We start from the raw sequence: 57,671 nt of genomic DNA on the forward strand, positions 1-57,671 counted from the left end.
GCAAGCTCCGGCACCGACGCGACAACACTGATCCCCCGGAGAGCGGCCCCTCCGCTCCGCTCCGGACCACACGCCGCCGCCTCCGCAAGCTCCGGCACCGACGCGACAACACTGATCCCCCGGAGAGCGGCCCCTCCGCTCCGCTCCGGACCACACGCCGCCGCCTCCGCAAGCTCCGGCGCCGACGCGACAACACTGATCCCCCGGAGAGCGGCCCCTCCGCTCCGCTCCGGACCGCTCACAACAGATCCGCGTCGGCCGGGCGCATGGAGACCTCGACGTCGAGCCGCTGCGCCGCGGTGCGCAGGGCGGTGTCGAGCCGCTCGGGGTTGGTGGCGTCGACCTCGGCCACGATGACGTACAGGCTGCCGGAGAGCCGCGTGGTCAGGTCGGTGATGTTGCCCCCGGACTCGGCGACGGCGCGGGCCAGCGTCGCGACGATGCCGAGGCGGTCGGCCCCGTGCAGGGTGATCACGTGGGGGCTGCCGGCGGGCTCGTGGACGGGCTCCTCCTCGACGCTGCGCACGGTCACCAGCAGCGTCCGCTCGGCGGTGAGCGGCTCCAGCGCCGCCTCGATCGCCGCGCCGGTCGTCGGGCCCGCGCACACCAGCGTCATCGCGAAGTGGCCGCGCAGGCGGGTCATGGTCGAGTCGGTGAGGTTGAGGCCGAGGCGGGCCAGAATTTCGGCGACATCGGCGATGATGCCGGGCCGGTCGTGGCCGATCACCGTGACGGCGTACTCGTTCACGGCTATATCCTTGCGTATCGCCAGCCACCGGAGTGCACCGACCGCCATCGCGACCACCCTCACGCGGTGGTACAACGCGAACGCCCGCGACCTCGCCTGGCGCCGCCCCGGCGCGTCCCCGTGGGGCGTGCTCGTCTCCGAGGTCATGCTCCAGCAGACGCAGGTGTCGCGGGTGGAGCCGGCCTGGGAGCGCTGGATGGAGCGCTGGCCCACGCCGGCGCACCTGGCCGCCGACCCGCCCGGCGAGGCCATCCGCGCCTGGGACCGCCTCGGTTACCCGCGCCGCGCGCTGCGGCTGCACGCGTGCGCGACCGCGATCGTGGAGCGGCACGGCGGCGTGGTCCCCGACGACGTGGAGGCGCTCCTCGCGCTGCCCGGCATCGGCGTCTACACGGCCCGGGCGGTGGCCGCGTTCGCGTTCCGGCAGCGCCACCCGGTGGTCGACACCAACGTGCGCCGCGTCGTGGCCCGCGCCGTCGCCGGGACCGCCGACGGCGGCGTGAACACCACGCCGGCCGACCTGCGCGCGGTCGAGGCGCTGCTGCCGGAGGGGCACGAGGCGGCGGCCCGTGCGTCGATCGCGTTCATGGAGCTGGGCGCGCTGATCTGCACGTCGCGTGCCCCGCGCTGCGCCGAGTGCCCCCTGACCGCCATGTGCGCGTGGCGACTGGCCGGTTCCCCGCCGACCGACAGCAAAAAGCCTTCGCAGCGGTACCACGGAACCGATCGCTATGTCCGCGGACTGCTCATGGCCGTGCTGCGGGCCAGCGACGACCCGGTGCCCGCCGAGCGCCTCGACGCCGTGTGGCCCGACGCGGACCAGCGCCGCCGCGCGCTGGAGGGTCTGCTGCTCGACGGGCTGGTGAATCGTCGGGAAGAGACGTACACCCTGCCGGGTTAGGTTGCAGGCTGTCCGGGTGGCGTTATTCACCGGAGCGGACATCCCGCTCGGGTACTTCTTTGAGGGATTTCCATCGCTACTCTCAGGTCTGTGCTTGAACTCGGCAGAATGAGCCGCATCGGGGCGTTGCTCGGTATGATCACCGCGCTGACGCTCGCGGTCGCCGCCTGCGACGACGAGGCCGCCCCCGGCCACTCCCAGGTCAACGGCGCCCCGGCGTCCGCCGCGGCCTCACCCGCGCCCGGCGTCTCGACGTCGCCCGGCGACGACGACGGCGACGAGGACGACCCGCAGTCCTCGGCCACGGCCACCGCGACGGGCAAACCGAACGCCTCGAAGACCACGCAGGCGCCGGCCGGCAGCACCTACGCGGACCGCCTGCCCAAGTTCGGCACGCCCCCGGCCCCGGCGCGCATCGGCCTGCCCGAGGGCGCGGGCGCGCCCTACTTCTCCCGCATCCCGACCGACCAGCCGGTGGCGTTCCTGACCATCGACGACGGCTGGGTGAAGCGCCCGGAGGCCCTGGAGCTGCTGCGCGAGTCCGGCGCCAAGGTCACCCTGTTCCTGACGATCAACGCGATCAAGGACAACCCGGGGTACTTCAAGCAGCTCCGCGACGCCGGCGCCGACATCGAGGCGCACACGCTGACCCACCCGAACCTCAAGGGCAAGTCGTACGACTTCCAGAAGCGCGAGATCTGCGGCTCGGCCGACCAGCTCGCCGGGCTGTACGGCCAGCGCCCGAAGCTGTTCCGCCCGCCGTTCGGCGACAAGGACGCGACGACGCTGAAGGTGGCGCACGACTGCGGCCTGCAGGCCGGGTTCTTCTGGAAGGAGACGGTCGACAAGGGGATCGTCCGCTACCAGGAGGGCCACAGCGTGCAGAAGGGCGACATCATCCTGATGCACTTCCGGGACCGCTTCGTGGACGACTTCATCGCCGCGCTGCAGGCCATCTCGGCCGCGGGCCTGACCCCGGCCCTGCTGACCGACTACCTGCCGGCGACCTGACCGTCAGGCGCCGCCCGAAGCACCTCCGACCGGCCGGCACCTGACCTACACAAAGGCACCTGACCTACACAAAGGCACCTGACCTACACGGCACCGGTCATACGGCCAGCTCGGCGGCGGCCATCCGTTCGACCTCGGCGGCGCTCAGTGGCAGCTCGGCCCGGAGCGCCGCCTTCCACCCCGCCGGCACCGCGAACCATCCGGGCCGCCGCAACAGCCCCTGCGCGAACGGCGCCACCGGAACGAGGTCCCCGGCGACGCCGAGCGGCCCCGGCAGGTACGCCAGCCGCCGCACCAGCTCCCGATCGGCCTCGGCCAGCCCCGCGAGTACCGCGGGAATGAGGAACTCGGCGAGCCCGGCCTCGGCCCGGGCCAGCGCGAGCAGCCGCCTCCGCCGCAGCGGGGCCGGGTGCTGCGCGAGCCAGGCCCCCGCCAGCCCCACCAGCGCCGGCCACCCGTTGGTGAGCAGATGCAGGTCGGGCGCGAGCACGTCCGCGGCCTCGGCGTCGCCGAACGCGGCGGCCAGCACCTGGTACGTCTCGTCCTCGGCGAAACCCAGCTCGCACGACGACAGCCGCACCGCGCCGGGCAGCCCGAGCTCCTCCTGCGCGGCCACGACGACGCCCGGCCGCCCGGCGAGCGTCCGGAGGGCCGGCACATGGCGATCGGTGACCCCGTCGATCGCGAGGACCCCGTCGGCGGGTACGGCCTCGAGCTCCTCGTGAGCGAGGTCGACGAGCGCTCCCCCGCGGGCCGCGACCCACGCGTCCAGCAGCGTGCTCTTCCCGGCCCCGGTGCCCGCGACCAGCACCACCATCCCGTCGGCGGCGTCCAGCCGGGCCATCAGCCCGGGCCGGGCGATGGGCCGCCCCGCACGCCGGACGAACCGTCCGGACTCAAACGGGAACAGCCCCTTACTCACGCCGCGCAACATACCCGCCCGGCCCGGCGGAACTGCCTTCCGAGTCCTTTGTACGACTCATGAACCCGACAAACCGCCAGAAGCGACAACCCGACAGCCACGCTTCAGAAAGGCGACAGGCACAAAAAGGACCGCGCGGCGAAGAATCGCCGCGCGGCCCCCTTGGTGCCTTGGTGCTTCGTCAGGCCGAGGCCTCGTCCGAGCTGCCGCCACCGGCGAGCTCGGCCGGGACGGCGTCGGGCACGTCCGCCGGCTGCTCGGCCCCGCTGAAGACCAGCTTGGACTTCTCGAACTGGGCCGGGTCGCCCTCGCAGTCGATGACGACGATCTGGCCGGGGCGCAGCTCGTTGAAGAGGATGCGCTCGGACAGGGCGTCCTCGATCTCGCGCTGGATCGTGCGGCGCAGCGGCCGCGCGCCCAGCACCGGGTCGTAGCCCTTGTTCGCCAGGAACTTCTTGGCGTTGTCGGTCAGCTCCAGACCCATGTCCTTGTTGCGCAGCTGGGTCTCGATCCGGGCGATCATCAGGTCGACGATGCCGAGGATCTGGTCCTGCATGAGCTGGTGGAAGACGATCGTGTCGTCGATGCGGTTGAGGAACTCCGGGCGGAAGTGCTGCTTCAGCTCGTCGTTGACCTTCTGCTTCATCCGCTCGTAGTTCGACTCGTTGTCCTCCGACGCCTGGAAGCCCAGGGACACGGCCTTGGCCACGTCACGGGTGCCCAGGTTGGTGGTCAGGATGATCACCGTGTTCTTGAAGTCCACGATGCGGCCCTGACCGTCGGTGAGCCGGCCGTCCTCCAGGATCTGCAGGAGGGTGTTGAACACGTCCGGGTGGGCCTTCTCGATCTCGTCGAAGAGGACCACCGAGAACGGACGCCGGCGGACCTTCTCGGTCAGCTGGCCGCCCTCGTCGTAGCCCACGTATCCGGGGGGCGCACCGACGAGGCGGGACACCGTGTACCGGTCGTGGAACTCGGACATGTCGAGCTGGATGAGCGCGTCCTCGGAGCCGAAGAGGAACTCGGCGAGCGCCTTGGAGAGCTCGGTCTTACCCACGCCGGACGGGCCGGCGAAGATGAACGAGCCCGAGGGGCGCTTCGGGTCCTTCAGGCCGGCCCGGGTACGCCGGATCGCCTTCGAGACCGCGCGGACCGCGTCCTCCTGGCCGACGAGGCGCTTGTGCAGCTCGTCCTCCATGCGGAGCAGCCGGGCCGTCTCCTCCTCGGTCAGCTTGTAGACCGGGATGCCGGTCCAGTTCGCCAGGACCTCGGCGATCTGCTCGTCGTCGACCTCGGACACGACGTCGAGGTCGCCGGCCTTCCACTCCTTCTCCCGCTGCGCCTTCTGGCCCAGCAGCTGCTTCTCCTTGTCGCGCAGCTGCGCGGCGCGCTCGAAGTCCTGCGCGTCGATCGCGGACTCCTTGTCGCGGCGGACCTGGGCGATCCGCTCGTCGAAGTCGCGCAGGTCTGGCGGAGCGGTCATCCGGCGGATGCGCATCCGGGCCCCGGCCTCGTCGATCAGGTCGATCGCCTTGTCCGGCAGGAAGCGGTCGGAGATGTAGCGGTCGGCGAGGGTCGCCGCGGCCACCAGGGCGGCGTCGGTGATCGTCACCCGGTGGTGCGCCTCGTAGCGGTCCCGCAGGCCCTTGAGGATCTCGATGGTGTGCGCCAGCGACGGCTCGCCCACCTGGATCGGCTGGAAGCGCCGCTCGAGGGCGGCGTCCTTCTCGAGGTGCTTGCGGTACTCGTCCAGCGTGGTCGCGCCGATGGTCTGCAGCTCGCCACGGGCCAGCATCGGCTTGAGGATGCTCGCCGCGTCGATCGCGCCCTCGGCCGCACCCGCGCCGACGAGGGTGTGGATCTCGTCGATGAACAGGATGATGTCGCCGCGCGTGCGGATCTCCTTGAGCACCTTCTTGAGGCGCTCCTCGAAGTCACCGCGGTAGCGGGAGCCGGCGACCAGCGCGCCCAGGTCGAGCGTGTAGAGCTGCTTGTCCTTGAGGGTCTCGGGCACCTCGCCCTTGACGATCCGCTGGGACAGCCCCTCGACCACGGCGGTCTTGCCGACGCCGGGCTCGCCGATGAGAACGGGGTTGTTCTTGGTGCGGCGGGACAGCACCTGCATGACCCGCTCGATTTCCTTCTCCCGGCCGATGACGGGGTCGAGCTTGCCCTCGCGCGCGGCCTGGGTGAGGTTGCGACCGAACTGGTCGAGCACCAGGCTCGTGGACGGGGCCGCCTCGCCCGGGGCGCCGGTGCCGGCCGCGGCCGGCTCCTTGCCCTGGTAGCCGGAGAGCAGCTGGATGACCTGCTGGCGGACCCGGTTGAGGTCGGCGCCCAGCTTCACCAGCACCTGGGCCGCGACGCCCTCACCCTCTCGGATCAGGCCGAGGAGGATGTGCTCAGTGCCGATGTAGTTGTGCCCGAGCTGTAGCGCCTCCCGCAACGACAGCTCCAGCACCTTCTTGGCGCGTGGCGTGAACGGGATGTGCCCGCTCGGCGCCTGCTGGCCCTGGCCGATGATCTCCTCGACCTGCTGGCGGACACCCTCCAGCGAGATGCCGAGGCTCTCGAGCGCCTTGGCCGCCACGCCCTCACCCTCGTGGATGAGGCCGAGCAGGATGTGCTCGGTGCCGATGTAGTTGTGGTTGAGCATCCGGGCCTCTTCCTGCGCCAGGACGACAACCCTTCGTGCTCGGTCGGTGAACCGCTCGAACATCCCTGCTCCTCACGTGCCGTGTCCGTCGCCGCCGCTCCTGCGCGGAACCCCTGTCGTGTCGGGGTCGCCACGCCAAAGCTCTGTCGGACGCCAACGTGACCGTGCCATCACTCTATCGCCGCGGGCCGACACATTGCGGGGTGTGCGGCGTTGCCGCACCCCGCAATCGGTCGCCGGAACCCCCGGTCCGTCCCTGCCTACCCTCCGGGAACCACGTGTACCCGGCGCTTTCGCCCAACGTTGACACCCGGGCGCCTGTTCCTGCACCCCGGCTCGTACGCCAAGAGCGAAATCGGGTCCTTGAACACACAACACCCACCGTAACTGAACCGCTACGGTGGGTGTCTGGAGTGCCTGGAATCGTACAGGGCGCAACAAAGCGCGCTATCGGCCCGCTTCAGCGTTAAAACGGTCGACGATTTCCTGCTTGATACGGCCCCGGTCGGACACCTTGATGCCCTTGTTCTGGGCCCATTCCCGAATCGCCTTGTTCTGCTCGCGATCCGCTGCGGCACCGCCCCGGCCGCGGGCGCTGGCGGCACGCCCCCCGACCACCACGCCACCCCGGCCGACCTTGGTCGCGGCCGACAGGAAGGGGCCGAACGCATCGCGCAGCTTCGTTGCGTTCTTCTTGGACAGGTCGATCTCGTACTGCACGCCGTCGAGCGCGAACTTCACCGTCTCATCGGCTTCTCCGCCGTCGAGGTCGTCGACCAGCACGTGGATGGTCCGCTTGGCCACTGTCGTATTCCCTTCGAGGAAGCCCGCCCCGCGTTGTGCGAATGCAAAGATAACGTAGTAAGGCCGCCTTGCGTCAACGGTACGCCGAAACTCATCGCCCGCGCCAAGGCCAAAGGGATCGTTTCACTGACGCAAAGGGCGGCGGATTCGCCCGGGGCGATGTCCGAGGTCGGACCGGAGATGAGCGGGCCCGCGACGGGTTCAGGAATAGCTCATGAGCAATGTGCAACGTACAGATCCGTGTTGAGCGCATTGCTATGTGTGACGAGCCCTAGAATGACCGACGGCGTACGGTTGGCGGCGTGGACTTGAGCAAACACGCGTCATCGTTCGGGGCGGCCGCCGACCTCTACGACCGAATCCGGCCGCGCTATCCCCTCGAGGCCCTGCGCTGGGCCCTCGGCGACGCCCCCCGCGAGATTGTCGACCTGGGGGCGGGCACCGGCATTCTGACCCGTCAGCTGCGCGAACTCGGGCACCGCGTCATCGCCGTGGAACCGGACGACGAAATGCGCCGCCAGATCGACGGCGACGCCCGCGCCGGCCGCGCGACAGCCATTCCCGTCGAGGCGGAAAGCCAGGACGCCGTCTCCGCCGGGCAGGCCTATCACTGGTTCGCCGGCGAGCCCGCGCACACCGAGATCGCGCGGGTGCTCAAGCCGGGCGGCTGGTTCATCCCCATCTGGAACGTCCGCGACGAGTCCGTGCCCTGGGTGGCCGAGCTGTCCGAGGTCTTCGACGGCCACCGGGCCCGCTCGGCGGTCGACGAGCGCGAGCTGACCCCGGACCAGTTCGGGCCCCTGTTCGGTACCGCCGAGCTCGAACTCTTCCGCTGGAGCACGACGCACACGGCGGACTCCCTGGTCGAGCTGATCAGGTCCCGCTCCTACTACCTCGTCTCCGACGCGGAGAGCCGGGTGGTCCTCGAACACAGGGTCCGTGAACTGGTCGCCGGAAAAGACGAGCCCTTCGAGCTGCCGTACGTCACGTACACGTACCGCGCGAAAAAGCTCTAGGTGTTCCGCTCGAAGATCAGGCGGAGGCCGATCAGCGTGAGCATCGGCTCGTGATGGGTGACGCTCTGGCACTCCCCGATCACGATGGGAGCGAGGCCGCCGGTCGCGACCACGGCCTTGATCTCCCCGCCGAGCTCCGCGGTCACCCCGCGCACGACCCCGTCGACCTGCCCGGCGAACCCGTAGACCACGCCCGACTGCAGGCACTCGACGGTGTTCTTGCCGATCACCCGCGGCGGCTTGACGAGCTCGACCTTGCGCAGCTGGGCCGCGCGGTCGGCGAGCGCGTCGACCGAGATCTCGATCCCCGGGGCGAGCACTCCGCCCAGGAACTCGCCCCGGGCCGACACCACGTCGAAGTTGGTCGAGGTGCCGAAGTCCACCACGATCGAGGGGCCGCCGAAGAGCGTGTACGCCGCCAGGGTGTTCGCCACCCGGTCGGTGCCGACCTCTTTCGGGTTGTCGATGGCCAGCTGGACGCCGGTCCGGACCCCGGGCTCCACGATCACGGTGGGCACATTGCCGTAGTACCGCTGCAGCATCGTGCGCAGCGAGCGCAGGGCCGCGGGCACGGTCGAGCACGCCGCGATGCCGGTCAGGGACACCGCGTCGGTGGCCAGCAGGCCCCGGTAGAGCAGGCCGAGCTCGTCCGCGGTGGCGCGGGCGTCGGTCTTGATCCGCCACGAGTGGACGATCTTCTCGCCCTCGAAGGTGGCGAGCACCGTGTTGGTGTTCCCGATGTCGATGCACAGCAGCACCCCGGAAGCCTAACCAACGGCCGTTCAATTACGATCGCGTGCCAATGACCCTCAACGCCCGCGTGCTGCTCGCGCTCCTGCCGGCGCTCACGCTGGCGTTCGCGGCCGTCGCGCTGCGCCCCCGCGCCGAGGCCGACCGGCGCCTGGCGGTCATCCGCGCGGCGATCGCCGTCGCGGCCGGCGCGGTGCTCTGCGCCGAGCTGTTCTCGCTGCTGCACTGGATTTCGCCGGTACCTTTCCTGCTCGCCTGGCTCGCCGCCACCCTCGGCACCGGGTGGCTGGCCTGGCGCTCGGTGGAGCACCGGCCCGGCCGGCCGAGGCTGCGGAACCCGGGCCCCGTCGTGCTGAGCATCCAGGTCGTCGTCGGGCTGCTCGTCGCCAGCGAGCTGGTGCTGGCCGTCGCGAGCTCGCCGAACAACTTCGACTCGAACAGCTACCACCTGGCCAAGATCGAGCACTGGGTCGCCGACGGCAGCCTCGGCAACTTCGCCACCACGCAGGCCCAGCAGATCATCCTGGTCCCCGGGGCCGAGCTGCTCCTGCTCCACCTGCGCCTGCTCACCGGCGGCGACGCGCCGTTCAACCTGCTGCAGTGGGCCGCCGGGCTGCTCGGCGCCCTGGCCGTGGCCCGCTGCGCCGGGCAGCTCGGGGCCGGGCGGGCCGGGCAGTGGCTGGCCGCGGCCGTGTTCCTCACCGCCCCCGCGGTCGCCCTGGAGTCCACCAGCACCCAGAACGACCTCGTCGTCACCGCCTGGGTCGCCTGCGCCGCGACGCTCGCCCTGGAGGCCCGCCGCGCGCCCGCCACCTGGTCGCAGATCCTCGCGCTGGCCGGCACCGCGGGGCTGGTCACAGTGACGAAGTCGACCGGCCTCATGGCCCTGCTGCCGGTCCTCGTCTACTGGGGCGTCGCCCAACTGCGGCAGAAAAGCTTCAAGCCGGTGTTGTACGCGCTGTGCTCCGTCGGCCTCGCCGTCGCCGCCCTGGCCGGCCCGTCGCTGCTGCGGGTGCAGGAGGCGTTCGGCTCCCCGTTCGGCCCGCCCGGGTACCGCGAGGCGCTCTCCACCACCCGCCACGACCCGCCCGCGATCCTCGTCAACGGCCTGCGGCTGGGCGCCTCGACGCTGCTGAGCCCGGTGGAGGCGGTCAACGAGGCGATCGGCGCCTCGGTCGTCCGCGTCGCCGGCGCGGTCGGCGTGGACCCGAACGACCCGGGCATCACGCAGTGGCGCAGCGTCTTCCCCGGCGACCGGTGGAAGCCCGACGAGGACCGCTCCCCGTACCCCGTGCAGTCCGCGCTCGTGCTGCTCGGCACCGTCGTCGGCCTGTGCGTGCGGCGCACCCGCGGCTACGCGCTGGTCGTCCTGGGCGCGCTGCTCACCACGGCGGCGATCGTGAAGTGGCAGTACTGGGGCAACCGCCTGATCCTGCCCGGCTTCGCGGTGGCGGCCCCGCTGGCCGGCTTCGCCCTGGAGCGGGCCCTGCGGGTCGAGCGGGCCGCGGTCCGGTGGGCCCTCAGCGCCCTGATGGCGGTCGTCCTGCTGGCCGGAGCGGCGCACGGGTACGTCGCGGTGTACTACGGCCAGCCCCGCCGGCTCGTGGGCCAGGGCTCGGTGTTCACGCTGGACGACTGGCAGGAGCGCTTCGCTCGGATGCCGGACCAGGCGGCGAGCTACCGCACGGCGATCGACCAGGTGCGCGCCAGCGGGGCCCGGCGCGTGGGGCTCGTGCTGGACGGGGACCTGTGGGAGTACCCCCTCCAGATCGAACTGCGGGACCGTCAGCTCGTCGAGCTCGAGTCCCAGGTGCCCGGGCACCCGCCCGCGAGTGTCACGTCGGTCGATGCGGTCGTGTGCATCGGCGATCCCGACCACTGCCGCCGGATCGTCCCGGCGAACTGGCGGTACAACCGCATCGACCCCTTGGTGACGACGGCCTTCCCGCCCGCTTAGGCCCTGTCCTAGTGCAGGCGCAGGTCCATGGCGATGTCGAGGATCGGCGAGGAGTGCGTCAGGCCGCCGACGGAGAGGTAGTCGACGCCCGTGGCCGCGTACTCGGCCGCCGTGGCCAGGGTCAGGTTCCCGGTCGCCTCGAGCTCGGCGCGGCCGCCGACCGCGCTGACGACCTCCCGCAGCGTCTCCGGCCGCATGTTGTCCAGCAGCAGGAACGTCGCGCCGGCGGTGACCGCCTCGACGGCCTCGCCGACGGTGGTCACCTCGACCTGCACCGGCACGTCCGGGAACGCGGCGCGCACCCGCTCGTACGCGGCCGTGATCCCGCCCGCGGCCAGCTTGTGGTTGTCCTTGATCATGGCGACGTCGTAGAGGCCCATGCGCTTGTTGGTGCCGCCGCCCGCCCGGACCGCGTACTTCTCGAGGATGCGCAGGCCCGGAGTGGTCTTGCGGGTGTCGAGCACGAGCGCCTCGGTGCCCTCCAGCAGGTCCGCCCAGCGGCGGGTGTGGGTGGCGACGCCCGACATCCGGCAGAGCAGGTTCAGCGCGGAGCGCTCGGCGGTGAGCAGGCCCCGGGTCGGCCCGTGGATGGTGGCCAGCACGTCGCCGCGAACGACCCGCTCGCCGTCGCGCTTCTTCACCTCCGCGGTGCTGCTGCCGGAGGCGGCCTCGAACACCGCGACGGCGACCCAGATGCCGGCGACGACCCCGTCCGCGCGGGCCACGATGTCCGCGTCGTCGGTCTGGTCCGCGGGGATGGTGGCCACGCTGGTGACGTCGAGCCGGTCCGGCCCGAGGTCCTCGGTCAGGGTGCGCTGGACGATCTCCTCGACCACCGCGGGGTCGAGTCCTACCTTGCGCAGCTCGGCCTCGGTTTGAAGCCTCACAGGACACTCCTCAGCGCCTCGGTGCGGTTACAGTCGGTGTTCACGCGTCCTCCCAGGTTTCCGTGAGGGCGCCGGCGTCGTCGAGGGCGGCGAGGAAGTGCCCCCGGTACACGTCGCTGGCGTCGGGAAAGTCCTCGCGCCAGTGGCAGCCGCGGGTCTCCTGCCGCTGCGTTGCGGCCGCGACCAGGGCACTGGCGACGGTCAGCAGGTTGCTCGCCTCCCAGGCGGCCACGTTCGCGGCGGCCCGGTCGAGCGAGAGCTTCGTGAGCGCCTGCGCGGCCTGCTCCAGCGAGTCGGCGCTGCGCAGCACCGAGGCGTACGCGGACATCGCGGCCTGCAGGTGCGGGCGGATGGCGGGGTCGGCGGACCAGGCGGGGCGGTCCACCACGACCGGGTCGGCCTGCTCGGGCAGGTCGCGGGCGATGTCCTCGGCGATGCGGCGGGAGAAGACCAGCCCCTCCAGCAGCGAGTTGGACGCCAGGCGGTTGGCGCCGTGCACGCCGGTGCAGGCGACCTCGCCGCACGCGTACAGGCCGGGAATCGAGGTGCGGCCGCGCAGGTCGGTGCGCACCCCGCCGGAGGCGTAGTGGGCCGCGGGCGAGACCGGGATCAGGTCGGCGGCGGGGTCGACGCCGGCCGCGCGGCAGGAGGCGACGATGGTGGGGAAGCGCGCCTCGAGGAACTCGCGGCCCAGGTGGCGGGCGTCGAGCCAGACGTTGTTCGTGCCCTCGGCCCGCATGACCCGGTAGATGCCCTTGGCGACCACGTCGCGCGGGGCCAGCTCGGCGAGGTCGTGCCGGCCGACCATGAAGCGGTTGCCGTCGCCGTCGCGCAGGTAGGCGCCCTCGCCCCGCAGCGCCTCGCTGACCAGCGGCTGCTGCGAGTCGCGGCTGCCCAGTGCCAGCGCGGTCGGGTGGAACTGCACGAACTCCAGGTCGGTGACCCGCGCCCCGGCCCGCAGCGCGAGCGCGACGCCGTCGCCGGTGGAGACGATCGGGTTGGTGGTGGCGGCGAAGATCTGGCCCATGCCGCCGGTGGCGAGCACGACCGCGCGCGCGTGGACCGCGCCGACACCGTCCTCGGCGCCCTCGCCGAGCACGTGCAGGGTCACCCCGGCGGCCCGCCCACTCGCGTCGGTGAGCAGGTCGAGCACGAGCGCGTGCTCGATGAGCCGGATCCAGGGGTCCCGGTGTACCGCCGCGTGCAGCGCCCGCTGCACCTCGGCCCCGGTGGCGTCCCCGCCGGCGTGGATGATCCGGTTGGCGTGGTGCCCGCCCTCGCGGGTCAGCATGAGCGAGCCGTCGTTGTGACGGTCGAACTCGGCGCCCCAGCGGATCAGCTCGCGGACCCGGGTCGGCCCCTCCCGCACCAGCACGTCCACGGCCTCCGGGTCGCACAGCCCGACCCCGGCCACGAGCGTGTCCTGAGCGTGCGCCTCGGGCGTGTCGAGCGGATCGAGCACCGCCGCGATCCCGCCCTGCGCCCACCGGGTCGACCCGTCATCAATGTTGACCTTGGTGACGACGGTGACGTGGAGCCCCGCCTCGCGCAGGTGCAGCGCGGCGGTCAGCCCCGCGACCCCGGACCCGATGACGACAACGTCGGTCGGCTCCGCCCAGCCGGGCGGTGGCCCCGCGAGGCGGCGCGGGACGGTCGGCCCGTTCATGCCTGCTGTCATCACTACAGTCAACATCACGCACCCGTTCGGCGGGTGGTGATGTCCGTCGCCCTCCCGTAACGCCCCGTTCAGGCCAGCGGGAGCGGTGCGGAGCCGAGATTGTGCACCGACGACTTCAGGGGCTTGGCGCTCATCAGGTAGCAGGTGAACGCCTGGTCGCTGCCGAGCCACTCGTTCGCCGTCTTCGGCCCGACGGAGCCGGCGCTGAGGTCGGCACGGCCCCCGTCGGCCGGGAGACCGAGGTAGCCCAGGCCCACCGACGTGCACCCCTTGGCCGTGGCCGACTGGACGGCCGCCTCGTCGAACGGGGCCTCGGGCGGGGTGATGGTGTAGACGCCCGAGTATTCACCGTCGTGCGGGTCGGAGCACTGGACGTACGACAACCGGTTCTGGTCCTTTTTGACGCAGGCGATGGCGAGCGCCGAATCCTGGGCGAGGGCCCCCTTGAGCGAGCCGGAGCGCGGCGCGAACTCGTCCCCGGTCGGCCCGGTCACCTGGGCGAGCCCACACCCGAAGAACCCGTCGGTCGCGGGCTTGATCCACGCCGCCACGATCTGCAGGCGCGCCTCATGCCAGCCGCCGGAGAGGAACAGCGGCCCCTCGACGAGACAGGCGCGCCGCGCCTGGGCGTAGAGCAGTGCCTGGGTGACCTTGACGTCGTCGCCCTTGGCATCATCGAGACGGTGGAGCAGGTCCTTGCCAACCTGCCCGACGTGGAACAGTTCGACGGTGTGCATGCCGGCACAGTCGACGGGCGCCCCGTCCCAGGGCAGCGCGGCCTTGGCCCCGTTGGCGTCAACCTTGTAGCAGGTCCCGGCCTTGGGCGCCCCGGCCGGCGGCGAGCCGGGGATGTCCCGCCCTTGCCCGCGCTCGTACATCCAGTAGAGCCCGCCACCGATGAGCGCCACAACCACGACAATGAGGGCGACCCGCTTCATGAGGAAGCAGTCTGCGTTACCCACCGGTAACTGTCCAGCTCGCACAGATGAAAAGCGACGCCCCGGGCGGCCGAGCCGGCCCGGGGCGTCGAAAGCGGTGTCGCCGCAGCGTCAGAGCGTGCCGCTACCGAGGTTCTTGATGGACTTCGTGACCGTCTTCTTGTCGAAGAGCATCGCGTAGCAACGGGCCGAGCGGTTGCCCCGGTTCCAGCTCTCCTCGTCGACCATCCAGAAGCCGATGCCGACCTGCTGGTGGTTGGTCAGCTGCGACGCCGACATGCCGAGGTACTTCGCGCCCAGTGCCTCGCAGCCCGGGCGCATCGCGGTCTTGCGCTCGTCCGAGTTCGACGGGAAGGGGCGGTCGGTCGAGCTGTACGTGCCGACGTACTCCATGTTGTGCGTCGCCGTGCACGAGGCCGGCGTGTAGTCCAGCCACGTCTTGCCGTCGGTGTCGTACACCTCCATGGCGCACGTCAGCGCCAGCGCCTTGTCCCCGCTCAGGGTGCCCTTGAGGCTGCCCGAGCGCGAGACCGGCTTGTCGCCGTCGCTTACCACCTCGGCCAGGTCGCAGCGCAGGTAGCGCGCGCCCGCCGACCACTGGGTCGAGGACGGGACCAGCACGATGAGCTCGAGGCGGCCGTCGTGGAAGTCGCCGCCGAGGAACTTCTCGGCCTCGGTGTTGCACTTGGCCCAGCCGTCCTTGAGCGCCTCGCCCTTGGGCGGGGTCGTGCCGCTCGCGGCCGTGCCGGTGAGGTCGCCGACGTAGAAGGTCTCGCTCGCGTGCGAGGACGAGCACGAGTCCACCGGCTTGAAGGAGAACTGCGTCGTCGTGTCGGTGGCGAAGAAGTCGACGGACGTCGAGTAGCACGCCCCGGATGGCGGCGGCGGGATCTTGGGCGTGGCCAGCATCGCCCAGTCGTCGGTCAGGTCCTTGTCGGTGCCGGCCGGCGTGCCGCAGCCCGCCAACACGGCCAGGGCCATCACCGGCACCAGCGCCGCGATCAGCTTGCGCGCCATCCTCGTCTGTCCCTCCCCCGGGCTTCGGCAGATGCCACGGCAGTCTGCCCAACCTTAGACGGGGTTGGCAACAGGTCGATAAACGCTGTCAAGAGCGGACGAGGTCTCCCCGGACGGGAGAACCCGCCATTCCGGGCACGGCGTCGGCGGGATCGTGACCGAGCTCGAGCACGCGGTTGTCGGCGTCGACGTGGACGATCCGCGGCCGGTAGGTGCGGGCCGTCGCGTCGTCGAGTTGGGCGTACGAGATCAGGATGACCAGATCACCCGGGTGCACGAGGTGCGCCGCGGCGCCGTTGATGCCGATGACGCCCGAGCCGCGCGGGCCCGCGATGACGTACGTCTCCAGCCGCGCCCCGTTCGTGACGTCCACGATCGCGACCTGCTCGCCCGCGAGCAGATCCGCCGCGTCCATCAGATCCTCGTCCACTGTCACGGATCCGACATAGTGCAGATCGGCCTGCGTGACGGTGGCCCGGTGAATCTTGGACTTCAGCATCGTGCGGATCACAGCTCGGCTCCCAGGTTGTCGATCAGTCGGGTGCCGCCCACCCAGGCGGCGGTCAGGGCGCGGGCCGGCCCGTGCGCCGGGGCGGGCCCGAGCATCGGGTCGGTGAGCACCAGGTAGTCGAGCTTGACCTCGGGCACCGCGGCGAACTCGGCCAGCCCGGCCTCCACCGAGCCCGCGGCCGCCGTCGCGGCCAGCGCCCGGTGCAGCACCAGCGCGGCCTCCCGCTCGGCCGGCGCCAGGTACCGGTTGCGGCTGGACAGCGCCAGCCCGTCGGCCTCGCGCACGGTCGGCACCCCGCGGACCTCGATCGGCAGGTCGAAGTCGCGGGCCATCGCCCGGATCAGCGTGAGCTGCTGGTAGTCCTTCTCGCCGAAGTACGCCCGGTCGGGCCGGGTGAGCTGGAACAGCTTGTTGACCACGGTGAGCACCCCGTGGAAGAAGCCCGGCCGGCTCGCGCCCTCCAGGACGTTGCCGAGCGGGCCGGGGTCGACGCGGACGGCCGGCTCGCCCTGCGGGTACATCACCTCGCGCGTCGGGGCGAATACCAGGTCCACGCCCTCGGCGCGGGCCACCTCGAGGTCCGCCTCCATGGTCCGCGGGTACCGGTCGAAGTCCTCGTTCGGCCCGAACTGCAGCGGGTTCACGAAGATGGTGAGCAGCACCGACCTCGCCTCGGCGCGCGCCTGCCGGATGAGCGTGGCGTGCCCCTCGTGCAGGGCGCCCATCGTCATCACGACGGCGACGTCGCCCGGCAGCGAGGCGTCACGCAGCGACGCCCGATCGGAGACGACCCTCATGCGATCCGCTCCTTCGAAGAGGCGTCGGCGAGCACGTCGAGCAGTGGGGCGGCGTCCTGCGGGCGCAGGCGACCCGCGGCGATGACCCGGTCGGCGGTCCGGCGGGCCAGCGCGAGATAGGGCGGTACCGAACCCGGAGCGACGGCATCGAGGGCCCGCAGGTGCTTGCGGACGGTGCCGGCGTCCCCTCGCGAGACCGGACCGGTGATCGCGGCGTCGCCGAGCCGGAGCGTGTTGTCCAGAGCGGCCCCCAGCAGCGGGGCCAGCACGCGCTCGGGCTGGTGCACGCCCGCGTCGCGCAGCCGGTCCATCGCCTCGGCCACGAGGGTGGCGAGGTGGTTCGCGCCGTGGGCGAGCGCGGCGTGGTACAGCGGCCGCCGCTCCTCCTCGATCCACTCGATGACGCCGTGCAGGTCGCGGACCAGCCCCTCGGCGAACGCGCGCAGTTCCTCGGGGGCGGTGACGCCGAAGGAGATGCCGGCCGCGAGGCGGTCGAGGTCGGCCTCGGTGCCGGTGAAGGTCATGGCCGGGTGCAGCGCGAGCGGGAACGCGCCGGCCGCCGCTCCAGGTGCGAGCACGGCCAGGCCGTGGGCGCCGGAGGTGTGGGCGACGATCTGGCCCGGCCGCAGGGCGCCGGTCTCGGCGAGGCCGGTGACCAGGGCGGCGAGGGCGTCGTCGGGGACCGCCAGGATGACGAGGTCCGCGGCGGCGGTCACCTCGTCGGCGGGAACCAGGCGCGCGTGCGGCAGCAGGGCCTGGGCGCGGGACTTGGAGGCGGCCGAGACGGCCACGGCGGCGACCACGGTGTGTCCGGCGCGCTCGAGCGCGGCGCCGAGCACCGCCCCGACCCGTCCGGCGCCGATGACGCCGATGTTTCTGCTGGTGACAGCGTTGTGCATGCGATCGATCCAGTCCTCGTGGTGCGGTACCGGTCGATCAGAAGTATGCGTCGCAGTGGGCAAAGCGGACAGTTGTTGTGGGATTCTCAACAGCCCGCCTTGCCCGCGTGGAACATTAGAGCCGGTGGTGCAGATACTCCCTGATCAGTGCCTTCGCCTCGCCCAGCACGACCGGGTCACCGTCGGTGGACCGGCGGAACGCGAGCTTGATGAGCGCGTCCGCGGCCTCGACCGCGATCGCCAGCACGAACTGCAGCCGCTTGGCGTCGAGGATGCCGAAGCGCTCGATGAGCAGGCCCGACAGCTGCGAGACGATGACGTCGTTGTTGTCCCGCTCGTCGTCGAGCAGGTGAATGTCCACGACGTCACCGAAGTGCAGCGTGCGGAAGCCCGGCACGGTGCGGTGCATGTCGATGTACTCGTCGATGGCCGCGTCCACCGCGTCCCACCAGTGCGCAATGCCCTCGTCGGCCAGCCGGGCGCCGAGGCGCTCCAGGTAACCCTCGAGGCTGCGCAGTGTCAGGGCCTGCACGATGGCCCGCTTGTCCGGGAAGAACTGGTAGACCGAGCCGATCGCCACCCCCGCCCGTTCCGCCAGGAGCGTCGTGGTGAGTCCGTCGTACCCCACCTCGTCGACCAGCTCGGCGCAGGCGTCGAGCATCCGCCCGACCCGCGCCACGCTGCGCCCCTGCACCGGAACCCGGCGCAACGGCTTCGTCCCGGCGCCGGCCACTGTCTGCGTCGCCACCCGGTCTGCCCCCTCTGCCTCGTCGGGCCTGGCCGATAGCCAAGTTGCCCGCCTTTGAAACCTACTCACGTCAACGACCGGGCACGATCGATGGATAGGGCATTTCACCCTTGTGATTGACGGAGGGCATACATGAAGGGTACTCAGGTTTCGTGACTTCTCCGTGGTCCAACTGGGCCGGCAACCACACCGCGACCCCCGCCCGGGTCGCCCACCCGGCCAGCGCCTCTGAGCTGGGCGAATGCCTCCGCGCGGCGGCTTCGGAGGGGCTTGCGGTCAAGGCCGTCGGCAGCGGCCACAGCTTCACGCCGGCGGCGCTGACCGACGGCGTTCGGGTCGAACTGGACCGGATGGCGTCCCTCGTCCGGGTGGACGGAAATCTCGTCACGGTCCAGGCGGGCATGAAGCTTTCCTCGCTCAACGCCACCCTGGCCGCCAACGGGCTGGCGATGCCCAACCTCGGCGACATCGACGCGCAGACGATCTCGGGCGCGCTGTCGACGGGCACGCACGGCACCGGGGCCGGGTACGGCTGCCTGTCCACGTTCATCGAGGCGCTCACCCTGGTCACCGCCGACGGCGCGGAGCTGTCGTGCTCGGCGACGCAGAACCCGGACCTCTTCGCCGCGGCGCGGGTCAACATCGGCGCGCTGGGCGTGCTCAGCACCGTGACCCTGCGCTGCGTGCCGGCGTTCACGCTGCGGGCCGACGAGCGCCCGGCGAGCCTGAACGACGTCTGGTCGGGCCTCGACGAGCACGTCGGCACCAACGAGCACTTCGAGTTCTACTGGTTCCCGTACACCGACCGCGTGCAGATGAAGCGCAACAACACCGTGCCGGCCGCTGACGCGCCGCTGCCCGGCTGGCGCCGGTGGCTCGACGACGACTTCCTCTCCAACACGGTCTTCGGCGCCGCGTGCCGTCTCGGTCGCGCCATTCCGGCGACGGTACCGACGGTCAGCCGCGTCTCCGCGCGAGCGCTCTCGGCGCGCACGTACACCGCGAGCTCCCACGAGGTCTTCTGCACCCCGCGCCGGGTCCGGTTCGTCGAGATGGAGTACGGGCTGCCCCGCGCCGCCCTGCGGGAGGCCTTCGACGGGCTGCGGAAGATCGTCGACGGGCTGCCATACAAGATCCAGTTCCCGGTGGAGGTGCGCTTCACGGCGGCCGACGACATCTGGCTGTCGCACGGCTACGGGCGCGACAACGCCTACGTCGCCATCCACCAGTACGTGGGCGCGCCCTACGAGGAGTACTTCCGCCGCTTCGAGGAGGTCACCACGCCCCTGGGCGGCCGGCCGCACTGGGGCAAGATGAACTTCCGCACGGCGGATTCGCTGGCGCAGGCCTACCCGCGCTTCGCCGACTTCACCGCGCTGCGCGACAAGCTGGACCCGAACCGCGTATTCGCGAACGTCTACACGGAACGGGTCCTCGGGGCTTAGGCCCCTGTCCTAGTCTTCCGCCTTCTTGCGCGAGGAGGTGGCCTTCTTCGGGGCCGCCTTCTTCGCCGGAGCCGCCTTCTTCGCGGCCGTGGTCTTCTTCGCCGCGGTCGTGGTCTTCTTGGCCGCGGTCGCCTTCTCCGGGGCCGCCTTCTTCGCCGCCGGGCGGGCCTTCTTCGGGGCCGGGCCGTTCGCGCGCTTCTCGGCGAGCATCTCGCTCGCCTCGTCGAGGGTGAGCGTGTCGACCGCCTGGCCGCGGCGGAGGGAGGCGTTGAACTCGCCGTCGGTGACGTACGGCCCGAAGCGCCCGTCCTTGATGACCAGCGGCTTCTTGGTCGCCGGGTCCTCGCCCATCTCGCGCAGGGGCGGCTTGGCCGCGGCCCGCCCGCGGGTCTTCGGCGCGGCCAGTAGGGTCAGCGCCTCCTCCAGCGTGAGCGTGAAGAGCTGGTCCTCGTTCTCCAGCGACCGGGTGTCGGTGCCGCGCTTGATGTAGGGCCCGTAGCGCCCGGGCGACGCGGTGATCTCGTTGCCCTCGGCGTCCTTGCCGACCACCCGCGGGAGCGTGAGCAGCTGCAGGGCCTGCTCCAGGGTCAGCTCCTCCGGGCTCTGGCTGGACAGCAGCGATGAGGTCTTCTCGCCGCTGACCACGTAAGGCCCGTAGCGGCCGGCCTTGACCACGATCAGGTCGCCCGTGTCGGGGTGCTCGCCGAGCTTGCGCTCGCCCCCCTGGCCGCCGACGAAGAGCTCGGCGACCTTCTCGGGCGTCAGCTCGTCCGGCGCGATGCCGTCGGGAATCGGCGCGCGGTCGCCCTCCTCGCCCTCGGGCGGGTTCGGGAGCGTGCGCTGCAGGTAGGGGCCGTAGCGGCCGACCCGGACCACGATGTCGCGCCCGGCTTCGTCGCGGAACAGCGGGATCGAGTTGATGCCGCGCGCGTCGATCTCGCCGAGCCGCTCGGTGACCATCCGCTGCAGGCCGCCCTGGCGCGCCACCGAGCCCTCGTCGCCGGTGTCGCCGCCGAAGTAGAACGGGTGCAGGAAGTTCACCGCGCTGCCGTCGCCGTTGGCGATCTCGTCGAGCACGTTCTCCATCGACGCGGTGAAGTCGTAGTCGACCAGCCGCGGGAAGTGCTGCTCGAGCAGGCCGATCACGGCGAAGGCGAGGAACGACGGGATGAGCGCCTGGCCGCGCTTGAAGACGTAGCCGCGGTTGTTGATCGTCTCCATGATCGACGCGTAGGTCGACGGGCGCCCGATGCCGAGCTCCTCCATCGCCTTGACCAGCGAGGCCTCGGTGTACCGCGGCGGCGGCTGGGTGGTGTGGCCGGTCGGGGTCAGCCCCTGCTCGGTCAGCCGCTGACCCTTGGCCAGCACGGGCAGGCGGCGCTCGGCGTCGTCGGCCTCGGCGTTCTCGTCGTCGGAGGACTCGACGTACGCCCGCAGGAAGCCCGGGTCGGTGATCGTCTTGCCGGTGGCGCCGAAGTCGACGGACTCCTGGGCCGGGGTCACCGCGTTGATCCGCACCGAGGTCGAGTTGCCGACCGCGTCGTTCATCTGCGAGGCGATGGTGCGCTGCCAGATGAGCTCGTACAGCTTCAGCTCGTCGGCGCTGAGCTCGCGGGCCACGTCGCCGGGCGTGCGGAAGCTGTCGCCGGCGGGGCGGATCGCCTCGTGCGCCTCCTGGGCGTTCTTGACCTTGCCGGTGTACCGGCGGGGCTGCGGCGGCACCGCGGCCGCCCCGTAGAGGTCGTGGATCTGCTGGCGCGCGGCGGTGATCGCCGACTCGGACAGGTTCACCGAGTCGGTACGCATGTAGGTGATGTAGCCGTTCTCGTACAGCCGCTGCGCGATGCGCATGGTCTGCGCCGAGGAGATCCGCAGCTTGCGGGCCGACTCCTGCTGCAGCGTCGAGGTGATGAACGGCGGGTAGGGCTTGCGGCGGTACGGCTTCTCCTCGACCCGGGTGACCGTGAACGGCCGCCCCTCGAGCCGCGCGGCCAGGCCGCGGGCGCCGGTCTCGTCGAGGTGGATGACCCCGGCACCGGGCTTGACCTGACCGGTCTCGGGGTCGAAGTCGCGGCCGGTGGCCACGCGGTCGCCGTCGAGCGCGATGAGCGTCGCGTTGAACGTGCGCGTGTCGTTCTCGGGCAGCAGCTTGGCGATGATGTCCCAGTACTCGGCCGAGCGGAACTTCATCCGCTGCCGCTCCCGCTCGACCACGATCCGGGTCGCGACCGACTGCACACGCCCCGCGGACAGGCCCCGCTGGACCTTCTTCCACAGCACCGTGGACACGTCGTAGCCGTAGAGGCGGTCCAGGATGCGCCGCGCCTCCTGGGCGTCGACCAGCGAGCGGTTGATCTCGCGCGGGTTCGCGACGGCGGCCTGGATGGCGGGGCGGGTGATCTCGTGGAAGACCATCCGCTTGACCGGCACCTTGGGCTTGAGCGTCTCGAGCAGGTGCCAGGCGATGGCCTCGCCCTCGCGGTCCTCATCTGTGGCGAGGTAGACCTCGCTCGCCTGCTTCAGCAGGTCCTTCAGCCGCGAGATCTGCTTCCGGCGGTCGGCCGAGATGATATAGACCGGGGTGAAATCGTTGTCGATGTCCACGCCGAGGTACGCCCAGGGCTTGCTCTTGAGCGCGTCGGGCATGTCCTTCTTGCCCACGGGCAGGTCACGGACATGGCCGAAGCTCGCCTCGACGAGGTAGTTCGGACCCAGATAGCCCGAGATCGTCTTGGCTTTTGCCGGCGACTCCACGATCACCAGCCGCTTTGTGTTGGCGGAGTTCGGCACAGTTCTCCCCGGTGCGGACGGACAGACGTCAAACGTAACGCTCACTCACGCGCCGAGTTGCGCAATGGGGCGGCCCGGCGCTCGGCTTGCGACACGCCGATCGGCGCCACGGTACACCCATGCACAACCGCGACCTGCCCGATCTTGCCGACGTGTCGCGTTCACTGCCTGGTTTGTGGGGGTTTGTCGGGGCCCGCCGGACAAATTCACATCTACGGAGCGGCTCGATCACCCTACTGCGGGTGATTCGCGTTTACACCGGCCAGACGCCCGCCGGAGCCTCGGCCGGGGCCTCGCCGACCAGCTCAGCGAGGCGGTTGATGCGCCTGGGTCCCACGATGCGGTACGCCGGGTCGCCGGAGTCGGCCCCGACGAGCACCGCGGGCAGCCCGACGGCCACCAGCGCGTCACCCACGGCGATCCAGTTGTCGGCGACCTGGCGGTCGATGACCTCGCGCTCCGGCTCGGCCGCGGGCGCGAGCGCGGCCTCGGGCGTCACCGGGTCCAGCTCGACGCTGGGCAGGTCGTCGACCCACTCGCCGGCGTCGAAGGCCTCCTCGACGTCCGCGTACTCGTCCGGGCCGGGATCGAAGGCTGTGATTTTGCTCTCGCTCTTGCGCTTGCGGACGTTCGGACGGTCGTCCTTCGAGCGGATGACAGGCGCCGGAGCAGGCGTTTCGTCCAGTTCGAGGGGTTCGAAGACGATCTCGTCGATCTCCAGGACCTCCGGCGGCGTCACCGGGCGCGGGGCCAGCCGCAGGAGATAAGAGCGCGGGCCCTCGTAGCCGCCCGCCGCGGCCACCCACAGGCGCAGCCGGCGGCCGTCCAGCCCCAGCGTGCGCGGGTGCACCTTCACCCCCCACTCGTCCAGCCAGGCGGCGGCCAGCGGGGCGAGCAGCGCGGAGTACGAGGTGCGCAGCTGCCACCGGTCCGCCTCGCCGGTCGGTTCGCAGCTCACCGTCAGCCCGCGCAGCTCCAGCTCGGCCCGCAGCACCGCGCAGCGCCAGGCCTCGTCGACCACGATCGAGACCCGGCCGGTGCCGCCCATCCGGCCCACCTGCCCGGCCCCGGCCAGCAGCCCTTCGAGGTCGAGCGGCGCCGGTGGGCGCGCCTCCACCCCGAAGAGCGACAGCTGCCGGCCGCGGGCCGGCGTCATTTGCACTCCGGCACCTCGTCGAAGGCCTTCTGCAGGTCGGCCGGGCCGACGTGGGTCGGGTCGATGGCGCTGCGCTCGTAGTCGTCCTTGAGCGTCACGAACGCCTTGCCGACCTCGCCGTAGAAGGTCTTCGCACTGTCGGTGGGCAGGCCGGAGACGGTCCGCTTGGCGTTGCCGTAGGCGTCGCGGGCCTTGGCCAGGGAGGCGGTGAACTGCTCGGCGACCTTCTGCCCGCCGTCGACCCGGGGCACCCCCGCGCCGTTGACCCCGGCCCGGGCCCGCTCGCTGGAGGCCTCGGCGCCGGAGAGCAGGTCGACGATGTTGGTCTTGGTCTGGGACGGCGTCGTGGCCGCCTGGAGCTGCTGCTGGGCCTTGGCCGTCAGGTCGGCGATCTCGGCCCGCCACGGAGTCAGCGCGACGCAGACCTGCTTCGCCCACCGCTTCGGCTCCACCCCGTCCTGACCGCAGGCACCGATCGCCAGGACGACGAGGGTGGCGGCGAGGAGGCGGACGACGCGCATGAATGCCAGCGTAGATCCGATCGTCTGTTCGAGAAAACACAACGCCCCGGCCGAGTGTCGGCCGGGGCGTCGTCGTGCGGGTTCGGTTACGCGGTGACCTTCTCGGGCTCGGCCTCGGTCTCGGCGGCACCGTTGCCGTCGCCGGCGTCGACCGTCGACGACTTGCGCTTGCTCATCACCACCGCGCCGGCGATGACCAGCACCGCGCCGAGCGCGATGGCGTACCGGGCGACCTGGTTGCCGTTGCCGATGGTCATGGTGACCACGGCGGGGGCGATCAGCAGGGCGACCAGGTTCATCACCTTGAGCAGCGGGTTGATGGCCGGGCCGGCGGTGTCCTTGAACGGGTCGCCGACGGTGTCGCCGATGACCGTCGCGGCGTGGGCCGGAGAGCCCTTGCCGCCGTGGACCCCGTCCTCGACCAGCTTCTTCGCGTTGTCCCACGCGCCGCCGGAGTTGGACAGGAAGACCGCCATGAGCGTGCCCGTGCCGATCGCGCCGGCGAGGTAGGCCGCCAGCGGGCCGACGCCGAGGCCGAAGCCGACGGCGATGGGCGCCAGGACCGCGAGCAGACCCGGTGTGATGAGCTCACGCTGGGCGTCGCGGGTGCAGATGTCGACGACCTTGCCGTACTCCGGCCGCTGCGTGCCGTCCATGATGCCCGGGAACTCGCGGAACTGCCGCCGGACCTCGAACACGACCGCACCCGCGGAGCGGGCCACGGCGTTGATGGCGAGGCCGGAGAACAGGAACACGACCGCGGCCCCGATCAGCAGGCCGACCAGGTTGCCCGGGTTGGCCACGTTGAGCAAGATCGCGGTGGCCGCGTCGTCGGCCTTCTCGCCGGCGTCGGCGAGCGCGGTCTTCATGGTGTCGGTGTACGAGCCGAACAGCGCGGTCGCGGCCAGCACGGCCGTCGCGATCGCGATGCCCTTGGTGATCGCCTTGGTGGTGTTGCCCACCGCGTCGAGCTCGGTCAGGGTGCGGGCCCCGGCCTCGTCGATGTCGCCGGACATCTCGGCGATGCCCTGCGCGTTGTCGCTGATCGGGCCGAAGGTGTCCATGGCCACGATGACACCGACGGTGGTGAGCAGGCCGGTGCCGGCCATCGCGACGGCGAACAGCGAGAGGGTGATCGAGCCGCCGCCGAGCAGGAAGGCGCCGAAGACGCCCGCGCCGATGACGATGGCCGAGTAGACCGCCGACTCGAGGCCGACGCTGACGCCCGCGAGCACGACCGTGGCGGGACCGGTGAGCGCGCTCCTGCCGATGTCCCGGACCGGGCGGCGCTCCGTCTCGGTGAAGTACCCGGTCAGGGCCTGGATGATCGCCGCCAGCGCGATGCCGATGACGACGGCGATGATGGCCGTGACGTGCGGGCCGAACGGCGGCGCGTCGTCGCCCGAGGCGGTCTTGAGGGCGTCGAGCGCGGTGGTGCTGCCGGTCAGGCCGCTCCACTTGCTCGGCAGGTAGAACAGCGCGGCCGCGCTGACCAGGACCGCCGAGAGGATGGCGGAGAGGTAGAACGCCCGGTTGATCGCGACGAGACCGTTGCGATCGGACTTGCGCAGGCGGGTGAGCGCCACGCCCGCGATCGCGATGATCACGCCGATGGTCGACACGATGAGCGGGAACACCAGGCCCTGCTCGCCGTAGGCGGCCCGACCCAGGATCAGCGCCGCGACCAGGGTGACGGCGTAGGACTCGAACAGGTCCGCGGCCATGCCGGCGCAGTCGCCGACGTTGTCGCCCACGTTGTCGGCGATGGTCGCCGCGTTGCGCGGGTCGTCCTCGGGGATGCCCTGCTCGACCTTGCCGACGAGGTCGGCGCCGACGTCCGCGGCCTTGGTGAAGATGCCGCCGCCGACCCGCATGAACATCGCGAGCAGCGCCGCGCCGAAGCCGAAGCCCTCGAGCACGATCGGCGCGCGGTCCTTGAAGATCAGCACCACCAGGGCCGCGCCGAACAGGCCCAGGCCGACGGTGAGGAAGCCGACCACGCCACCGGTGCGGAACGCGATCTGCATCGCCTTCTCCCGGCCGCCGTCCTCTCGGGCCGCCGCCGCGACGCGCAGGTTGGCGCGGGTGGCCAGCGCCATGCCGGCGCCACCGATGAAGGCCGAGAAGACCGCGCCGACGACGAAGAACGCCGACCGGCCGATCTTGATGAGGAGCTCGTTATCACCGGCATCGTTGACCGGGAGCAGGAACAGCAGCACGACCGCGATGACGACGAAGATGCTGAGGGTCTTGAACTGGCGCACGAGGTACGCGCTCGCGCCCTCCTGCACCGCCTCGGCGATCTCCTGCATCTTCGGCGTGCCCCGACCCGTCGCCAGCACGGCCTTGACCAGCGCGGCCGCAAAGCCGAGCGCCACCAGGGCAATGACGAGAGCGACGACGATGTAGGTCAGATTGCTCCCGGAAAGGGAAATCTCGCCGGCTGCGGCGAGTGATACGGACATTCGTTGTCCTCCTGTACCGACACATGACAGCGCCGCGAGCGGTCAGGCCGGCGGCGAATCTCCCCAAAGGGAGCCGTGCTGAGCGACCGAGGTACCCAATGACCAGGGACGTCATACACGATCGCCGTACTCTAGCCGGATGGCGTGTCAGTGGTCACACCGACTTGCACCTTTACACAAATCGCATTCCGTCGATTTGCTCACGATGTCAGTCGGTGGAGCGCTCCAACGGCCAGGACATGCGTACCTCGGTGCCGACACCCTCGGCCAATTCGGACACGTTCAGGTCGTCCACGAGCCCCGCCAGCAGGGCCAGGCCCATCCGGGCGGCGACCGCCTCCTCCGCCAGGAGGTCCGGCGGGGTGGTCAGCGGCAGGGCCGGGTCGGAGAGCAGCACGACGGCCTCGTCCTGCGGGGCGCGGTGCACCAAGGCGCCGTTGGCGGCCCGGTCCACGACGCGCACGGTGAAGCGGTCGCCGTCGGCCATCGCCACGTCGACCAGGTCGTCGAGGCCGTGCGAGCGGTGCAGCGCGACGGCCCGCGAGCACGCCTCGCCGATCGCCAGCCGGACCTCCTCGAGCAGTTCCTCGGCCACGCCGGCACGCCGCGCGACGGCCACGCCGACCAGGCGGGCCGTCCGGACATGCGCCGGTGCGGGAGAGAAGGAGAGTCGGACTGTCGGCATGGACCTACGCCGGGGAGTCGGTGCCCGCGCCGGTCGCGGCGACCGCGGCCTCCACGGTGTCGAAAAGCTGGAAGACCCGGTCGAGCGCGGTGATCCGGAAGATCTTCAACAGCCGCTCATGGGCACAGACCAGCCCGAACGTCCCGTTGACCGCGCGGAGCCGCTTGAGCGCGCCGACGAGCACGCCGAGCCCCGTCGAGTCGAGGAACTCCACCCGGCTGAGGTCGACCACCACGTGCCGGGCGCCCTGCTCCACAAGCTCGACAAGCTTCTCGCGCAGGCGAGGGGCGGTGTAGACGTCCACCTCACCGCCGACTTCGAGCACCTTGTGGTCGCCGGAGTCGTACGTCGACAACGACAGCTCCATGCGGACCTCCTCCTCTGGCGGCCGGATTTTGCAAGCCCTCCACGGGCATCTAACCATCGACGCCGCCGCCAGGCGACGCTCCACCCCCCTTCCCACATCTGCCCGGTGTGTACCGTCACTCCCGGTTCGAACAGGTGTTTTAGAGTGCAGACGTGCTGCTCCACACCGAAACGCTGCCGCGCCGCGCGGGCACCGTCGTCCCCTGGCCGGCCTGGGTGCCGCCCGCGCTGCGGACGGCCTTCGGCTTCGAACCCTGGCGCCACCAGGCGGAAGCGGCCACCGCGGCCTGGGAAGGCGCCCACACGGTGGTCGCCACGGGCACCGGATCCGGCAAGTCGCTGGCCTACCAGCTGCCCGCGCTCGCCCGGCTGCTCGCCGACCCGCGGGCCACGGTGCTGTACATCGCCCCGACCAAGGCCCTGGCCGCCGACCAGCTCCGCTCGCTGCAAGAGCTGGGGCTGCCCGGCCTGTACCCGGCCACCTACGACGGCGACACCTCCCGCGAGGAGCGCGACTGGGTCCGGCAACACGCCCGGGTGGTGCTGACCAACCCCGACATGCTCCACCACGGCATCCTGCCCGCCCACGGGGCCTGGTCGCGGTTCCTGCGCGGGCTCACTTTCGTGGTGGTCGACGAGTGCCACGCGTACCGCGGCGTCTTCGGCTCCCACGTCGCCCACGTCCTGCGCCGCCTGCGCCGGGTCGCGGCCCGCTACCGCAGCGCCCCGGTCTTCGTCCTGGCCTCGGCGACCTCGGGCGACCCGGGCGCGTCGGCCGCCCGCCTGACCGGCCTGCCCTTCTCCGTCTTCGCGACCGACACCTCCCCGCGCGGCGAGATCACCTTCCGCCTCTGGGAGCCGCCGCTGCTGACCGAGGACGGCCCGCGCCGCTCCTCCCTGAGCGAGACGGCGGCCCTGCTGGCCGACTCCGTCGCGCGCGGCACGCCCACCCTGGCGTTCGTCCGCTCCCGCAAGGGCGCCGAGCTCGTCGCCACCATGGCCCGCCACAACCTCGACCTCGCCGTACCCGGCCTGGGCTCGCGGGTCGCCGCCTACCGCGCCGGCTATCTGCGCGAGGACCGCCGCGCGCTCGAACGCGACCTCATGGACGGCCGCCTCCTGGGCCTGGCCTCCACCAACGCCCTGGAGCTCGGCGTCGACCTGACCGGCCTCGACGCGGTGCTCATGTGCGGCTACCCCGGCACCCTCGCCTCGCTGTGGCAGCAGGCGGGCCGCGCCGGAAGGGCGGGAAGAGCCGCCGACTGTACCCTCATCGCCCGCGACGACCCCCTGGACACCTACCTCGTGCACCACCCCGAGGCCCTCTTCGGCCGGCCGGTCGAGGCCACCGTCTTCGACCCGGCCAACCCGCACGTCCTCGCGCCCCAGCTCTGCTGCGCCGCCGCCGACCTGCCCCTCACCGAGGCCGACGTCGACCTCTTCGGCCCGACCACCCGCGACCTCCTCGACGCGCTCGTCGCCGCCGGGATGCTCCGCAAGCGCCCCGCCGGCTGGTACTGGACCGAGCGTGACCGCCCCGACGTCGACCTCCGCGGCGCGGGCGGCGGCCCGATCGCCGTGGTCGAGTCGTCGACCGGCCGCCTGCTGGGCACCGTAGACACCGGCTCGGCGCACCAGCAGGTGCACGACGGCGCCGTGTACCTCCATCGGGGCGCCACGTACGTGGTCGACAAGCTGGACCTGGCCGACAACTGCGCCCTCGTGCACGCGGAGGACCCGGACTGGAGCACCCACCCGCGCGACGTCACCTCGATGGTCATCCTGTCGGTGCGGTCGTCGCGCACCGCGGGCCCGATCACGCTCGCGCTGGGCGAGGTCGAGGTGACCAACCAGGTCGTGAGCTACCAGCGCCGCAAGCTCATGTCGGGCGAGGTGATCGACACCGTGCCGCTGGACCTCCCGGAGCGCGTCCTGCGCACGGTGGCCGTCTGGTGGACCATCGACCCCGACGCCCTGGACGCCGCCGGCATCCCCGACCTGGAGTGGCCGGGCGCCCTGCACGCGGCCGAGCACGCGGCGATCGGCCTGCTACCGCTGATCGCGACGTGCGACCGCTGGGACATCGGCGGCCTCTCGACCGCCGCCCACGCGGACACGGGCCTGCCCACGATCTTCGTGTACGACGGCCACCCCGGCGGCGCCGGCTTCGCGGAACGCGCCTACGAAACGGCCGCAACCTGGCTCCGGGCCACGAACGACGCCATCCGGGCCTGCCGCTGCGAACACGGCTGCCCGTCGTGCGTGCAGTCGCCGAAGTGCGGCAACGGCAACAACCCCCTGAACAAACCCGAGGCGGCGCGCCTCCTGTCCCTGGTCCTGAGCCACATCTGACGCCCGGCGGGGCCCGGACTCGCCAAAATCCGGACCCCTGGCACGTGTCAGCGTTCGTCCAAACCGCCCTCCACTTCTCCGGTAAACGGAACCTCCCGGGGGACCCGCTCGGACCGCGCACCCGGCGGAATCTCCCACGGGCCCTAGCGGCCAAGCGCGCCCTCCCCAACTGCGCCACGCGGCTCCGCGTAATAACCCACGGGCCCGGCGCCCGACTCAGCGCCGCCCTCCTCCACCGGTGGTCCGACGCCCGACTCAGCGCCGCGCCACTCAATCGGTGGCCCGGCGCCCAACTCAGCGTCGCCCTGCTCCACCGGTGGCCCGGCGCCCGACTCAGCGCCGCTCCACCCCACCGGCCCGGCGCGCGCCCGAGCCCGGGCCACGAGCCCGGCCCGCGTCGCCACCTCGACCGTCACCGTGACGACCGCCCCGGCGACCTCACACGCCGCCAGCCGCCCCCGGTTCTCCCCCGCCAGCCGCCCCGCCGCCGCACAAGCCGCCTCGGACCCCCGAGCCACCTTCAACGCCCCGGCGAGCGCCGCCGAGTCGGCGGCATTGCGGGCCCGATGCGCCGCCACGAGCACACCGCCACCGGTCGAGATGCCGAGCGCCAGCGCTGCGAGGGCCAGCCCGACCGCGAGGCAGATGAGCGAGGCCGACCCCCGATCGCCCGGCCCCCGGTTCACGACCCCGGCTCGACCATCGCCACCGCCGTCTCCTCGACGTAGAAGCCCGCGAGAAGAGGGTTGACCACCTTCCGCCGTACGGTCACCCGCACGAGGTCCCCCTCGTGCTCCACCGAGATCACCTCCGTGCCCGAGTGCAGCTTCGGCACCTGCTCGCCCCGCGCCACCGCCCGCACCGCCGCCCCCGCACTGTCGGTGACGGAGAGCTTGTTGGTCATGACGCTGAGCATGATCACGCCGGCCATGAGGAACAGCAGGATCACCGGGATCGCCATGGCCACCTCGAGCGCCGTCGACCCGCGCTCCCGGTCGCCGCGGTGACTGGGCGCGCCCGGCGGTCTTCGCCGATGCCGCGCGCTCCTGCTCGGACCGCTGGGAACGGCGGCCCTCCCCCGGGCGCTCACGCCGGGTCCTTCATCATCAGGCCCGTCAGGTAGGCCTTCATCACATCGGAGTGCACGATGCTGATCAGCACCCCGACGAGGATGATGCCGATGACCACCAGGGCCGCGTACTCGATCGAAATCGCCCCGTCGTCCCGGCGCACAACGGCCAGGAGGCGGGCTCTCGTCACTTGCATCTCTGCTCCTTGTCGCTATCGGTATTCGGCTTTCACAGGGCGGCGAGAACGTCGCGGAACAGCGCCGCGAGCACCGGGACCACGCCGACGAGGACGAAGGCCGGCAGGAAGCACACGGCGACCGGCAGGACGGCCAGCACCCCCACGCGGCGCACCGCCGCCGACGCGGCCGCCGCCCGGGCCACGCGCAGGTCGGAGGCCTGGCGGTCGAGCGTCCGGGTGAGCGCCAGGCCGTGCTCGGCACTGCGCGTCGCCGCCCGCGCGAACCGTGCCCCGCCCGGCAGGTCGGCCAGGTGCCCCCAGGCGGACTCGGGCGCGGCCCCGAGCCGCAGCGCCCGCCCGGTCCGCACGAGCCGCTCCCCCACGGGCCCGCCGAGCACCTCCCCGACCGCCAGCGCGGCCCGATCGGGCGGCGCCCCGGCCCGCAGCGCCGCCGCGAGCAGGTCGGCCGCGAACGGCAGGTCGGACCGGGCCGTGGCGCGCTCCCGCCGCACATGGGCCGGCTCGGCCCGCCCGAGGAGAACGAAGCCTCCGCCGGCCACGACGACACCCAGAGCGGCCCCGGTCCAGTCGCCGACGGCGAGCGCAACCCCGCCCCCGGCCGCCAACGCGGCCAGCCAACGCCTCCAGCCCTTCACGACCCACCCCCGGCCCTCGAAGCCACCTCCGCCGACACGGCACAGACCACCCGGCCCCCCACGAGCACGCCGACCCCGAACCCCAGCCCCGACGAGCCGCCGACCCACCAGCCGACGGACACCGCCACCCGCGGCCCGAGCGGTCGCGGAAGCCGCCACATCCAGGCGCCCATCACCGGGCCTCCGCCGTCACCGAGCGCACCATCCGGCCCGTCCACAGCAGCCCCAGCCACTGCAGTGCGACCGCCGACGCGGCGCACCCCGCCCCCAGCGGCGTGTGCAGGAGCTGCTGCACCGGGTCGATGCCGATGGCCGCGCCCACCCACAGCCCGAGCAGCGGCAGCGGCAGCAGCACCGCGGTCGAGGTCTGCGCCCCCGAGAGCTGCGCCGCCATCTCCGCGCGCAGCGCCTGCCCGGAGCGCAGATCCGCGTCGACCCGCTCCAGCAGCCCGACGAGCGGCACGCCGAGGGACTCGCTGAGCCGGTACGCCGCCGCGAGCCGAGCCCGGGCCACCCCCACCACCGAGCCGTCGGAGGGCGCCCCGGCGAGCAGGTCGTTCAGCGTCGAGCCGTCCGGCAACGCCCCGGCCCGCAGGCCCTCCGCCGTCGCGTCCACGGCATCGAGCAGCCCCGCCACGAGCCGCTCGCCGTCGCGCCGCAGCAGGTGCCGGCGCGCCGCAAGCGTCGCCATCAGGCAGTACACCCCGACGAGCACCGCCGCCACCGGCCCCGCGAGCGCGAGCGCCCCGCCCGAGCCGAGCGCCACCGCCGCCGTGCCGGCGAGCACCGGCCGCCGCACCAGCCACGCGGACCACCGCGGCCGGGCCCGGGACCGCCGGTTCGCCGCACGGCTGACGCGGGCCAGCCGCGCCGACGCCCGTCGCCTGTGCCGCCAGTACGCGACCCCGCCCAGCACCAGCGCCAGCCCCGCCAGCAGCGCGAGGTCGAGGGCGCTCACGACCAGCCGTCCTCGGGTGAGTACTTCCAGCGCCCGCCCGGCTTCGGCGGGTCTACGCCCCGCGCGGCCAGCATCTCGTCGAGGTCCGGCGCGGCCGGGCCGGGGCCGCTGCCCCGCCGCCACGCGGTGACCACGACCGCGGTCTGGCGGTCGGGGTGCGGGGAGAGCACGCAGATCTCGGTGAGCTCGCGGAGCCCGGTGCCGGACCGGTGCAGGTGCACGACCACCCGCAGGGCGGAGACGACCATCGCGTGCAGGGCCGGCCGCGGGACATCCCCGAGCAGCCCCAGCGCCTCCAGCCGCGCCGGCACGTCGGCCGGCGAGTTGGCGTGCAGCGTGGCCGCACCGCCCTCGTGCCCGGTGTTCAGGGCGCCGAGCAGGTCGACGATCTCCGCGCCACGGCACTCGCCGACGACGAGCCGGTCGGGGCGCATCCGCAGGGCCTGGCGTACCAGCTCGCGGAGGCTCACCTGCCCGGCGCCCTCGACGTTGGCGACCCGGGCCTGCAACGCCACGACATGCGGGTGGGCGGGGCGCAGCTCGGCGGCGTCCTCGACGATCACGACCCGCTCCGTGACCGGGACGACCGACAGCAGCGAGGCGAGCACCGTCGTCTTGCCGCTGCCGGTGCCGCCGGTCACGAGGTACGGCAGCCGCGCCTCCACCACCGCGCGCAGCAGCCGCGCCGCGCCCGGGTCGAGCGTGCCGCAGCGGACGAGCTCGTCGATGGTGAAGGCACGCCTCCGGAAGGTGCGCAGAGACAGGTACGGCCCGCGCAGCGCCACCGGCGGCAGCGCCGCGTGCATGCGGGTGCCGTCGGGCAGGCGGATGTCGACGAACGGGCTCGCGTCGTCCAGGCGCCGGCCGGCGTTGGAGGCGAGGCGCTGGGCGAGCTTGCGGACGTACATCTCGTCGCCGATCGATCCGGGCACGCGCCGCAGCCCGCCGTCGCCGCGGTCGACCCAGACCTCGCCGCCGTTGACGAGCACGTCGGTGACGGTCGGGTCGGCCAGCAGCATGCTGAGCGGGCCGGTGCCGGTCATCTCGCCGGCCAGCCGTCCCGCCATGCGGCGCACGGACTCGTCGCTGAGCAGCCGGCCGCCCGGCTCCGCGCGCACGGCGGCCGCGACCGTGCCGGGCGTCGCCTCGGTGCCCTGGGCGGTGAGCCGGGCGCGGACCCGGTCCGTCATGTCCTGGCCGGCCGGGGCCGCGAGCCGCGGCGGCGTGCCGGCCTTCACGCCGCCGCTCCCGCCTCGGGGCTGACCGGGCCGAGGCCGACGCCGCCGAGGATGTGCCGGCAGAGCGCGACGAGCGAGCCGCGCCGGCCGGGCGGGCCGGCGCCGCGGTCGACGCGGCCGGGCAGCCCGCCCTCGGAGTGCAGCTCGCCCGCCACGGGCAGCCGCAGCACGGCCTCGATCTGGCGGCGCCGCACCTCGCCGGGGTCGCGCACGACTACCTGGACGGCGTCGGTGTGCGGGGCGATGGTGGCGGCGACGCGCGCGGCCGCCATGCAGGCCCGCATCTCGGCCGGGACGACCAGCAGGACCAGGTCGGCGGCGCGCAGGGCCAGGGTCGCGGCGTCGTCGAGGCGGCGGGGCAGGTCGGCCACGACGAGGTCGCGGGCGCGGCCGCCGGCGTCGAGGGCGCTGGCCATCGCCGCGGGCGGCAGGCCGACGGCAGCGTCCGGGTCGCGGCCGCACGAGAGCAGGGCCACGCCGTCGCGGGCGGGCAGGGCGGCGAACAGCGTGCCCGGGTCGACCGGGCCGTCGGTGTGCTCGAGCGCGGGCCACCGCAGGCCCTTGATCTTCTCCCAGCCGAGGGCGAGGTCGGCGCCGCCGCCGAGCGGGTCAGCGTCGACGAGCAGGGTGCGCAGCCCGGCGCGGCCGGCGGTGAGCGCGAGGCCCGCAGCGAGGACTGTCGCGCCGGCGCCGCCGCGGCCGCCGATGCAGGCGACGATGCGGCCGCGCACGGCGGTGGTGACCGCGGGCCCGGCGGAGGCACGGCGCAGCTCGCGCAGGAGATATCGCTCGCCGTCGGGAATCCGCACGATCCACTCGGCGCCGACCTCCTCGGCCAGGCTCGCGACCCGAGCCGTCCCATGACCGCGGGTCAGCAGCATCACCCCGGCCCGCTCGGGCAGCCCGGCGCGCAGCCAGGCGGGCGCGGCCTCGTCGCCGATGAGCACGAGCGGTGCGGTGCTGTATCGGCGGCGAGCGTCGGCGGGGCCGGGCGCCACGTCGAGTTCGAGAGCGTGCCGGGCGGCGAGGTCGACGACCCGGTCGAGCAGCGCGGGATCGTCGGAGACGAGCAATGGTCGGTGCACGGAGGGCTCCACGGGTCGTGAGCGGTTCGACTAACGGCGCTCACCGTGGCCCTATCGGGCCCTCGCCCGCTCGCGGCCGGAGCCGGATCTGTGGACAACCGGCCGCTTGTGGACGACGTGCCCAGAACGAACTCGATCTGTTAATGAAACCCCGACAAATCCGGTCAGTACGGGCGTAGCGGGGCCGAGGTACCGAAAGAAATAGCGAGACCGTGAACGCTCAACAAAGCATCCGGCGTCAATGCTGGCTAACCACCGCGCATACCGACGAAAGTCCCAGCCACCATCCAAAAGGCCATGTGGCTAAAATCCGGCAACCAGCACAGAAGCGGCTCACGGCAAAAGTGCCGGAGAAGGGGACGACCCCCGCCGGGGGGTGACGGGGGTCGCCGGGGGTTCGGCTCCGGGGGGGTCGAGCCGAACCCGCTCAGCGGTTACGGGGGGTGCAACCGCCGAGGGTCAATAACGGGTCTCCGCCATGCATGCTGACGTGAAACCTCGTCGCAAACATAAGCATGCCTGAGACGACCGCCATACGTCGAGTAGGACCGGCCCGCAACACGCCCAGGACACCAATCAATATTTCACTCTGGGGTAACTCAGGCGTGATCACCCGCGAGCCCAGCGTGATCCAGTCGGCCTTTGGACCGGCTTTGGACAAGTCCGGACACCGCGGGCCGCCGCGCAACGCTACACTTGCCCGCCGTGGGGCGTAGCGCCGCGTTTTTCGATCTGGACAAAACGGTGATCGCCAAGTCGAGTGCCTTGGCCTTCGGTCGACCGTTCTATCGCGACGGGCTGATCAGCCGCCGCGATGTCATCAAAGGCGCCTACGCACAACTGATTTTCCGCGTCGGCGGCGGCTCCGACGAGCAGACCATGGCTCGCACCAGGGACTATCTCGCGGCGCTGGTCAAAGGCTGGCGCGCCGAGCAAGTGCGCCAGATCGTGCGGGAAACGCTCGAGGAGCTGATCAACCCGTATATCTATGCCGAGGCCGCGCTGCTGATCGAGGAGCACCGCGCCGCGGGCCGCGATGTGGTCCTTGTCTCGACCTCCGGTGACGAGATGGTCAGGCCTATCGGCGAGCAGCTGGGCATCACCGACATCATCGCGACGCGCATGAACGTCGGCGACGACGGCTGCTACACGGGCGAGATCGACTTCTATGCGGCCGGCCCGAACAAGGTCGTCGCGGTCAAGGAGCTCGCCACCGAGCGCGACTACGATCTTTCGGCCTGCTACGCATACTCCGACTCCGTCACCGACGCCGGGCTGCTCAGCCTGGTCGGGCACCCCACCGCCGTCAACCCCGACCGCGCACTGCGCCGGATCGCGGTCGAGCGCGGCTGGCCGATGCTCGAGTTCCGCCACCCGATCCCGCTGGGCCGCCGCCTGCGCGAGCGGCCGGCGGTGCCGGTGGCGGCGGCCGCGCTCGGGCTGGGGGCGGCGGTCGCGATCGGCCTGGCGCTGTACAGCAGGCATCGCAAGGCGCGCGCGGCCCAGCTGGCCGCCACCTGAGCCCCACCAGTCACAGATTGCCGGGCGGGGCTTCCGATCGTGGTGAGGGCGGCGTAGAAAGAAATAGCGAGGTCAGAGACCTCGTGCACGGCCGCCGGGCACCCACGAGCGACCAGCCGCGGTAAGGCGCGTTGCAGCGGATCCGCGAGGACTGTTGCGAACGGACTTGAGGTGCACGCTTGGTAACCCGGTCGGACGTGTGTGACGGCGCCTCCGCAATCGAGGCGCCGTTCACTGTGTCCGGGCTGTAATAACCGCAGGCCAAAACGGGGCAGACGGATTTGGGGACGCGTTCTAGGCTGGCGCAGCCCTACCCCGATCCATCCCCGGAGGCAACACCTATGAACGCTGCTCTTGGCGAGATCAGCGAGGGCCAGGAGCTGGCCTACATCGGCCTGCTCTGCGTCAGCGGTCTCATCGCCGTCGTGATCGGCGCGATCGGCTTCGGCCTGACGTCGGTCGGTCAGCGAGTGCTCAACGTCGTGATCGGCGTGGCCTTCATCGGCTACGGGCTGTACCTGCTCATCGGAAACCCGGAGTCGGTCTACATCATCTGGTACGTCTTCATCATCCCGATCGTGCTGATCATCAACGTGGTCAAGGCCGCTCGGGCCCGCAGCAGCAGCAGCTGAACCGGGACAGGCCGCGGAGACCCCCTACTCCGCGGCCTTCTCGCACACCTCGAGCAGCTCCTCCGCGGCGCGTTCGGCCGCCGCCGCGTAATGGCGCAACCACGATCGAACGCCGTCGGGTGTACCGGTGGCAAAGGCATTGGCGGACCCGACGTACTCGGGCTCGCGGCTGCGGTGCCCGACATCCATCGCGAGCAGTCCCCGCGGGTCCAGCCCGCCCGCCACCAGCGTCAGCCGCGCCGCGGCCCGGGCAACGACCCCGTTGGGCCCGGCGAAGGCCTTGAGCGCCAGCAGTTCCCCGTGTACCACCGCCGCCTGCAACAGCACCGGCGCGCTCGTGCCCCCGGCCACCAGCGCGGCCAGCGCGTCCAGGCGTGGCGCGGCCGCCGGGTCGAGCGGCCGGCCCAGCTCACCGGCGGTCACCACGTCCCGCGCGACAAGCGTGTGCAGCTTGGCCAGCACCTGCCGCGGCGCCTTCGTCCACGTGCCAGTCAGGCCGTCCAGCGCCGCCGTGGCGCGCAGCGCGCCCTGCACGACGGGGTCGGTGACCACGCCGGCCCGCACGCCCTCCAGGTCGAAGCCGTGGGTGTCCAGCGCGGCGCTGGCGACGGAGGTGCGCAGCGCGATCTCCGCGGCGACCGGCCCGCCCGCGCGGCGCAGGGCCCGATGGCGCATGGCGGCGTCGACCGCCGCGCGGGCCTGGTCGAGCGCGGGGCGGACGTCGGCGAGATCCAGCAGCGGTGCGAGCGGGTCGGATGGCACCCGTTGACGGTATCGTGCCGCTACTGTGAACAAAGTTTAGAGAAGAGGCGCCTTCTTTTCTGTCACACCCCCCAACTAGCCTCAATGCGAGAGCTGGACCACATCGAGGAGCCATCTGCGATGAGCGAGACCTTGGAAAACCTTCTCAACGAAACACGGCAGTTCCCGCCGCCTGCCGAGTTCGCCGCCGCCGCCAACCTCACGGAAGGCGCCTATGCGGAGGCCCGGGCGGACCGCCTCGCCTTCTGGGAGCAGCAGGCGCACCGGCTGAGCTGGGCCAAGGAGTGGGACCAGGTGCTGGACTGGTCCGACCCGCCCTTCGCCAAGTGGTTCGTCGGCGGGCAGCTCAACGTGGCGTACAACTGCCTCGACCGCCACATCGAGGCCGGCCGCGGCGACAAGGTCGCCATCCACTTCGAGGGCGAGCCGGGCGACACCCGCACCATCACCTACGCCGACCTGCACCGCTCGGTCTGCCAGGCCGCCAACACGCTCACCGACCTCGGCATCGTCGCAGGCGACCGGGTCGCCATCTACCTGCCGATGATCCCCGAGGCCGCGGTCGCGATGCTCGCCTGCGCCCGCATCGGCGCCACGCACTCGGTCGTCTTCGGCGGCTTCTCGGCCGACGCGCTCAGCGGCCGTATCGACGACGCCAGCGCCAAGCTCATCATCACCGCCGACGGCGGCTTCCGCCGCGGCAAGCCCAGCGGCCTCAAGTCCATCGTCGACGAGGCGGTCGCCCGCACGCCGAGCATCGAGAAGGTGCTCGTGGTCCGGCGCACCGGCCAGGAGGTCGACTGGGACGGCGAGCGCGACCTGTGGTGGCACGAGACGGTCGAGACCGCCTCCACCGAGCACATCGCACAGCCGTTCGACGCCGAGCACCCGCTGTTCATCCTCTACACGTCCGGGACGACGGCCAAGCCCAAGGGCATCCTGCACACCTCGGGCGGCTACCTCACCCAGACGAGCTTCACCCACCACGCGGTGTTCGACCTCAAGCCCGACAGCGACGTCTACTGGTGCACCGCCGACATCGGCTGGGTCACCGGGCACAGCTACATCGTCTACGGGCCCCTGTCCAACGGCGCCACCCAGGTCATGTACGAGGGCACGCCTGACACCCCGCACCGCGGCCGGTTCTGGGAGATCGTGCAGAAGTACAAGGTGACGATCCTCTACACCGCGCCGACCGCGATCCGCACCTTCATGAAGTGGGGCGACGACATCCCGGCGGAGTTCGACCTGTCGTCGCTGCGCCTGCTGGGCTCGGTCGGCGAGCCGATCAACCCCGAGGCCTGGATGTGGTATCGCGAGCACATCGGCGGCGACCGCTGCCCCATCGTGGACACGTGGTGGCAGACGGAGACCGGCGCGATCATGATCTCCCCGCTGCCCGGCGTCACGGCGGCCAAGCCCGGCTCGGCCATGCGGCCCCTGCCCGGCATCTCCGCCGACGTGGTCGACGACCAGGGCCAGTCGGTTCCCAACGGCGGTGGCGGTTACCTCGTGCTCCGCGAGCCGTGGCCCTCGATGCTCCGCACGATCTGGGGCGACCCCGAGCGGTTCAAGGAGACCTACTGGTCGCGCTTCCAGGAGATGTACTTCGCCGGCGACGGCGCCAAGAAGGACAGCGACGGCGACCTGTGGCTGCTGGGCCGGGTCGACGACGTCATGCTCGTCTCGGGCCACAACATCTCCACCACCGAGGTCGAGTCGGCGCTGGTCAGCCACCCGAAGGTGGCCGAGGCGGCGGTCGTGGGCGCGACCGATCCGACCACCGGCCAGGCGATCGTCGCGTTCACCATCCCGCGCGGCGACGTCGAGACCGAGGGCGAGGCGGGCGAGGCCCTGATCCAGGAGCTGCGCAACCACGTCGCGAAGACCCTGGGCCCGATCGCCAAGCCGCGCCAGATCATGCTCGTGCCGGAGCTGCCGAAGACCCGCTCGGGCAAGATCATGCGGCGCCTGCTGCGTGACGTCGCCGAGAACCGCAGCCTGGGCGACGTGACCACGCTGCAGGACTCGACGGTCATGGACCTGATCTCGTCGGGCCTGCAGTCGGGCAAGTCCGAGGACTGACATGATCGGGCCCCGGCCGATTCGATCTGCGCGACGCGTCATCGAATCGGACTGGGTGCAATGAAAAGGGGCGGCCCCCGGGACCGGGGCCGCCCCTTGGAACGCGTAGGTGGAGCTACGCGTAGATCTTCACTGGAGTGTAGGTCTGGCGCGGGAAGATCTGCCCGACCTCCGCGTCCGTCAGGCCGAAGCGGCCCTGCGCGACCGAGCCGAACACCGAGAACATGTTGTTGTACTCGGGCACATCGCCGTTGACCAGGTTGTCGAGGCCGTTCCACGTGCCCAGGAGCTTGCCCGCCAGCTTCTTGCCGGACAACACGATCACACCGCCGCCGTGGCCGTGGTCGGTGCCGCCCACGTTCTCGGCGACGCGCCGGCCGAACTCGCTGGAAACCATCACGGTCACGTTCGCCGCGAGATCGGTGCCGAGGTCGTCGAAGAACGCGGCCATGCCGGTCGCGAGCTCGCCGAAGTGCTGGGCGAGGTACCCGCCGCGGGTGCCCTGGTTGTCGTGGGTGTCCCAGCCGCCCATGCCGATCGTCGCGATGCGCACGTTGGCGCCGCCCTTGATCAGCTGCGCGAGCTCCTTGAAGGCGTTGCCGACGCCGGTGTACTTCACGCCCTTGTCCGGCGTGTAGCCCGCCTGGGCCAGCTTGCTGGCGAGCGTGAGCGCGTCGATCCCGGCCCGGACCGGGGTCGCGATCGGGTGGTCGACGCCGGTGAAGAGCGTCTTGATCGCATCGACGGTCGGCTGCTTGTACTTGCCCTCGCCGTTGACGTTCAGCGAGGCGACGCTGTTCAGCGCGAGGGCACCGCCGCCGCCGACGAGCGACCGGGGCAGGGTCGAGCCGATGCCGACGGCACGGAACGCGGTACCGGGGCCGAGCTTGTCGGCCAGGTTGGTGAGCCAGCCCATACCGCCCGTCTCGGCCGGCAGCCCGCCGAGCTGGCAGGTGTCCTGCGCGGCGAAGTGACTGCGGTCGAGCCGGCGGTCGGTCACGCCCGGGAGGAACGCGAGCTGCCCGGCGTCGAGGTACGTCTTCAGCGGCGCGAACGACTCGTTCAGCCCGAACCCGCGCTCCAGCGGGATAGAGGTGCTGTCCGGCAGCGTGAAGCTCGGCCGGACGCGGTTCAGGGTCGCGTCGTTCATCGGCGCGAAGAGCGAGAGCGCGTCGGCCCCGCCGTAGAGGAACACGTGGATCAGCGTGCCCGTCGGGGTGGCCGCGAACGAGGCCTGCGTGGTGATGAACTGGCTCGTCGCCAGGGCCGTGGCCGTGGCCGCCGCGCCGACGAAGAAGCGGCGGCGCGTGACGCCCCGGCCGTCCTCCTGCTCATCCTCCTGGCGCGACAGCTCGAGGTACCGATCCCGGACGCTCTTCTGCTCTTCCTTCACGACCTCCGCCTCGGCCCGCAGGGCGGCCTCGAAGCGATTGGGACCGAGCCGAAGCAGGTCCGGGACCTCCGGGTGGAGCGAGTTGTGGTTCCGCACTGGCTTCTCCATGGTGTGCCGCCTACCGGAGGTGGTGGTGGGGAGTGGCGAAGATCGCGCGCACGACCGCCGCGATGCCGCCGTTGAACGTGGCGTCCACCGGGGTGGAGGCGGTCATCGTCAGGCTGACGATGTGCAGGATCGCGGTCTTGCGGTCGTTGTCGAGCGTGACGTTGATCAGCTTCTTGGTGAGCGCGTCGAGGTAGGCGCCCGCGGTGGCCGGCGGGTTCGGGATCAGCGCCTCGGGCTTGGTCCACGTGAACTGGCGCCGGCCGCCGGTGATCGCGGTGTACGCGTCGTTCCACTGGTTGACCATGGTGCCGGCCGAGGTCCAGGCGACGTACACGTCGGCGTACCCGTTCGGCGTCGGCAGCTCCATCGGCGCGTGGCCGAACTCCTCGAGCTTGCGCATGATGTCGCCGAGGCCCTGGACCATCGGGCTCATGTTCGTGTTGGTGGAGGTGAACGTCGCCGGGGCGTCGGCGCCGATCTCCAGCGCGCGGTAGGTGGCGGTGAGGTACTCGCCCGGCCGGCGCACCTTCTGCCCGACGGACTCCCAGAACTCCGTGCGCGACAGCATGGTCATCACCACCGCCGACATGTTGCTCTTCTTGTCGAGGTAGGTCTTGGCCATCGCATCGACGAGGCTCTTCGGCGGGACGTCGGACACGAACCGCGTCGCGAGGTTCTGCGCCATGTACTGCGCGGTGTTCGGGTGCAACGCGATGTACCGGAAGTACGCCTCCTGCACCGCCTCGCCGCCGGCCGCGTCGCCGTTCGGGTGGCTGAAGCCCATGATCTTCACGGGGCCGACGTAGTGCTGCTCCGGCCGGTACACGTACTGGTTGTCGCGAATGCTGCGCCCGGTCTGCAGCATGGCGGCCTGGCGCACGTCGGTCTCGTTGTACCCGTTGAAGGCCCCGACGGTGTAGAGCTCGAGGTTCTCGCGGGCGAGGTTCTCGTTGATCCGGTCCTTCGTGGAGTCCTGCTGGTCGAGGTAGCGCAGCAGCGCGGGGTGCTTGTTCGCGGCGACGAACATGTCGACGTAGTTGCCCAGCGCGTACTTGCGGATGACGTCGCGGTCGAAGGCCGCGCGGGTCAGCTCATTGCCGTCGTGGAAGGCCGCGACGTGCAGGAAGTCCTGGAAGAAGTCGACCATCATCTCGAAGAGCTGGCGGTCGGAGAAGATCTGCTTGGCGATCGCGTACCGGACGTTCTGGTCGTCCGCGTGGATGCCCTTCTTGTCCAGATCGTCGCGCTGGGCCTTGAGCTGGTCGTACGACATGGCGTAGGTGACGAGCTCGGCGTCGGCCTTCTGCTCGCCGCGGGTCAGCGCGATCGTCTCCGGCTTGAGCTGCTTGTCGATCCAGGCGTTGATGCCCAGCTTGTTGATGTCGCTGATGACCTTGGCGTTCGGCCCGAACGTGAGCCGGCTGGCCAGGTGGCGGACCGGGTCCTTCGTCGGCAGCACGGTGTTGGCCTTGACCACGGCGGCCTTGGCGGCGTCGGCGGGCGAGCCCTTCGAGGAGCCGGACGTGGGCGTGTTCTTGCGGATGCCCAGGCCGGCCTCGCCGTTCATGAGGCTCTGGTTCTGGTCGACGTACGCCGGGATCGTGTTGTCCACCGGCGCGTCGGCCGCGGCCGGGTCGGCGCCCGGGTGCGAGCCCTTGCCGAAGAACTGCGTCACCGCGTACGCGCCGCCGCCGATCAGCGCGGCCGCGCCGCCGCCGATCGCGATCATGGCGCCCCGGCGGCGCCAGCTGGACGGCGCCTCGTCGTCGTAGTCCTCGGCCTCGTCCAGGTCGGGCAGGGCGCCGCGGCCGCGGTCCATGGCGTTCAGGTCGTAGAAGTGCGGGCCGGAACCGCCGCGATCGGCGGGCATCGAACCGTTGCCGCGCGGGCCGGCGGAGCGGGGGTCGCCGTAGCCCGGCCGGCCGTAGCGACCGGTCTGGTCCTCGTAGCCGGACTCGTAGTACGAGTCGTCGGCATACGGGTCATAACGCTCGTTCATCTACAGGTCCCGATCAGAAGAATGGGGCGCGCGGTTGTCGTAGCGGAAGGTAGTGGCTGCTCAGGAGCCGCTCAACCGATGCTTGAAGCGCGCTGATCAGGACTTAAGACAATCCCGGTGACCCAAGGTCACCGGGATTGTGACAAGGACCTTGAATGCCGGTCTGAGCTGCTGAAACACTTGTAACAACAGGGCACTTAAGGATCGGTTTACACAGATATATTTAAGGTACCGCTGCAACTCCTGCGGTGCCCGATTCAGCCGGATTCGTCCAGTCGAATGTGGCGGTACTCCACCCCGCGGCACGCCGGCCCGGGGGCGATCGACATACGGCGTTCGTCCAGGTCGAGGACGAGCGTGAACAGCGACTCGCTTCGATCGGCGTCATCGACCTCCTTGCCCTCGTCGTGGCGGCAGATCGAGGCCGGGAACCCGCCGTGGTCGCGCAGCACCGCCTTGATCCGCTCCTCGCCGATCGGCCCGGTCCCCAGCAGCCGGCGTGCCCGGGCGGCACGGAAGAACGACGAGCTCCCGATCGACTTCAGCGTGTCGACGGCGGAGAGCGCGCTCTCGAAGTGGTTCGCGTGGGTGATCACGCCGTCGACCGGGTGCACGAATCCGACGTCGCCGGGGGCGACCTCGAGGTCGATCGCCTCGCCCGGGGTACCGCCGGGAAATGCCTGCCCCATCAGGAGATTGATGCTCGCACCGCGCGGGACGGAGCATACGGCCTGGATGGCGGCCCCGAGGTGCGGCTGCTCGAGCGCGGCGCGGAGCAGCACGTGGTACGGCACGCCACCGTCCCGCCGGTCCCGGGTGGTGCCGAGCATGTTGACACACACGCCCAGCCCGGCGTCGTTGAGCCCGGCCTTGGCGAGCATGCCGGCCTCGGTGAGCGCGACCACCCGCCGCCCGCGCTCGTCGGTCGTGTCGAGCAGCAGCGCGTACGGCCGCTGGTCCGGATGCCAGTCCCAGTTCTGCGCGAGCAGCGTGTGCCCGCTGGTGCTGCGCTCGCCGAGCACGGCCACCGCGGTGCACTCACCGGCCCCGGCACGCCGGTCGCTCCCGGCGTCGTCCGGGTCGACGCTGTAGATCAGTTCCGTGCGCCCGTTGAGCGCGTATATCTCGTCGACATTCACACCGGCGCCTTCGGCCACACCGTCGAGCATTTCGGCCACCCGCGGGGCGTGGCGGTGAGACGCCGCCCGGAACAACGCTCCGTAATCGCGAGCCCGCTGGACGTCAATGCCGACCGCGGCGAATCGGGCCATGTAGTTCGCGGTGTTCGCGACAATTGCGAAGGCGGCAACCGAACCGTAGGTGGTCCCACACTTACGTGGAGTACCAGTGGCGGAGATCAACGGCAGCGGCGGGAACATGGCCTGAACGCTAGCCGGTCGCCTGGCGTGATTTCGACAGCGTTAGCCCTACGCTGAGCGGCATGAACCCACCGGTAGACGACACGTGCGTCATGATCGACGGGCCATGGTCGCACCGATTCGTCAGCGCCAACGGCAACCGATTCCACGTGGTGGAGGCCGGCACCGGCCCGCTGGTGCTGTTCCTGCACGGGTTCCCCGAGTTCTGGTATGCCTGGCACAACCAGCTCCCCGCCCTGGCCGACGCCGGCTTCCGCGCCGTCGCCGTCGACCTGCGCGGCTACGGCGCGAGCGACAAGCCACCGCGCGGCTACGACGGCTACACCATGGCCGGCGACGTGGCCGGTCTCATCCGCGCCCTGGGCGAGCGCAGCGCCATCCTGGTCGGCGCGGGCTACGGCGGCATGATCGGCTGGGCGACCGCCGCCTTCCATCCGAAGATGGTCCGCCGCCTGGTGGTCCTGGGCGCGGCCCACCCCCTGCGCCTGCGCGCCGGCCTGGCCAGCGATCCGCGCGGGCAGCTGGCCGCGGCCAAGCCGGTGCTGCGCTTCCAGGTCCCGCGCTTCGAACACGTTCTGACCCGCAACGACGCCGCCCTGGTCGGCGACTACCTGCGCCGCTGGGGCTCCCCCGAGTGGACCGCCCGGGAGTCGTACCGGGAATACGAGGCGTGTCTGCGCTCCGCAATGCAGATTCCGCAGGCGGCCTTCTGCGCCCTGGAGACCTATCGCTGGGCCGTCCGCTCGGCGCTGCGCCTGCAGGGGTACCGATTCGTGAAGCTCCTGCAGCAACCGATCACGGCCCCGACTCTTCAGCTGCACGGAGCCCTGGACCCGGCCGTCCTGCCACGCACGGCGCAGGGCTCCGGCCGTTATGTGCTGGCCGAGTACGAATGGCGCCTGTTGCCGAATGCGGCCCACTTCCCGCACGTCGAGCAGCCGGATCTGGTGACGGGCGAAATCATTCGCTGGGCCAAGGCCGGCTGACTCTTTCTATACGCGGTATTCGCGCAGCTCAGTGACTTCCGCGCGCGGGGCCCAGCCCTGGTACACGCCGTAGTCGAACTCTTCGAGGCCGAGTTCGGCGGCGGCGGGGGCGCGGCCGCCGGTGTACTCCACGCGGAACCAGCCCTCGTGCTCGCCCAGCACGATGAAGGGCTGGTCGCGCCAGAGGCAGGTGGTGCGCACGTAGACGAGGTCGTCGATCTCGCCGCGGGCCACGATGCGCCGGTACCGGCCCGGACGGACCTCGTCGAAGCCGTCGCTCGCGTCGGGGCGGTAGAGGCGCACGTCATCGCCGTCGGGGCTGGCCTCGTACTCGGCGCCGAGCCAGCGGGCCGCGTAGCCGTCACGGATCACGGGACGTCCCTTCGCCAGGCGGGACCGTCGGCGTCGAGGCGCGCGATCAGGTCCTGCCGGCCGTCGCGGCGGAGGCGCCACAGCTCGGCGTTGTGCGGCAGACGGGCACTGTCGACCTTGAACTCGGCGATCACGTCGTTCGTCTCGCTCGGGGCGAAGCCGTTGCCGCGGAAAGGCGGGCGCTCGATGACCCAGCCCTCCATGGCGCGCATGGCCTCCTGGGACGAGCCGCCGTACGGGATGCGGTACAGGTCGCCGCGGTACGCGATCCAGCGCAGGACGTAGGCCTCGTCGGCGTCCGGCTTGAACGAGGACCCGGCGTAGCCGAGGCCGAGCGCGTTGTAGATCTGCTCCGGCGTCTCGAGATGAGCGACCTCGCCGGCCCGGTGGACGAAGCCCGACACGCGGTCGTAGTTGCGCTCCAGGTAGTACGAGAGCTGCTCGGGCGAGATCGGCTTCTGCATGACCTGCTCGAGGGCGGTGCCCGGCGGCTCGTACGCGGGACGCTTCTCCGGCTGCGGCTCGGGCGCGGCCGCCGGGGCGACCGGCTGCTCGTCCGGGTCGTCGGCGCCCAGGCCCATCTCGGCGGCCCAGCTCGCGAGCTGGATGACCTCGGCGCCGGGCAGCACCGCGCCGGACGGCGACTCCGGGTTGATCGCGAACGCCAGCTGGTCGCCGGGCGGCCACTGGCGGATCAGGCGCGCAAACTTGATCCAGCTACCGCGCGCGTCCTCGCCGAGACGCTCGGTCATGCGCTCCTGCGACGTGAACACGACGAGGTGCGGCAGGCCGTTCATGTGCTCGGTACGCCAGTTCGACGGCTCCACCGGCCCGTCGCCGGTCCAGAACGGGATCAGGACCTTGGCCAGCAGCAACGTCGACAGGAACCGGTCGGTGCTGTTGGCCTGGACGGCCTCGAACAGGTCCTTCTCGACCGTGTTCGCCGGGTGGAACTCGGCCTCGGGCACGCTCGCCTCGGGCGCCGGCGGCGTGACGACCTCGGCGTCGACGATCTCGTCGTGGAGCCGCACCGGCACGTCGTCGACGATCTCCGGCTCATAGACCGGCTCGCTCTGGTACGCCCACGAGAACCCGGCGTCCTGGCTCTCCTCGGCGGCGGCCTGGTACCCCGGCCCGGCGCTCGGCAGAGAGTCCTCGATCACGGGCCGGAAGCCCGGGCCGCCGGTCGCCTCGGTTTCGAGCTCCACATCCGGCCTCGGCAGGTCCTGGACCACGGCCTGCTGGAAGTCGGGGCGCTCGGCCTCGCCGTCCTCGAAGAACGAGCGCAGGGCGGGGGACGGCTCGGGGGTGGGGCTCGGCTCGGCGTCGCGGGCCGAGCCGGACAGGAAGAACGAGCCGGTGTTCTCCTTCTCGTCCTCGTTCGTGGTGGATTCGAAAGTGCCGCCGCCCGAACGCGTGTCGATCCACGGCGCGGGCTCGGACCAGGTCGCGGCGGGCTCGTCCGGGGCGTCGGCCGGCGGGTGCTCGGCCAGTGCGTCCACGCCCGAGGCGAACGAGGGCTGGGCCGCGTCGGGCTCGGAGCGGAGGTCGGCGAGCGCGGCGTACGGGTCGCGGATCGGCGGGTCGTCCGACCGGGACGCGGTGAACGCGTTGAACGGCCGCGACTCCGGCTCGTCGTCGAAGAAGGGCCGCTGCGGGTCGCCGGGTGCCTCATCGCCGTCGCCGAAGAGCGACCGTGGCGGCTCCGCGGGCGGCTGGAAGAACGACGACGGTACCTCGGCCCGCCCGGTGAAGAACGCCCCTTCACCGGCGGCATTCTCCGGCGGTTGCTCCGTCGACGGCCGCGCGTCCCAGGCGGAGAACGCCGGCTCGGACTGCTGCTGGTCGCTCGATACGGTGGGCGCGCTGTTCTCCCAGGCGCTGCCCATCCACGAGCCGGGCGCGGGCTCCGATGCCTCGGGCTCGGGCTCGTCGGCAAAGAACGGGTGCTCATCGAGGTCGGAGCGCCCGAACCCGGCAGTGCGCGCCCCGGCGGCGAGGTCGCCGAAGGGCTTGGCCGGGGTCTCATCGGCCTCCGGGCTCTCGATGTCGAGGCGGCCGAAGCCGGGCCGGTCGAACACGGGCCGATCGAACGGCAACGGCTCGTCGGACTCCTCGGCGACCGGAGCCCCGGAGCCGGGCGCACCGGCACCGAACAGTCCTGATCCCGGTACACCGGACGATCCGGGAGGCGCCGAAGAGGCGGGCGGCACCGACGGAAGATGCGGCGCGGCCAGAACGTCGGAAACCGGCGGCGCGGGAGGCATCGCGGCCGCGGCGGGCTGCGACCACGACTGGCCGCCGTTCTGCTCGCCGGACTGGAAGGCCTCGCCACCGCTGCGGGCCACGAGCCCGGGCCGCCCCGGACGCACGTCGGCCGACCCGGTCCACCCGGAACGAATCGGCTGCGTCGACTCACCGGGCGGCGTCGGCTCGCCGGAACCCGGACGCGACGGCAGCGGGTCACCCGAACGATAAGCGCCGGGCTCGGGCCGCGAAGGCAGTGGATCACCGGAACGGAACGCGGCCGGCTCGCCCGATCCGGGACGCGACGGCAGCGGGTCACCCGAACGATAAGCGCCGGGCTCGGGCCGCGAAGGCAGCGGGTCACCGGAACGGTACGGAGCCGGGTCGCCCCCAGCCCGCGGCGCCGCCCCACCCGGACCGGGCCACGGCGGAAGAACCTCGCCCGAGAGCGGACGCGAGGGCAGCGACTCACCCGAACCGGGGCGCGTAGGAAGTGGCTCCCCCAGCCCGGGGCGCGAGGGCAGCGGCTCGCCACCGCCCGGTACGGGTCGGGACGGCAAGCCCTCTCCACGGCCCGGACGCTGCGGCAACGTCCCGCCGGGACGGAAGGCCGGCGCCGCATCGGCCTCGGGCCGCGAGGTCTGCGGCTGGCGCGTCGGCAACGGCGGCCCCGACGCGACCGGAAGGTCCGGCGGCGGCTGCCAGGCGGCCGGAATGACCGGATCCGCGTGCTCGGTGTAGATCTCGCCGAGGCTGCGTGCGGGCTCGCGGCGCGGCCAGTACCGACGCGGATCCCCGTCGTCTTCCCCACCACCACCGGGCCGCGAGGGAAGCCCGGAGTCACCGCTACCAGGCCGCGAAGGAAGCCCGGAATCCCCGAACGGACGCGAGGGCAGGCCGGAATCGCCGACCGGACGGGAAGGCAGCCCAGGATCGCCAAGGGGCCGCGGCGCGAGACCGGGGTCGCTCAGCGGACGGGAAGGCAGCCCGGAGTCGCCCACAGGACGCGAGGGAAGCCCGGAGTCGCCCACGGGCCGCGAGGGCAGGCCGGAGTCACCGACAGGACGTGACGGCAGCCCAGGATCGCCCAGCGGACGCGGCGGCAGGCCGGACTCGCCCAGCGGACGCGAAGGCAGCCCAGGGTCGCTGAGAGGCCGCGGCGCGAGACCGGGGTCGCTACTGGCCGCGCGCGATGGGCGACCGGGGAGGCCGGGCGACGGCGGCGTACCGTTGCGCCCCCGGTCCAGGCCCGTGAACAGCTCCCGCTCGCCCGGCACGTCCAGCGACTTGCGGTCCGAGTCGTCGAAGAGCCCGCGCGCGCCCGGGAACGACGCGCGGCCGCGGATCGCGCCGGCGCCCGGGGCCGGCGCGGGCGAGGTCGGGCCGTTCTCGGCCGGCGGAACCGGAGCGACAAGCGGAACCGGAGCCGGTGGCGGAACCGGAGCGGGCGGCGGAACCGGCGCGGGCCGGGCCGCGGCGGGCGGCGGAACCGGAGCCGGCCGAGCCGCGGCGGGCGGCGGAACCGCCGACGGGGGCGTGAAGGGCCGTCCCGCGGAACGCCCGAAGTTGATCGGACGATCCGCCCGAGTGGGCAGGAAAGCCCCCGGAGGCGCAACATCCGGCGGCGGTACCTCACGCCGCGGCGGCACCGTCGACGCCGGCGGGGCCGAGGGGCCCGGCTCGGTCGCCTTCAGGCGCTGGCGCTCGATCGGCGTGGGCGCGGGCTGGTTCGGCACGCCGCGCACCGGTACCTGGGCCGTCGCCCGGGTCCGCGAGGACGCCTGCTCCATGCGCGCCCGCGCCCCCAGGGTGCGACCGGGCAGGCGAACGTCGCCGCGGCTGATCTGGGTCACGAACCACGACGGCAGGTAGCCCTCGACGGGCAGGCCGGGGTTGACGGCCAGCCACCACTCGACGTTGGGCCAGATCCCGGCGAGGTCGCGGAACGGCACACGACGGTGCGTGCCCGGGTGCCCCGCGAGGCACTCCTGCAGCGCGGACGTCGATGTGAAGGCCAGCACATGCGTGCGGCCCTCGGTGGTCCACGTGCCCCACCCGCCCTCGCTGTCCGAGGACTTGTCGGGTGCGATCGGCAGCAGGACGTCTGTGCGCGCCAGGATGCGGAAGTACTGCTCCTGGTCGTTCGCGCGCAGCGCATCACGCATGGCGACCTCGGCCTCGGTGGCCGGTTCCCACTCGCTCAACGGCCACCCCCTCTTCGGGCTCGAAACCGCCGCGTCGCCGAAACCTAACCTATATGGCCACGGCAATTCGAGGGGTGCGACGCGGGCAAGCGCTCCGGCCAGCATAGCGATCGAACGCGGGGGGCTCACAGGCCTGTCTCATTCGCGGCACCCATACGGGCCGTTCGACGCCTGAACCGGCCGAGACGGACTACGGGAGCACCGCGACGGGGCAGCCCATCGATGCCTCAGCGCCTAGCATGACGCACATGGCTCGCCGGCGCGCGCTATCCGCTTTGGCGGCTTTGTCGGTTTTTGCAGCAATGTTCGGCATGAGCCCGATCGCGTACGCCTGGGCGCCCGGCACCTGCCCGAGCCGACCGCACCTGCCCGCGCCCACGCCGTCGGGGGTGCCGTGGCCCCTGCAGCGGTACGACCAAGCAAGGCTCAACCCCCTCGCCGACGGCCACGGCATCGTGGTCGCGGTGATCGACTCCGGCGTCGACGCGCGCAACCCGCAGCTGCGGGGCGCCGTCCAGCCCGGCCCCGACCAGCTCGACGGGGGCGACTCCGTCGTCGACTGCGTCGGGCACGGCACCGGCGTGGCGGGCATCATCGCGGCCCGCCCGTCCCCGGCCACGCCGTTTCGCGGCCTGGCGCCGGCCGCCACGATCCTCGCCCTGCGCGTGAGCGAGCAGGTCGAGGCCGACAACGGCACCCTGACCGGCCGCCGCGGCACCCCGGCCGGCCTCGCCGCCGCGATCCGCGACGCCGTCGGCCGCCGCGCGCTGGTCATCAACCTCTCGCTGGTGTCGTACTCCGACGATGCCGCCGTCCGCGACGCCATCGCGTTCGCGCGGGACAGCGACGTCGTGGTCGTGGCCGCGGTGGGCAACGGCGCCGAGCAGGGCAACCAGACCCCGTACCCGGCGGCGTACGACGGCGTCATCGGCGTCGGCTCGGTCGCGGCCGACGGACAGCGCGCTCCGACCTCGCAGACCGGCCCGTACGTCGATCTCGTCGCCCCCGGCGCCCAGATTGTGACGACGGCAACACCGGACGGCTGGGCGACCATGGACGGCACCAGCTTCGCCGCACCTTTCGTGTCGGCGGCGGCCGCGCTCCTTCGCCAGTACCGCCCGGAGCTCTCCGCCCCCGAGGTCGCCGCCCAACTGATCGCCACCGCGGACGGCGGCCATGCGGGCCCGGGCTACGGCGCCGGCCTGCTGAACCCGTACCGCGCGCTCACCGAGCGCACCGGTGCCTCCCCGAACCCGCCCGCCCGCTCTCTGGCCCGGCCGGCCCGCGACGCGACGGCGACCGGGCGCGCCACGGCCACCCGTACGTCGCTGACCTGGGCCCTGAGCGGCCTGACGGCGATCCTGCTGGCGGTGACCCTGGCCGCGATCCTGCCTCGGGGCCGTCGCCGGAGTTGGCGCCCCGGCCTGCACGACTGACGAGGACGGCGCCTCTCGAGGAGAGCGCAGCCAGGGACGAAAGATGGCGCCATCGAAGAAGCACCACCAAACGAAGCGACGCCCTCGAAGAGGCGCCGCCGACGAAGCCGACGTCCCCCAAGAGAGCGCGGCACACGAGGACGGCGCCCCTTCAAGAGAGGCGCCGCCCTCGAGCGGCGGTCAGCCGCGGCCCGGGAAGAGGTGCGTGTTGCGCGCCTCCGTCTCCTGGTACCGCTGCATCGCCCGCTCGACGCCCACCTTGATGTCTCGCAGCATCTGGGCCAGGTCGCCGCCCGCGCGCTCCCAGTTCGCCTGACGCAGCGCGTACGCGTCCTTGGCGTCGCCCTGCCAGCTCGCCGTAAGGCGCTTGCCGAGCTGCGACGCCTCGTCGAGGCGCGAGTGCAGCGTGTTGAGCGCGCTCTGGATGGACTGGCCCGCGTGCTCCAGCGCGCCGAAATCGACTACCAGCGTGTCATCCATGAAGACCTCCGGGTTCAGCCGCCGAGCGCGGACAGGTCGGTGTTGCCGGCGCGGCGCATGGTGCCCGCGGCCTCGACATCGGTGGCGTTGTAGTTCCGGCCCGCGGTGCGCAGGCCCTCGGACGTCTCCAGGAGGTTGCGGTTGAGCACGTCCTGGTCGGTCTTGAACGCGAGCTTCACCTGCTCGAAGGTGCGCCCGCCGGCGCCCTGCCAGCCCGTGCGGGTCACCTCCAGCTCTCGCATCAGCGTGTTGAGCATGCTCTGCAGTTCGCCATTGACCTGCTCGAACCGCTGCGCGGCCGCGTTGAGCTCGGCCTGTTGCGCCTGTGTCGTCTGCGCCACCGCAAAGTCACCCCGTTCTCGTCATGACATAGACACCGGACGATGCGAACCCGGATTCGCTCCGACCGTATCGGCGCCCGCCGATCCGCCACCAGACCCAAACCTGCGCTGTGGATAACTTCCGGCATTTCGCCCCTCTAAGATGTCCGGCATGGCGGAGGGCCGGTCATTCATCAAGTGGGCCGGCGGCAAGACGCGGTACGCGGCCCAGCTGGTCGCCGCCGCCCCGCCCTTCACCGGCCGGTACTGGGAGCCCTTCATGGGCAGCGCGGCCGTCTTCTTCGAGCTGCGCCCGGCCAAGGCGGTGCTCTCCGACGCCAACCCCGAGCTCGTGGCCTGCTTCCAGGCCGTCGCGGCGCAGCCGGAGGCGGTGATGGAGCGCCTCGACGCGATGGCGAACACGCCCGAGCAGTTCGCCCTCGTCCGGCGCCAGGACCCGGCGAGCCTGGGCCCGGTCGAGCGGGCCGCCCGGGTCATCTACCTCAACAAGACGGCGTTCCGGGGCCTGTGGCGGGTCAACCGCCGCGGCGGGTTCAACACTCCCTATGGAGCCTATGACCGGCCGTACTATCGCCGCGAAACGCTCCTCGAAGCCTCCCAGGCGCTCGCCGGGGCCGATGTGCGCCTGTGCGACTTCGCCGAAGCGCTGCGCGAGGCGGCCGCGGGCGACTGGGTGTTCCTGGACCCTCCGTATCTGCCGGAGGGTGGGTTCGCGGATTTCAAGAGGTACACCCCCGGGCAGTTCCGGGATGGTGACCATGACCGGCTGGCGGCCGAAATGCACGACGCGTCGCGGCGTGGGGTGCTGCTGACGATGACGAACAGCGACACCGACGCGACCCGGCGGATCTACGAGGGCTTCCGCGCGACACGCATGGCGACGCGCCGCGACATCAACCTGCGCGCGTCCGCGCGGGCGAGCTTCGACCTGGTGCTGACGAACTACTGATCGGCGTCATCCCGCGACCGCGCCGGCCGCGCCCGGGTCGAGCGCCCGATCGGCGTCATCCCGCGACCGCGCCGGCCGCGCTGGGGTCGAGCGCCGGCCCCGCGGGCAGGAGCGCGACCATCTCGCCCGGCACGGCGACGGGCTGCTCGGCGCCGTACCCGAGCGCGCCCAGCGCATCGGGCACCGGCACCGTGTGGCGCCGTCCGAGGTCGGTGACCAGGGTGAGCACGCCCGAGTCGGTCCGCACCAGCGCGCCGGAGCCGGGCGGCACCAGCACACGGTCGGCGAGCACCGTGCCCTCCGTCGTGGCCGCGGCCGTGCGCACGGTGTGCGTGAGGTCCGGAAGTTTGGGGTCGATTGTGAGAGCATCGGCGGTACACACGGCGCGCGGAAGGCCCTCGACCAGCTCCGGCGGCGCGGAGGGCAGTGCACCGTCTCCGCCCGGGTCCGGTGCGAACGCCCTCACCGGCCGGCCCTGCACCAGCGCGGCGAACTCCGCGGGGCTGAGCGGCAGGAACTTCCCGCCGGGCTGCACGCTCCGCGTCTCGGGCGCGGCGAGCAGCAGCTGCGCCTGCAGCGGCGTGAGCGACGCGAGCCCGTCCGCGGTGAGGATGAACGCGTCCGTGCGCTGCCCGGCCGTGACGCTGTACAGCTGCCCGATCTTGCCGGTGGGCACCGGCGCGCCGCGATCCGCGACGTCCGGGGTGGCGAGATCGGTTCCGCTCGGTACCGCGTGCACCAGCGCCTGCGCCACCTCCACCGGCGCCCGCGCCGACCAGACGAGCGCGGGCAGCGCCGCCGCGGGCTGCCGGATGAGGTGCTTGAACCCGTGCCACAGCAGATAGGTCTGCCGGTCCGCGGCGGTTACGAGCAGGCCTTTTTCCCCCGCAGCGGTACCGCCGGAAGGGCCACCACCCACGAAGAGCACCGAGCCCGCAGGCGTCGAGCACACCGCCCAGCGCCCCTTGAGCAGCGCGGACGCGGGCGGCAGCGAACTCGGCGCGCCCGGGATCCCGAGCGTCTCGCCGCGCGGCGCGCCCGACAGCGCCGAACGGGGCACGACAACCGTCGGCGCACCGGCCGCGTCGAGGATGAGCAGCGCGGACGCCTGGTTGAGCACGGGGTGGAGGACCTCGCCGCGGTACACGAACAGGGCCCCCGTCTCCTGCTCGACGATGACCGCACGGTCGTTGCGCCATTTGCCAGAACTCCCGGGGCGCAGCGCCGCCACGGCCGCCGCTCCGCCGGCCCCGAGCGCGGCGAGCAGGACGCCCACGAGCGTGGCCCCAGCGACTCGGCGAAATGGCGGCTGGGCTGGGTCGGTGTCGCGTACGACGAGGGCGGAGACCACCCGCTGCACCATGAACTGGTACGACTGCAGCTGGTCCTGCCGCGACGCCATCGGCCCCCCAAAACTGTCATACCGGCGCCATACGATAAGCCCGTCCACTTCATCGGCGGGGGGCGATATGTCGGCGCGAACGCGAATAGTGCTCGCCCAGGGTGCGGCCGCACTTCTGGTCGCGGCCTGGGCGCTCGGCCGCACGTGGGCGCTGGTGGCTCTGCCCTTGGCCGTGGTGCTCGCGGCGACGGCCGTCCTGCGGCTCCGGCCGCGCTGGATCGGCGACGGCCCGCGGTGGGCGGTCCGTCGGCGCGGCCTGTCGCCCGGGGCCGGGCCGCGGTGGGCGGTCCGCCCGCGGTGGGCGCTCGGCCGGCGCGGCCTGTCGCCCGGGGCCGGGCCGCCGGGCCTGCTTGCCCTGGTCCGCCCGGGCGCGGCGACGTCGACCCTGGACGTGGACGGCGCGGACGTGGGCGTCCTCGAAGACACCGACGGCCTCGCCGCGATCGTGCGTGTCGGCGCCGTGTCCGACCTGCTCGGCACCGCCTTACCCCCACTGCCGCCGCTGAGCGCTCTGTTGCCCACGCCCGCGCGGGACGTGCCGGAGGTGCGTGTCCAACTGCTCGTCAGCGCAGTAACCGCCCCCGCCCCGTCGGCGACGCCGTCCGCCACGTCGTACCGGCAGCTCACCGAGGGCCGGGTGCTCGCGCACCAGCGAGTCCTCGTCGCCGTTCGGGTGCGCCGCGCGGGCGGTTACCGGCGCGCGGACCTGGAGCGGTCACTCCTGGCGGCGCTGCGCCGCGTGCAACGCCTCCTCACGAAGGCGGGGCTGCCGGCCCGCCCGCTGTCCGCCCCGTCGGCCCTGGCGGCGATCGCGGAGGCGGCCCAGCACGACCCGGCCCATCCCGTGCGCGAGACGTGGTCGGGCGTGCAGATCGGCGGCCTGCACCAGGCCGCGCTCCGGGTACGGCGCTGGCCCGACGAGGGCCCCCTGACGAGCCGCCTGCTGGTGCTGCCGACCTCGGTGACGACCCTGTCGCTCACGGCTTCTGCGGCCGGGGAGCTTGGCGGGACGGCGTCGACGTCTGATGCCGGCGGGCCACCGGTGCGGGCCGAACTCGTGGTGCGGCTGGCGGCACCGAGCGCGGCCACGCTCGCGCACGCGGTCGCGGCGCTGCGGCGGCTGGCCGAGGGCACGGGGGCCCAGGTCACGCGTCTCGACGGGGCGCAGCTGGACGGGCTGGCGGCGACGCTGCCGCTCGGCGGGGCCCCACCCGGCGACGATGCACTGCTCGCCGGCCTCCTGTCCGGGCACGACGGGCTGGCGCCCGGCGGCGGGGACCCGGTCAGCGTGAGCGCCCCGCGGCTGGCGGCGGCCGCGCCGATCGTGGGCGGCGAGGGGGTGATGATCGGCATCAACCGCCGCGGCGAGCCCATGGTCGTGCGGCTGTTCCGGCCCGAGCCGACGCGGGCGACGCTGATCGGCGGGCCGAGGTGCGCTCAGCTCGTCGTCCTGCGGGCGCTGGCGACCGGGGCGCGGGTGGTGGTGCAGTCGTCCCGGCCGCGCGCGTGGGAGCCGTTCCAGCGGGGGCTGGGCCCGTCGGAGGCCCTGGCCGTGGTACCGCCGGGGCGCCTGCCCGAGCCGCCGCCGGCCACCGCGACGCGACCCCAGCTACTGGTCGTGGACGTCGGCCCGGTCCCGGCCCGGGCGGCCCTCGTGCCGGAGAGCGCCTGGCGCACCGTCCTGTTCCTGCGCGACGAGCTGACCACGGCGGACGTCGACCTGCTGATCCGCTCCGACCTGGCCCTGCTGCAGCCGCTGAGTCCGCACGAGGCCGCCCTGGCCGGCGACGCCTTGGGCCTGGGCGCCTCGGAATCCTGGCTGACCAAGATCGACCCCGAGATGCTGGGCGTGGTCGTGAACCGGCAAACGGTGCGCTGGACCCGGCTGTCGACGACCCCGATCGAACTCCAGCTGACGGGCGGCCCGGCCCGCTGACCGCCGCAGACACGTCGGCGGCCCTCGCCCGCTGACCGCCGCACGCGGATCGGCGGCCCGACCCGCTGACCGCGGCGCGCAGACCGGCGGCCCGACCCGCTGACCGCGGCGCGCAGACCGGCGGCCCGACCCGCTGACCGCGGCGCGCAGACCGGCGGCCCGACCCGCTGACCGCGGCAGGCACATCAGCGGCCCGGACCACTGCTGCAGATCGACCCGCCGACGCCTAGCCGT

General features: G+C 72.1%; 48 protein-coding genes and 1 pseudogene. 13 read left to right on the forward strand and 36 right to left on the reverse strand.

From position 1 onward, the window contains the following. Window positions 1–238: 238 nt before the first annotated feature. Entirely contained in the window at window positions 239–748 is a 510-nt protein-coding gene (locus AB0B76_RS01245; protein WP_360367378.1) for an ACT domain-containing protein, read from the reverse strand. Window positions 749–764: 16 nt separating this feature from the next. Here AB0B76_RS01245 and AB0B76_RS01250 point away from each other — a divergent pair, with 16 nt between their 5' ends. Next, entirely contained in the window at window positions 765–1,649 is an 885-nt protein-coding gene (locus AB0B76_RS01250) for an A/G-specific adenine glycosylase (RefSeq protein ID WP_360368669.1), read from the forward strand. Window positions 1,650–1,757: 108 nt separating this feature from the next. Further along, a complete protein-coding gene (locus AB0B76_RS01255) occupies window positions 1,758–2,660 on the forward strand; it encodes a polysaccharide deacetylase family protein (protein ID WP_360367381.1) in 903 nt (300 codons plus the stop codon). A 97-nt stretch (window positions 2,661–2,757) separates the two neighbouring features. Here the strand turns inward: AB0B76_RS01255 and AB0B76_RS01260 are convergent, their stop codons facing one another. The 3 genes from AB0B76_RS01260 to AB0B76_RS01270 form a co-directional block, all read right to left on the reverse strand. Next, window positions 2,758–3,582: a hypothetical protein gene (locus tag AB0B76_RS01260; RefSeq protein WP_360367384.1), complete on the reverse strand. Its 825-nt coding sequence runs from the start codon at window positions 3,580–3,582 to the stop codon at window positions 2,758–2,760. Between the two features lie 181 nt (window positions 3,583–3,763). Beyond that, a complete protein-coding gene (locus tag AB0B76_RS01265; protein WP_360367387.1) occupies window positions 3,764–6,301 on the reverse strand; it encodes an ATP-dependent Clp protease ATP-binding subunit in 2,538 nt (845 codons plus the stop codon). Between the two features lie 384 nt (window positions 6,302–6,685). Then, entirely contained in the window at window positions 6,686–7,042 is a 357-nt protein-coding gene (locus tag AB0B76_RS01270; protein WP_360367390.1) for an Lsr2 family protein, read from the reverse strand. Between the two features lie 302 nt (window positions 7,043–7,344). Here AB0B76_RS01270 and AB0B76_RS01275 point away from each other — a divergent pair, with 302 nt between their 5' ends. Then, a complete protein-coding gene (locus AB0B76_RS01275) occupies window positions 7,345–8,058 on the forward strand; it encodes a methyltransferase domain-containing protein (RefSeq protein ID WP_360367393.1) in 714 nt (237 codons plus the stop codon). On the opposite strand, the gene AB0B76_RS01280 is transcribed toward AB0B76_RS01275, so the two are convergent. Next, entirely contained in the window at window positions 8,055–8,816 is a 762-nt protein-coding gene (locus AB0B76_RS01280) for a type III pantothenate kinase (RefSeq protein ID WP_360367396.1), read from the reverse strand. The two genes, AB0B76_RS01275 and AB0B76_RS01280, sit on opposite strands and share 4 nt — an antisense overlap. Window positions 8,817–8,860: 44 nt before the next feature. On the opposite strand from AB0B76_RS01280, the gene AB0B76_RS01285 reads away from it, so the two are divergent. Then, window positions 8,861–10,765: a hypothetical protein gene (locus AB0B76_RS01285; protein WP_360367399.1), complete on the forward strand. Its 1,905-nt coding sequence runs from the start codon at window positions 8,861–8,863 to the stop codon at window positions 10,763–10,765. Between the two features lie 8 nt (window positions 10,766–10,773). Here the strand turns inward: AB0B76_RS01285 and nadC are convergent, their stop codons facing one another. From nadC to AB0B76_RS01325, 8 genes are all read right to left on the reverse strand, one after another. Next, the gene (gene nadC / locus AB0B76_RS01290) at window positions 10,774–11,652 is read right to left on the reverse strand and encodes a carboxylating nicotinate-nucleotide diphosphorylase (protein ID WP_360367402.1); all 879 of its coding nucleotides are present in this window, start codon (window positions 11,650–11,652) and stop codon (window positions 10,774–10,776) included. 40 nt (window positions 11,653–11,692) lie between these two features. After that, window positions 11,693–13,318, reverse strand: coding sequence for an L-aspartate oxidase (locus AB0B76_RS01295; protein ID WP_360367405.1), 1,626 nt, complete (start codon window positions 13,316–13,318; stop codon window positions 11,693–11,695). Between the two features lie 80 nt (window positions 13,319–13,398). Continuing rightward, window positions 13,399–14,268 carry a septum formation family protein gene (locus tag AB0B76_RS01300; protein ID WP_360367408.1) on the reverse strand — a complete coding sequence of 290 codons (870 nt, stop codon included), beginning with the start codon at window positions 14,266–14,268 and terminating at the stop codon, window positions 13,399–13,401. 111 nt (window positions 14,269–14,379) lie between these two features. Further along, on the reverse strand, window positions 14,380–15,285 hold the full coding sequence (locus AB0B76_RS01305) for a septum formation family protein (RefSeq protein ID WP_360367411.1): 906 nt from the start codon (window positions 15,283–15,285) through the stop codon (window positions 14,380–14,382). An 88-nt stretch (window positions 15,286–15,373) separates the two neighbouring features. Further along, entirely contained in the window at window positions 15,374–15,796 is a 423-nt protein-coding gene (gene panD / locus AB0B76_RS01310; protein ID WP_360367414.1) for an aspartate 1-decarboxylase, read from the reverse strand. Then, window positions 15,793–16,593, reverse strand: a complete 801-nt coding sequence (panC, locus tag AB0B76_RS01315; protein ID WP_360367417.1) for a pantoate--beta-alanine ligase — start codon at window positions 16,591–16,593, stop codon at window positions 15,793–15,795. Before panC ends, panD begins: the two co-directional genes overlap by 4 nt. Continuing rightward, window positions 16,590–17,492: a DUF2520 domain-containing protein gene (locus tag AB0B76_RS01320; protein WP_360367420.1), complete on the reverse strand. Its 903-nt coding sequence runs from the start codon at window positions 17,490–17,492 to the stop codon at window positions 16,590–16,592. The genes panC and AB0B76_RS01320 overlap by 4 nt, the downstream gene beginning before the upstream one ends. A 115-nt stretch (window positions 17,493–17,607) precedes the next feature. Next, window positions 17,608–18,153 carry a TetR/AcrR family transcriptional regulator gene (locus AB0B76_RS01325; protein WP_360368672.1) on the reverse strand — a complete coding sequence of 182 codons (546 nt, stop codon included), beginning with the start codon at window positions 18,151–18,153 and terminating at the stop codon, window positions 17,608–17,610. A gap of 239 nt (window positions 18,154–18,392) precedes the next feature. Between AB0B76_RS01325 and AB0B76_RS01330 the strand changes: the two genes are divergently transcribed. After that, window positions 18,393–19,685 (forward strand): D-arabinono-1,4-lactone oxidase, encoded by a 1,293-nt coding sequence (locus tag AB0B76_RS01330; RefSeq protein ID WP_360367423.1) that lies wholly within the window; start codon window positions 18,393–18,395, stop codon window positions 19,683–19,685. A gap of 9 nt (window positions 19,686–19,694) precedes the next feature. On the opposite strand, the gene topA is transcribed toward AB0B76_RS01330, so the two are convergent. The 6 genes from topA to AB0B76_RS01360 all read right to left on the reverse strand — a co-directional run bounded on the left by topA (window position 19,695) and on the right by AB0B76_RS01360 (window position 27,669). Beyond that, a complete protein-coding gene (gene topA / locus AB0B76_RS01335) occupies window positions 19,695–22,475 on the reverse strand; it encodes a type I DNA topoisomerase (RefSeq protein ID WP_360367426.1) in 2,781 nt (926 codons plus the stop codon). A 253-nt stretch (window positions 22,476–22,728) separates the two neighbouring features. Next, a complete protein-coding gene (locus AB0B76_RS01340; RefSeq protein WP_360367429.1) occupies window positions 22,729–23,631 on the reverse strand; it encodes a hypothetical protein in 903 nt (300 codons plus the stop codon). Continuing rightward, window positions 23,628–24,152, reverse strand: coding sequence for a hypothetical protein (locus AB0B76_RS01345; RefSeq protein WP_360367432.1), 525 nt, complete (start codon window positions 24,150–24,152; stop codon window positions 23,628–23,630). The genes AB0B76_RS01340 and AB0B76_RS01345 overlap by 4 nt, the downstream gene beginning before the upstream one ends. 86 nt (window positions 24,153–24,238) lie before the next feature. Beyond that, a complete protein-coding gene (locus tag AB0B76_RS01350) occupies window positions 24,239–26,617 on the reverse strand; it encodes a sodium-translocating pyrophosphatase (protein ID WP_360367435.1) in 2,379 nt (792 codons plus the stop codon). 208 nt (window positions 26,618–26,825) lie between these two features. Further along, window positions 26,826–27,302 carry an ATP-binding protein gene (locus AB0B76_RS01355; RefSeq protein WP_360367438.1) on the reverse strand — a complete coding sequence of 159 codons (477 nt, stop codon included), beginning with the start codon at window positions 27,300–27,302 and terminating at the stop codon, window positions 26,826–26,828. Between the two features lie 4 nt (window positions 27,303–27,306). After that, window positions 27,307–27,669 carry an STAS domain-containing protein gene (locus tag AB0B76_RS01360; protein WP_360367441.1) on the reverse strand — a complete coding sequence of 121 codons (363 nt, stop codon included), beginning with the start codon at window positions 27,667–27,669 and terminating at the stop codon, window positions 27,307–27,309. A gap of 152 nt (window positions 27,670–27,821) precedes the next feature. On the opposite strand from AB0B76_RS01360, the gene AB0B76_RS01365 reads away from it, so the two are divergent. After that, window positions 27,822–30,020: a DEAD/DEAH box helicase gene (locus tag AB0B76_RS01365; RefSeq protein WP_360367444.1), complete on the forward strand. Its 2,199-nt coding sequence runs from the start codon at window positions 27,822–27,824 to the stop codon at window positions 30,018–30,020. Window positions 30,021–30,163: 143 nt separating this feature from the next. On the opposite strand, the gene AB0B76_RS01370 is transcribed toward AB0B76_RS01365, so the two are convergent. The 7 genes from AB0B76_RS01370 to ssd form a co-directional block, all read right to left on the reverse strand. Next, complete coding sequence (locus tag AB0B76_RS01370; protein WP_360367447.1) at window positions 30,164–30,706, reverse strand: Rv3654c family TadE-like protein; 543 nt, start codon at window positions 30,704–30,706, stop codon at window positions 30,164–30,166. Beyond that, window positions 30,703–30,981 carry a TadE family type IV pilus minor pilin gene (locus AB0B76_RS01375; RefSeq protein WP_360367450.1) on the reverse strand — a complete coding sequence of 93 codons (279 nt, stop codon included), beginning with the start codon at window positions 30,979–30,981 and terminating at the stop codon, window positions 30,703–30,705. Before AB0B76_RS01375 ends, AB0B76_RS01370 begins: the two co-directional genes overlap by 4 nt. A 125-nt stretch (window positions 30,982–31,106) precedes the next feature. Further along, window positions 31,107–31,286: a DUF4244 domain-containing protein gene (locus AB0B76_RS01380; RefSeq protein ID WP_360367453.1), complete on the reverse strand. Its 180-nt coding sequence runs from the start codon at window positions 31,284–31,286 to the stop codon at window positions 31,107–31,109. A 32-nt stretch (window positions 31,287–31,318) separates the two neighbouring features. After that, window positions 31,319–31,924, reverse strand: a complete 606-nt coding sequence (locus AB0B76_RS01385) for a type II secretion system F family protein (protein WP_360367456.1) — start codon at window positions 31,922–31,924, stop codon at window positions 31,319–31,321. A 172-nt stretch (window positions 31,925–32,096) separates the two neighbouring features. Further along, the gene (locus AB0B76_RS01390) at window positions 32,097–32,882 is read right to left on the reverse strand and encodes a hypothetical protein (protein ID WP_360367459.1); all 786 of its coding nucleotides are present in this window, start codon (window positions 32,880–32,882) and stop codon (window positions 32,097–32,099) included. After that, entirely contained in the window at window positions 32,879–34,072 is a 1,194-nt protein-coding gene (locus tag AB0B76_RS01395; RefSeq protein ID WP_360368675.1) for a TadA family conjugal transfer-associated ATPase, read from the reverse strand. The genes AB0B76_RS01390 and AB0B76_RS01395 overlap by 4 nt, the downstream gene beginning before the upstream one ends. 44 nt (window positions 34,073–34,116) lie before the next feature. Further along, window positions 34,117–35,205 carry a septum site-determining protein Ssd gene (gene ssd / locus AB0B76_RS01400; RefSeq protein WP_360367462.1) on the reverse strand — a complete coding sequence of 363 codons (1,089 nt, stop codon included), beginning with the start codon at window positions 35,203–35,205 and terminating at the stop codon, window positions 34,117–34,119. A gap of 696 nt (window positions 35,206–35,901) precedes the next feature. Here ssd and AB0B76_RS01405 point away from each other — a divergent pair. Together AB0B76_RS01405 and AB0B76_RS01410 are read left to right on the forward strand one after the other, a co-directional pair. After that, a complete protein-coding gene (locus tag AB0B76_RS01405) occupies window positions 35,902–36,726 on the forward strand; it encodes an HAD-IB family hydrolase (RefSeq protein WP_360367465.1) in 825 nt (274 codons plus the stop codon). Between the two features lie 341 nt (window positions 36,727–37,067). Next, window positions 37,068–37,358, forward strand: coding sequence for a hypothetical protein (locus tag AB0B76_RS01410; RefSeq protein WP_360367468.1), 291 nt, complete (start codon window positions 37,068–37,070; stop codon window positions 37,356–37,358). Window positions 37,359–37,382: 24 nt separating this feature from the next. Here the strand turns inward: AB0B76_RS01410 and AB0B76_RS01415 are convergent, their stop codons facing one another. After that, window positions 37,383–38,120, reverse strand: a complete 738-nt coding sequence (locus tag AB0B76_RS01415; RefSeq protein ID WP_360367471.1) for an oxidoreductase — start codon at window positions 38,118–38,120, stop codon at window positions 37,383–37,385. Between the two features lie 120 nt (window positions 38,121–38,240). Between AB0B76_RS01415 and acs the strand changes: the two genes are divergently transcribed. Next, entirely contained in the window at window positions 38,241–40,205 is a 1,965-nt protein-coding gene (gene acs / locus AB0B76_RS01420) for an acetate--CoA ligase (RefSeq protein ID WP_360367474.1), read from the forward strand. Window positions 40,206–40,320: 115 nt separating this feature from the next. On the opposite strand, the gene AB0B76_RS01425 is transcribed toward acs, so the two are convergent. From AB0B76_RS01425 to AB0B76_RS01435, 3 genes are all read right to left on the reverse strand, one after another. Then, window positions 40,321–41,706 (reverse strand): DUF1501 domain-containing protein, encoded by a 1,386-nt coding sequence (locus tag AB0B76_RS01425; protein WP_360367477.1) that lies wholly within the window; start codon window positions 41,704–41,706, stop codon window positions 40,321–40,323. A gap of 10 nt (window positions 41,707–41,716) precedes the next feature. Next, the gene (locus AB0B76_RS01430; protein ID WP_360367480.1) at window positions 41,717–43,705 is read right to left on the reverse strand and encodes a DUF1800 domain-containing protein; all 1,989 of its coding nucleotides are present in this window, start codon (window positions 43,703–43,705) and stop codon (window positions 41,717–41,719) included. Window positions 43,706–43,962: 257 nt separating this feature from the next. After that, window positions 43,963–45,084, reverse strand: a complete 1,122-nt coding sequence (locus tag AB0B76_RS01435; protein ID WP_360367483.1) for a C45 family peptidase — start codon at window positions 45,082–45,084, stop codon at window positions 43,963–43,965. Window positions 45,085–45,146: 62 nt separating this feature from the next. Between AB0B76_RS01435 and AB0B76_RS01440 the strand changes: the two genes are divergently transcribed. Then, the gene (locus AB0B76_RS01440; RefSeq protein ID WP_360367486.1) at window positions 45,147–46,070 is read left to right on the forward strand and encodes an alpha/beta hydrolase; all 924 of its coding nucleotides are present in this window, start codon (window positions 45,147–45,149) and stop codon (window positions 46,068–46,070) included. A 6-nt stretch (window positions 46,071–46,076) separates the two neighbouring features. On the opposite strand, the gene AB0B76_RS01445 is transcribed toward AB0B76_RS01440, so the two are convergent. From AB0B76_RS01445 to AB0B76_RS01455, 3 genes and pseudogenes are all read right to left on the reverse strand, one after another. Continuing rightward, window positions 46,077–46,442, reverse strand: coding sequence for a hypothetical protein (locus tag AB0B76_RS01445; RefSeq protein ID WP_360367489.1), 366 nt, complete (start codon window positions 46,440–46,442; stop codon window positions 46,077–46,079). Then, on the reverse strand, window positions 46,439–48,814 hold the full coding sequence (locus AB0B76_RS01450; protein ID WP_360368779.1) for an SseB family protein: 2,376 nt from the start codon (window positions 48,812–48,814) through the stop codon (window positions 46,439–46,441). The genes AB0B76_RS01445 and AB0B76_RS01450 overlap by 4 nt, the downstream gene beginning before the upstream one ends. Window positions 48,815–50,473: 1,659 nt before the next feature. Beyond that, window positions 50,474–50,893 (reverse strand): annotated as a pseudogene (locus tag AB0B76_RS01455) (SseB family protein); the annotation flags it as partial. A 311-nt stretch (window positions 50,894–51,204) separates the two neighbouring features. On the opposite strand from AB0B76_RS01455, the gene AB0B76_RS01460 reads away from it, so the two are divergent. Further along, a complete protein-coding gene (locus tag AB0B76_RS01460; protein ID WP_360367492.1) occupies window positions 51,205–52,329 on the forward strand; it encodes a S8 family serine peptidase in 1,125 nt (374 codons plus the stop codon). Window positions 52,330–52,509: 180 nt separating this feature from the next. Here the strand turns inward: AB0B76_RS01460 and AB0B76_RS01465 are convergent, their stop codons facing one another. Together AB0B76_RS01465 and AB0B76_RS01470 are read right to left on the reverse strand one after the other, a co-directional pair. After that, window positions 52,510–52,809 (reverse strand): WXG100 family type VII secretion target, encoded by a 300-nt coding sequence (locus tag AB0B76_RS01465; protein ID WP_360367495.1) that lies wholly within the window; start codon window positions 52,807–52,809, stop codon window positions 52,510–52,512. A 14-nt stretch (window positions 52,810–52,823) separates the two neighbouring features. Beyond that, entirely contained in the window at window positions 52,824–53,150 is a 327-nt protein-coding gene (locus AB0B76_RS01470) for a WXG100 family type VII secretion target (RefSeq protein ID WP_360367498.1), read from the reverse strand. Window positions 53,151–53,301: 151 nt separating this feature from the next. Between AB0B76_RS01470 and AB0B76_RS01475 the strand changes: the two genes are divergently transcribed. Beyond that, entirely contained in the window at window positions 53,302–54,099 is a 798-nt protein-coding gene (locus AB0B76_RS01475; RefSeq protein ID WP_360367501.1) for a Dam family site-specific DNA-(adenine-N6)-methyltransferase, read from the forward strand. A 55-nt stretch (window positions 54,100–54,154) separates the two neighbouring features. Here the strand turns inward: AB0B76_RS01475 and eccB are convergent, their stop codons facing one another. Further along, entirely contained in the window at window positions 54,155–55,501 is a 1,347-nt protein-coding gene (eccB, locus tag AB0B76_RS01480) for a type VII secretion protein EccB (protein ID WP_360367504.1), read from the reverse strand. Between the two features lie 67 nt (window positions 55,502–55,568). On the opposite strand from eccB, the gene AB0B76_RS01485 reads away from it, so the two are divergent. Then, window positions 55,569–57,437, forward strand: a complete 1,869-nt coding sequence (locus tag AB0B76_RS01485; RefSeq protein WP_360367507.1) for a type VII secretion protein EccE — start codon at window positions 55,569–55,571, stop codon at window positions 57,435–57,437. Window positions 57,438–57,671: the final 234 nt, after the last annotated feature.

It is taken from the genome of Dactylosporangium sp. NPDC049140, from assembly GCF_040648435.1.

Excerpts from the sequence above, each read along its gene's own strand:
- AB0B76_RS01255 (WP_360367381.1), top strand. The coding sequence starts at position 1,758 with ATGAGCCGCATCGGGGCGTTGCTCGGTATGATCACCGCGCTGACGCTC.
- AB0B76_RS01265 (WP_360367387.1), bottom strand. The coding sequence starts at position 6,301 with ATGTTCGAGCGGTTCACCGACCGAGCACGAAGGGTTGTCGTCCTGGCG.
- AB0B76_RS01285 (WP_360367399.1), top strand. The coding sequence starts at position 8,861 with ATGACCCTCAACGCCCGCGTGCTGCTCGCGCTCCTGCCGGCGCTCACG.
- AB0B76_RS01295 (WP_360367405.1), bottom strand. The coding sequence starts at position 13,318 with ATGAACGGGCCGACCGTCCCGCGCCGCCTCGCGGGGCCACCGCCCGGC.
- AB0B76_RS01300 (WP_360367408.1), bottom strand. The coding sequence starts at position 14,268 with ATGAAGCGGGTCGCCCTCATTGTCGTGGTTGTGGCGCTCATCGGTGGC.
- AB0B76_RS01305 (WP_360367411.1), bottom strand. The coding sequence starts at position 15,285 with ATGGCGCGCAAGCTGATCGCGGCGCTGGTGCCGGTGATGGCCCTGGCC.
- panC (WP_360367417.1), bottom strand. The coding sequence starts at position 16,593 with ATGAGGGTCGTCTCCGATCGGGCGTCGCTGCGTGACGCCTCGCTGCCG.
- AB0B76_RS01320 (WP_360367420.1), bottom strand. The coding sequence starts at position 17,492 with ATGCACAACGCTGTCACCAGCAGAAACATCGGCGTCATCGGCGCCGGA.
- AB0B76_RS01325 (WP_360368672.1), bottom strand. The coding sequence starts at position 18,153 with ATGCTCGACGCCTGCGCCGAGCTGGTCGACGAGGTGGGGTACGACGGA.
- AB0B76_RS01340 (WP_360367429.1), bottom strand. The coding sequence starts at position 23,631 with ATGACGCCGGCCCGCGGCCGGCAGCTGTCGCTCTTCGGGGTGGAGGCG.
- AB0B76_RS01345 (WP_360367432.1), bottom strand. The coding sequence starts at position 24,152 with ATGCGCGTCGTCCGCCTCCTCGCCGCCACCCTCGTCGTCCTGGCGATC.
- AB0B76_RS01350 (WP_360367435.1), bottom strand. The coding sequence starts at position 26,617 with ATGTCCGTATCACTCGCCGCAGCCGGCGAGATTTCCCTTTCCGGGAGC.
- AB0B76_RS01355 (WP_360367438.1), bottom strand. The coding sequence starts at position 27,302 with ATGCCGACAGTCCGACTCTCCTTCTCTCCCGCACCGGCGCATGTCCGG.
- AB0B76_RS01360 (WP_360367441.1), bottom strand. The coding sequence starts at position 27,669 with ATGGAGCTGTCGTTGTCGACGTACGACTCCGGCGACCACAAGGTGCTC.
- AB0B76_RS01375 (WP_360367450.1), bottom strand. The coding sequence starts at position 30,981 with ATGGCGATCCCGGTGATCCTGCTGTTCCTCATGGCCGGCGTGATCATG.
- AB0B76_RS01380 (WP_360367453.1), bottom strand. The coding sequence starts at position 31,286 with ATGCAAGTGACGAGAGCCCGCCTCCTGGCCGTTGTGCGCCGGGACGAC.
- AB0B76_RS01395 (WP_360368675.1), bottom strand. The coding sequence starts at position 34,072 with ATGACGGACCGGGTCCGCGCCCGGCTCACCGCCCAGGGCACCGAGGCG.
- AB0B76_RS01410 (WP_360367468.1), top strand. The coding sequence starts at position 37,068 with ATGAACGCTGCTCTTGGCGAGATCAGCGAGGGCCAGGAGCTGGCCTAC.
- acs (WP_360367474.1), top strand. The coding sequence starts at position 38,241 with ATGAGCGAGACCTTGGAAAACCTTCTCAACGAAACACGGCAGTTCCCG.
- AB0B76_RS01425 (WP_360367477.1), bottom strand. The coding sequence starts at position 41,706 with ATGGAGAAGCCAGTGCGGAACCACAACTCGCTCCACCCGGAGGTCCCG.
- AB0B76_RS01430 (WP_360367480.1), bottom strand. The coding sequence starts at position 43,705 with ATGAACGAGCGTTATGACCCGTATGCCGACGACTCGTACTACGAGTCC.
- AB0B76_RS01435 (WP_360367483.1), bottom strand. The coding sequence starts at position 45,084 with ATGTTCCCGCCGCTGCCGTTGATCTCCGCCACTGGTACTCCACGTAAG.
- AB0B76_RS01440 (WP_360367486.1), top strand. The coding sequence starts at position 45,147 with ATGAACCCACCGGTAGACGACACGTGCGTCATGATCGACGGGCCATGG.
- AB0B76_RS01460 (WP_360367492.1), top strand. The coding sequence starts at position 51,205 with ATGAGCCCGATCGCGTACGCCTGGGCGCCCGGCACCTGCCCGAGCCGA.
- AB0B76_RS01465 (WP_360367495.1), bottom strand. The coding sequence starts at position 52,809 with ATGGATGACACGCTGGTAGTCGATTTCGGCGCGCTGGAGCACGCGGGC.
- AB0B76_RS01475 (WP_360367501.1), top strand. The coding sequence starts at position 53,302 with ATGGCGGAGGGCCGGTCATTCATCAAGTGGGCCGGCGGCAAGACGCGG.
- eccB (WP_360367504.1), bottom strand. The coding sequence starts at position 55,501 with ATGGCGTCGCGGCAGGACCAGCTGCAGTCGTACCAGTTCATGGTGCAG.
- AB0B76_RS01485 (WP_360367507.1), top strand. The coding sequence starts at position 55,569 with ATGTCGGCGCGAACGCGAATAGTGCTCGCCCAGGGTGCGGCCGCACTT.